This window comes from Streptosporangium sp. NPDC053982 (assembly GCF_055585205.1).
In genome coordinates this window covers 115,120-171,301 of the sequence record NZ_JBVJKQ010000017.1, presented here as the reverse complement: position 1 = coordinate 171,301, position 56,182 = coordinate 115,120, and the positions used below count along the sequence as shown (strand labels likewise).

The window sequence follows — 56,182 nt, the reverse complement described above, 5'->3', positions numbered from 1 at the left end:
GAACGGGTAGAGCCGCTCCAGGCGGACGATCGCCACGTCGTTGCGGCCCTGCGCGTCACGCGCCGCGGCCAGGTCGTAGTAGATCTTGCCGGAGCAGAGCACGACCTTGCGGACGTCGCCCGGGTTCACCGTGACGTCGCCCAGCACCGGCCGGAACGCCCCCGAGGTGAAGTCGGAGACCGATGAGACCGCCGCCTTGTGCCGCAGCAGTGACTTGGGCGTGAACACCACCAGCGGGCGGTGCCGGTTCGACTTCGCCTGCCAGCGCAGCAGGTGGAAGTAGTTGGCCGGCAGGGTCGGCTGGGCCACGGTCATGTTGTCGTAGGCGCACATCTGCAGGAAGCGCTCGATGCGGGCCGACGAGTGGTCGGGGCCCTGGCCCTCGTAGCCGTGCGGCAGCAGCAGGGTCACGCCGGAGCGCTGGCCCCACTTCTGCTCGCCCGCGGTGATGTACTCGTCGATGACGGACTGCGCGCCGTCGACGAAGTCACCGAACTGGGCCTCCCAGCAGACCAGCGCGTCGGGGCGCTCCACGCTGTAGCCGTACTCGAAGCCGAGGGCGGCGTACTCGCTGAGCAGCGAGTCGTAGACGTAGAACTTCGTCGTGCCCTGGTTGAACGTCTTGAGCGGGGTGTGCTCCTCGCCGGTGAGGCGGTCGACCAGCACGGCGTGCCGCTGGGTGAAGGTGCCGCGCCGGGAGTCCTGGCCGACCAGGCGGACCGGGTGGCCGTCGATCAGCAGCGAGCCGAAGGCCAGGGTCTCGCCCGTGCCCCAGTCGATGCGGTCCTCGGCGACCATCTGGCCGCGGCGCTGCAGCACCGGCTGCAGACGCGGGTGGACGGTGAAGCCCTCGGGGAGGTTGAGCTGGGTGTCGACGATCCGCTTGACGGTCTCCTCGGAGACGGCCGTCTGGACGTCGTCGTGGGACCACTCGATGCTGCCGTCGACGTCGACCGGGCGGGTGAACTCGCCGGTCGCCTCCTTGTCGACCTCGCGGGTCTCGGCGAAGGCGTTCTCCAGCTTGGCCTGGTAGTCGCGGAGCGCGCCCTCGGCCTCCTCCACCGTGATGTCGCCCCGGCCGATCAGCGCCTCGGTGTAGAGCTTGCGGATGGAGCGCTTGGCGTCGATCAGGTCGTACATCAGCGGCTGGGTGAAGCTCGGGTTGTCGGTCTCGTTGTGACCGCGCCGCCGGTAGCAGATCAGGTCGATGACGACGTCCTTGCGGAACGCCTGGCGGTACTCGAACGCCAGCCGCCCGACCCGGACCACGGCCTCGGGGTCGTCGCCGTTGACGTGGAAGATCGGCGCCTGGACCATCCGGGCGACGTCGGTGGCGTAGACCGACGACCGGGACGAGGCCGGGGAGGTGGTGAAACCGACCTGGTTGTTGACCACGATGTGCACGGTGCCGCCGGTGCGGTAACCGCGCAGCTGCGACAGGTTCAGCGTCTCGGCCACCACGCCCTGGCCGGCGAAGGCCGCGTCGCCGTGGACCAGCACCGGAAGGACGGTGAAGCCCTCCTCGCCGCGCTCCAGGAGGTCCTGCTTGGCGCGGACCACGCCCTCCAGGACCGGGTCGACCGTCTCCAGATGGGAGGGGTTGGCCACGACCGAGGTCTTGAGCTTGGAGCCGTCGGCGGAGACGAAGTCGCCGCTGGCGCCCAGGTGGTACTTCACGTCACCGGAGCCGTGGGCGCTGCGCGGGTCGATGTTGCCCTCGAACTCGCCGAAGATCTGGCCGTAGGACTTGCCCACGATGTTGGCCAGGACGTTCAGGCGGCCGCGGTGGGCCATGCCGACCACGGCCTCGTCGAGCTTGTCGTCGGCGGCGGCGCTCAGCACCGAGTCGAGCAGCGGGATCAGCGACTCGCCGCCCTCCAGCGAGAACCGCTTCTGGCCGACGTACTTGGTCTGCAGGAACGTCTCGAACGCCTCGGCGGTGTTCAGGCGTTCCAGGATGCGCAGCTGCTCGTCCCGGTCTGGCTTGGCGTGCGGGCGCTCCACCCGCGCCTGGATCCAGGCCCGCTCCTCGGGATTCTGGATGTGCATGTACTCCACGCCGATGGTGCGGCAGTAGGAGTCGCGCAGCACGCCGAGGATCTCGCGCAGCCGCATCAGCGGGCGGCCGCCGAAGCCGCCGGTGGCGAACTCGCGCTCGAGGTCCCACAGGGTCAGCCCGTGCGACTTGATGTCGAGGTCGGGGTGCTTGCGCTGCTTGTACTCCAGCGGGTCGGTGTCGGCCATGAGGTGGCCGCGGACCCGGAAGGCGTGGATCAGCTCGATGACCCGGGCGGACTTGGCCACGTCGTCGTCGTGGGTGGCCGAGATGTCCTGGACCCAGCGGACCGGCTCGTAGGGGATGCGCAGGGCCTCGAAGATCTCGTCGTAGAAGCCCTCCTCGCCCAGGAGCAGGCGGTGGATCTGGCGCAGGAAGTCGCCCGACTGGGCGCCCTGGATGATCCGGTGGTCGTAGGTGCTGGTGAGCGTCATGACCTTGCTCACCGCGAGCCGGGAGAGCGTCTCGGGGGAGGCGCCCTGGTACTCGGCGGGGTACTCCATCGCGCCGACGCCGATGATCGTGCCCTGGCCGGGCATCAGGCGCGGCACCGAGTGGACGGTGCCGATCGTGCCGGGGTTGGTCAGGGAGATCGTGGTGCCCGCGAAGTCCTCGACGGCGAGCTTGCCGCCCCGGGCCTTGCGGACGATCTCCTCGTAGGCGACCCAGAACTGGCGGAAGTCCATGTTCTCGGCGCCCTTGATGGAGGGCACGAGGAGCTGGCGGGTGTCGCCCTTCTGGATGTCGATCGCCAGGCCGAGGTTGACGTGCTCGGGCTTGACCAGCACCGGCTTGCCGTCGACCTCGGTGTAGGAGAAGTTCATCTCCGGCAGGGCCGCGAGGGCCTTGACGACCGCGAAGCCGATCAGGTGCGTGAACGACACCTTGCCGCCGCGACCGCGCGACAGGTGGTTGTTGATCACGATGCGGTTGTCGATGAGCAGCTTCGCCGGGACCGCGCGGACGCTGGTCGCCGTGGGCACATGGAGGCTGGCCTCCATGTTGGACGCCGTACGGGCGGCGGCCCCCCTGAGTCGGACTTCCTCGGCGCCGGCGGCGGGCACGCTCGTCTCCTGCTTGGTCTTGGCCGCCGGGGTGGTCGTGGCGGCCGCTGGGGCCGCCGCCTTCGGCGCGGGGGCTGCCGGTGCGGGGGCCGGGGTCGCCGGGGCCGCAGCCGGGGTGGGGGTGGCGGGCGCGGCGGCGGCCGTGCCCGGGGGCGCGGCACGACCGGCCCCGGAGTCAGGGGTGTAGTCGGCGAAGAAGTTCCACCAGGCCCGGTCGACGGACTCGGGATCCTGGAGGTACTTCTGGTACAGCTCGTCGACCAGCCATTCGTTCTGACCAAAGGCTGCCAGCGGGTTTGTCCGCGACGACTCAGACGACACGGCGGAAATCGCCCTCTTCCGCAGATCGGCGTTGATGATGTTGATGATGGAGAACCGGTCCAAGGCTACTCGCCCGGACCCGGACCTGCGCCATTCCGGCGGCACCTCGCCGCCCGACCTTCCCAGGGTAGTCGAAAACGGTCACGCCCGAGGGCTCTGTCCGGGAGATGCGATCCTCGTCACTCGTCGTCGGCCGGTCCGGGCCGCCTGTCGCCCGCCGGACCGGATCATTCGCCATCGGCCGGGCCGACGGTCCTCGTCTCGACGCGCGCGCCGGGGCCGACGGCCCGCAGGAGCCCGGCCAGCTCGTCACCGGCGGCGGTCAGCTCCCCGATCGTCATGGGTTCGAGCCGCTCCAGCAGGAACAGCGCGTCGGTCGTCTCCTCGGTGATCCGGGTCCGCACGCACTGACGCCAGTTCCAGCGGCGGCAGGTGACGCCGCGGTCGTCGCGCCAGACCACCTCGCCGATCTCGGGGTGGTCGACGGCCGGCTCGCCCCGGTCGGTCGTCTCGAACGGCTCGTCGCCTCCCGCCCGGACCAGCCTGGCCGCCCCCTCGTAGCGGCCGAGGTCCTCGCCGCCGATCGGCAGGCCGTACCGGACGCTGACCGCGTTGTAGGCGTCGACCGCGAGGTTGACCTCCGGCAGCGGCATCCGCCGGACCAGCGCGTCCACCGACGGCCGGGTCCGCTGCGGTTTGGCCCCGAAGGCGCGGTAGGCCTCCCGCCACGCCTCGATCCTCGGGTCTCCGGCCGGTACGGCGTCGCGGGCGGCCTCGGCCAGCCAGGCGCGCGACCGGTCGTCGGTCGGGCCGTTGCGCAGGCCGTACACGCCCATGACCAGGACCGCGAAGTCGGGCCGCAGGGAGGTGACGGAGGGGTCCACCCGGATGTCGTCGATCACGGGCCCAGTTTAGGCGGGACGGCGGGGACGGTCCGTGGACGTGGAACCGGCCCCTCTGCGGCGGGTGCGCCGCCGGGGAGGGGCCGGGGATCGGGGAGGGCGGGGGACGCTCAGCGGCAGGGGGAGCCGTTGAGGAGGAACCGCTCGGGGGCCGGGTCGGCGCCCGGGGCGGACTTCCCGTTGAACCCGAAGGTGACCGACCCGCCGGGGGCGATCTTCTTGTTCCAGCTCAGGTTCCGCGCGGTGACCGCCGCGCCCTTCTGGTCGACCTCGGCGCTCCAGGCACCGGTGATCTTCCGGCCGCCGACGAAGGACCACTTCAGCGTCCAGCCGTCGATCGCCTTCGTGCCGGTGTTGCGGAGGGTGACCTGGGTGGTGAAGCCGTCGGGCCAGGCGCCGTGCCGGGTGTAGGAGACCTCGCAGGAGGCCGCGGGGGCGTCGTCGGCGACGAAGGCCGCCACCCAGGCCAGCGGGGCGTTCCAGTTGATGGTCAGCTCGTTGGTCGACCACGACTCGATGTCGTCGATGTAGCAGAACTGCGGGGCGCAGCCGCGCAGCTTGGCCTGGGCGGTCGGGTCCTGCAGGCCGGAGTTCGGGCCGCCGGCCAGGGTGCCGCGCGGCGGGTTGGGCAGGGACGGGTCGAGCTGGTGGGAGTACCAGCGGCTGTGCTGGTTGTGCGAGGCGACCTCGCCGTAGCCGGTGACGTACGACTGGTTGAGCGCGTTGCGGCCGAGGATGTAGTCCATCGTCTCGACCGCTCCGTCGCGGTACTTCGCCTCGCCGCTCAGGTCGTGGGCGACGGCCAGCACGACCGCGTTGTTCAGCACCTGGCTGTTGGAGCCCCACTCGAAGCTCGCCGGGCCGTACGGCATGCCGTACGGCTGGGCCTTCTGGATGGCGAGGTACTTGTCCGCGCCGGCCAGGACCGACGCCCGTACGGCGTCGCGGCCCGGCAGGGCGTTCGGCACGGAGGCCAGGTCGAGGCGGCCGAGCTGGGCGACGCTGCCCCAGTTGAAGCCCTCGGGGTTGAAGATGTCGGCCTTGTGCAGCGGGGAGGCGAGGACGTGGTCGGCGAACTCCTTCTCGCCGGTGGTGATGTACAGCTCGGCCGCCGCCCAGTAGAACTCGTCGGTCACGGTGGCGTCCTCGTAGGCGCCGCCGCCCACGCCGTCGGAGGGGCTGGCGTAGAGGGCGGGCTCGGCCTTGGCCGCGGCCCACGCCTTGCGGGCGGCCTTGAGGTTGCGCTCGGCGAACGCGGCGTCGTACGGCGCGAACAGCCGGGCGGCCTGCGCGGCGGTGGCGGCCAGGTTGAGGGTGGCGGCGGTGGACGGCGGGTGCAGCTCGCGCTTCTGCGGGTCGAGATGCGGCAGCAGCGGCAGGCCGGTCCAGTTGGCGTCGTGGATCTTGTGGTGGGCCATCCCGGCGTGCGGCTTGCCGTCCGGGACCTGCATGCTGAGCAGGAACTCCTGCTCCCAGCGGGCCTCGTCGAGGATGTCGGGCACCCCGTTGCCGCTCTCGGGGATGTTGAGCTGCCCGTCGGAGAAGACGCCCGTCGCCGCGGCCCGCTCGAAGGCCGACATGACCTGGTGGACCGAGATGCCGCCGTTGACGACGTACTTGCCGTGGTCTCCGGCGTCGTACCAGCCGCCCCTGACGTCGAGCGTGTAGTCGCAGACGCCCGGCTGGCAGGGCACCTTCACGTCGCCCTGGTTCGGCGCGACACCCAGGTGGCCGGCGGGCCTGCCGTACCCGGGGCGGAGGTCGTCGCGGATCTCGATGCCGCTGCGCTGGGGGTAGAAGAACTTCAGCGCGTCGTCCCGCATCCGGTCGTAGAGGTCGCGGCCGATGTCGAAGGGGCGGCTGGTCTCGCCGTCGGCCTCCAGCGTGTAGCCGGTCCCGGCGGCTTCGACGGAGCCGAAGTCGATCGAGTGGACGTTCTGGCCGGAGGTGGCGTCGTTTCCGCGCGGGGTGGTCTCGCCGGTCGCGACGACCTCGCCGCCCTTCTTCAGCCGCCAGGTCACCGGCTCGGTCCGCTCGGTGACCAGGGTGGCGTTCTTCGGCCCCGAGGGGAGGTAGCCGACCATGTTCACCCGGACCCGCGGGCCGGTGTCGGGCTTGTACACGTCGGGCTCGGCGCCGCCCTTGAGGGACACGTTGTCCAGGCAGAAGCGCCAGGGCGTGGCGCCGCCGCCGAGCTGGAAGACCACCTGGCCCTTGGGCTGGTCGACGGGGGAGGTGAAGGTGTAGGCGTAGTCGTTGCCCGACACGCTCAGCTCGGGGTTGACCGACAGGTAGGCGGTGTAGGGGTCGGAGGGCATCTGGACGATGGCCTTGGCGACGTGCCCGGGGTCGGCGGCGGCGAAGAAGGAGAACGCGTAGGTCTCGTCCTTGACCAGCGGGATGTCGTTGATCCCGACGATGACGTCCCAGGGGTTGACGGTGCCGCCGGGGACGTCGGCGCAGAGCCGGCCGCCGTCGACCTCCAGGGCGGTGTTGCCGGTGCTCCACCAGGGGGCCGAACCGGTGTCGAAGGTGCCGTTGGGGATCTGCTCCGGGCCCTCCTCGGCGGCGGCGGTGGCGGGCGTCGCGGAGAAGGTCATCGCGGCGGCGGCCACGGCGAGGGCGAGCCAGGCGGGGGGTCTGATCACGTGGTGTCCTTCGGGGGCGCGCGGTCAGCGGGTGCTCTGGGAACCGGGGACGACCCGGGGAGGGTCGTGGGAGCGTTCCCACGGATGGGACGCCCGATGGTTCCAGCGTGTTTCCCAGGGCGTCAACGGCCTGGCCCCCGGCGCGCCCGCTGACCGGCCCGGCGGGCGGCGCGCCCGGTGAAACTTTCATGGAGCGGCCGGGCGGGGGCCGACCGGCCGGGCCCGGCGACCGGACCATGACCGACAGACCCCGAGCGCCGGGCCCGGCGCTCGGAGTCCGGTGATCGGGGTCCGGCGTCCCGGCGCTCGGGGGCCGGGGTCCGCCGGTCGGCGTCCGGTGCTCAGGGGCCGCCGGCGTCGCGGCGGGTGCGTGCCGGTGCGACGGTCAGGGGGCCGTCCAGTCGATCTCGGGGCCCAGGGGGACGATCCCGGTGGGGTTGATGTTCCGCTGCGTCACGAAGTAGTGCCGCTTGATGTGGTCGAAGTCGGTCGTGTCGCGGAAGGCCGGGATCGCGTACAGGCGGCGGGCGTAGGCCCACAGCGCCGGGTGGTCGGTCAGCCGCCGCACCGAGCACTTGAAGTGCGAGTAGTAGACCGCGTCGAACCGGGCGAGCGTCGGGTAGAGCCGTACGTCGCTCTCGGTGAGGGCGTCGCCGTGCAGGTAGGGGCGGTCGGCGAGTCGCTCCTCCAGCGTGCCGAGCGTGGCGAACACGTCGGTGACCGCCTCCTCGTACGCCTCCTGCGAGGTGGCGAACCCGGCGCGGTAGACGCCGTTGTTGAGGCCGTGGAAGATCTGGTCGTTCAGCGCGTCGATCTCCGCGCGCAGCGCGGCCGGGTACAGGTCGGGGGCGCCCTCGGCGTGCCAGGGCGCGAAGGCCGTCTCCAGCGTCAGCGTGATCTGCGGGTAGTCGTTGGTGACCAGGACCCCGGTCTCGGCGTCCCAGACGCAGGGCACGGTGTAGCGGCCCTCGAAGCCGGGATCGGTCGCGAGGTAGAGCTCGGAGAGGAACTCCGCGCCGCTGACGGGGTCGCCTCCGGGGATCCGCCAGCCCCGCTCGTCGCGGATCGGGTCGACGATCGTCACGCCGACGACCTCCTGGAGGCCGAGCAGTTCGCGCACGATGAGCGAGCGGTGCGCCCACGGGCAGGCGTAGGAGGCGTAGAGCCGGTAGCGGCCGGCCTCGGGCGGGTGCTCGCCGCCCTCCTCGATCCGCGTGGTGAACCGGTTCGGCTGCCGGACGAAGCGCCCGGTGTCGGAGGTCTCGCGTGCCAGGTCCATGCTCCCGACCGTACGGCACCGCAGTAGAACATGGTTCGGTAACCCGGCAGAATCACGGGAGAGCAGGGGTGACGAAGGGAGAAGCGGGACATGCGGAGAGAGACGGTGACCCCGGCGAACGAGGCCCAGCGCCAGGCGTGGCGGAGCGGGGGCTTCCCCGAGGTGGAACGGGTGCGGCCGGGGGTGTGGTCGATCCCGGTGCCGATCCCGATCCACCCCCTGCGCTACGTGCTGGTCTACGCCCTCGAACTCCCCGGCGGGGTGGCGATCGTGGACGCCGGGTGGGACACGGAGGAGGCGTACGGCGCGCTGGTCGCCGGGCTGGGGGTCGCCGGGTACGAGATCACCGACGTCCGGGCGGTCCTGGTGACCCACATGCACCCCGACCACTACGGGCTGGCGGGGCGGGTCCGCGAGGCGTCGGGCGCGTGGATCGGCCTGCACCCGGCGGACGCCCGGCTGCTGGCCGGCCGCTACGACGAGAGCCTGGCCGACGACCTCGTACGGCGTGAGCGCGGCCTGCTGGCGCGGTCCGGGGTGCCGGAGCCGTCCCTGGACGAGCTCGCCGGGGCGTCCATGATGATCCGGCACTTCGTGAGCATGGCCAAGCCCGACCGGTTGATCGAGGACGGCGAACGCCTCGGCCTGCCCGGCTGGGACCTGCGGGCGGTGTGGACGCCGGGGCACTCGCCGGGCCACCTGTGCTTCGCCGAGCCGGAGCGGCGGCTGCTGTTCTCCGGCGACCACGTGCTGCCCCGGATCACGCCGATCGTCGCCGTGCACCCGCAGTCCGGGCCCAACCCGCTCGCCGACTACCTGGAGGCGCTGGCGGCGGTGGGCAGGCTCGACGTGGAGGAGGTGCTGCCCGCGCACGAGTACCGCTTCCTGGAACTGGCCGGCCGGGTGAGCGACGTGATCGCCCACCACCACGAGAGGCTGGCCGAGATCGAGGAGGTGGTCGGCGCGGCGGACGGCGTCTCCTGCTGGGACACGGCGACCCGGCTGACGTGGTCGCGGCCCTGGGAGAGCATCCCGTCGTACATGCGGCGGGGGGCCAACAACGAGACACTGGCGCACCTGGTGTGGCTGGAGGCCGCCGGGCGGCTGCGCCGGGTCGCGGGGGAGCCCGAGCTCTGGTTCCCCGCCTGACCGCGATCCGTTCCGGGCTGTTCCGGGCCGTTCTGGGGTGTCCGGTTCAGGGGAGATTTATGACACTTCGGGAAGACGCAGTGCTGTTATCGGGTTATGGGCGGGCGGACGTCACGTCGTGCGGGCGGGTGAACGGACGTCGCGTCGTGCGGGCGGGCGTGACGGCTTGCGGGCGGGTGTGACGCCGGAGAGGACGAGGAGGAACGGTGACCGAGGCCATCTCACGCCGGGCGATCGACGCCCAGCGGTTCCGGCGGGCACTGGCCCTGCACGCGGCCGGGGTCGTCGTGATCACCGCGCAGTGCGAGGAGGGGCCCGTCGGGCTGACGGCCACCTCGTTCTCCTCGGTCAGCCTTGAGCCGCCGCTGGTCTCCTTCTACGTCGGCCGGGGGTCGAGGACCTGGCCCAGGCTCCGCGAGGCGGGCTGCTTCGCGGTGAACGTCCTGGCCGATGACCAGGCGGAACTGGCCGCCCGGTTCGCGAGCCGGGGAGTCGACCGCTTCGCCGCCCCCACCGTCTGGGAGCTGGCCCCGCCGGGGGTGCCGCTGCTGGCCGGGGTGTCGGCCCACCTGGTGTGCGCGCCCCACTCGACCGTGGACATCGGCGACCACGTGCTGGTCGTGGGCCTGGTCACCGAGGCCCGTACCGATCCCGGGGGACTGCCCCTTCTCTACCATCGCGGCCGCTTCGGCCACTTCGTCCCGGACTCCTGAGTCACAGACGTCAAATCACCTACATGGGTGGATTTTTCGGACAGCTCCCTGTGAAGTCTGCTAGGAAATCCCAGGACCGAAATTCACCACGGGGAGGGACGCTGTGGAACCGGAGAACTTACCGAGGCCGTACATCATGCGGCACCATCCCGACCGGGAGCCGTACGAGGAGGACGCCCGCGAGCAGACCGGCCCCATGGAACCGGTCGCACGGTCGGGGGAGGCGGTCCCCCCGGCGGGGGACGTGCTGTCCGACGGATGGGACACGGCGGAGGAGCGGGGACCGGACGGCGACGGCGAGTCCCCGGACCTCGTGGAACTCCGGGAGCCCGGGGCGGTCGCCTATCACCTCCGGTCCCCGGACCTGGTGCTCGACGGCGACGCCTCACATGACGCGGCCGCGGGGCTCGCGAAGCTCGTGGAGCTCGGAGAGCCCGTGGAGCCCGCGGAACCCGGCGCGCTCGGGGTGGACGAAACGAGGGGAACCGGCGGAACCGCCGGAGCGGACGGGCCGTTCACGGCCGAGTGGACGTCCGATCGCGACGAGATGGCCGCGGCGGACCGGGAGGCCGACCGCGACGTGGCCCGTGCGATATGGGGACCCGAGGGCGACGACCGGCCCCGCCGCCGCCGGGGCAGGCTCCTGCTAGCGGCCGTCACGGGCGTGGTGGCGGTGGGCCTCGCCGGGGGCTGGTTCCTGTCGTCCGTGGGGTCGGCCCCCGAGTCCGGATGCTCCGCCGGCGGCCGGTGCGTGAAGGCCGAGATGCCCCCGGCGCCCACCGCCGCGCCGACGGAGGGACCGGCGGACGCGCCGACGGATCAGGCGCAGCCCGCGGAGACCACGCCGCCCCCCGCCGAGGAGCGGGCCACCGCCGCGCCGGAGACCTCCCGTCCCGCCGCGCCCCGGACCAGGGCGCCCCGCCCGGAACGGGCGCGCGCCACGCCGACCGCGAGGCGCACCTCGGCGCCCACCGGGGAACGCGAGGAGCGGCGCGGCACCGAGCGCGAGCCGCACGTCACCTCCGCTCCGTCCGCCGAGGCGCCCGACTCCCGGCAGAGCACCGCGCCCGAGCAGCCCACACAGCCCGCGCAGCCCTCCGCCCCGGCCGAGGCCACCGCGCCGGCCCAGAACCCGCCGCCCGAGAAGGAGCGCGGGGGCGGCCTGCTCGACTGGCTCTTCTGAGCCCTGTCCCCGGGGCGTGTCCCCGGGGACGGAAACGGGCGCCGGAAAGGACATCGGCGACGGGTTCCGAACGCGACGGGGAGCGGCTCCCCGGGATAATCGCGCGGGGTCCGGGAATCGGGCGATTACCGTACCGGCACGGCCGCGCCGCGGGCGCGGTCGTGCCGTCGCCGAGTCCGGCGGTAAAAGGCGATTGTCCCTAAATATCGCCTATTTCATTTTATTTATGGTCGCCGCGGGGCGTCTTCCGCCGCGCGTTCCGGAGCCGGCCCGCCCGCCCCCATCCGTGGGTCGTGCCGTCCGCGCCCGCCGGTCAGGCCGTACGTGTCCGGTACGCGGGCCGTACGGCCTCCGTCAGGCGAGCCGTACGGTGCCCCGGCCGGTGGTGAGGGGCAGGTCCAGGACGGTGCGGATGCCGGGCGGGGCCGCGCAGACGGCGGCCACCGCGTTGACGGCGTGCGCGGCGGCCCCGGCCAGGCCGTGGGACATCTCCTCCACGGCGAGCGTCATCTGCGGGACGCCCTCGATGTGCACGGTGAACCCCGGGGCGGACCAGCGGCTCACCCGGGTGGAGTCGGCCTTGTAGACGCACTCCACGGTCATGAAGGGCCGGCCGCGGACCAGCCCGCTGAAGGTCCAGCGGGACGCGCACACCGTGCCGGCCCGCACCGGGCCCGCGGCGATCTCGAACTCCTCGGTGGCGAGCTCGAACTCGTCGCTCTCCTCCACCTCGTCGAGGGTCACGCCGAGGTGGCCCGCGACGAGCTGGACGCTCTCGGCGAACAGCGAGCGCTGCAGGGCGCGGAACGGGCGCACCGCCACGGCGTAGTCCTTGGCGGAGCGGGTGAAGCCGTACAGGTCCACCACGATCTGGCGGGACGGGTGGCCCCGGAAGTCGGACGACTCGCGGACGTAGATGTGGTCGATCCGGCTGGACAGCCCGCTCAGCGCCAGGGGGAGCAGGTCGCTCACGAAGCCCGGGTTGATGCCGGTGCCGTGCAGCGAGGAGCCGCCCCGGCGGCAGGCGTCCTCCAGGCGGTCGACCAGCCCGCGGCCGTGGCAGGCGGGGTGGACGAAGCCGGTGGTGGTGATGACGTTCTTGCCCGAGGCGAGGAGGGCGCAGATCGTCTCGACGTCGTCGGTGGCGCTCCTCTCGCCGAAGAACGCGGCGGGCAGCGGCATGTGCAGCACGCAGTCGGCGTCCAGGGCCAGGATGCGGTCGACGTCGTCGGTGCAGGCGACGCCGGTCCCGGGCAGGCCGACGAGCGTGCCGGCGTCCTGCCCGGCCTTGTCGGGGTCGTAGACGAGCACCCCGGCGAGCTCGAACTCGGGTCGGGTGATCAGACTGCGCAGCGAGTAGCGGCCGACGGCGCCGGTGGCCCACTGGACCACGCGGAGGGGCGGCTGTGTGGCCATGCCATGCCTCCAGCCCGGTTATCGGGGCGGGGGTGCGGTCGGAGGAGTGCCATCAATGACCCTCGCCCTGTGCGGGGGCAGAAACTTTAGCAGAAATTCACATGTCCGCCCGCTATCCGCGACGATTTCACTTCGGCCGCGTTTTCCGGCCGGCGGACCGGTCTTCTCCGGGACCTTCTCCGAGTCTTCTGTGAGCCTTCTGCGATCCTTCCCCGGGTCTTCCGGCGGCCTTCTCCGGGCATCCGGGAGAAAGCGGCGACGGGGGACCGTCCCGGGGAGACGCGGGGCGTACTTCCGGAGAGGCGGCGGACAGGTTTTCGGAGACGCACTCCGTTGGACGAAAGATGGCATTCGACGGCTTTGCCGGATATTCTGTGAAAAACAGAACTATATTCTCCAGGGAGTCCGCATGACGGAGCTGCGGTTCGACGGCAGGGTCGCGATCGTCACCGGCGCCGGGCACGGTCTCGGCCGCTCGCACGCGCTGACGCTGGCCGAGCGCGGCGCGAAGGTGGTCGTCAACGACCTCGGCGGCGCGCTGGACGGCACCGGATCCTCCACCGGCCCGGCGGCCGAGGTGGCCGAGCTGATCGCCAAGAACGGCGGGGAGGCCGTCGTCAGCACCCATGACGTCGCGACCCCGGACGGCGCCGCCGCGATCGTGCAGACCGCGATCGACGCCTTCGGGAAGATCGACGTCGTCGTCAACAACGCGGGCATCCTGCGCGACAAGTCCTTCGGCAAGATGAGCGTCGAGGAGTTCGACCAGGTCCTCGCCGTCCACGTGCGCGGCTCGTTCCTGGTCACCCGGGCCGCCTTCCCCCACCTCAAGGAGCAGGGCTACGGCCGGATCGTCAACACCTCCTCGCCGGCCGGGCTGTTCGGCAACTTCGGCCAGGCCAACTACTCCACCGCCAAGATGGGGCTGGTCGGCTTCACCAAGACGCTCGGCATCGAGGGCGCCAGGGCGGGGATCAGGGCCAACGCGATCGCGCCCATCGCCTGGACCCGGATGACCGAGTCGCTGCTGCCGGCCGAGTTCGAGGAGAGGTTCACACCGGGCAGGATCAGCGCCCTGGTCGCCTACCTCGCGCACGAGTCCTGCGAGACCAGCGGCGAGGTCTTCAGCGTCGGCGCGGGCCGGATCGCCCGGGTGTTCGTGGCCGAGGGGCCGGGCTGGCGGCAGGAGGACCACACCGTCGAGGACATCCGGGACAACTGGCAGGCGATCATGGCCGAGCAGCCGTACCTCACCCCGACCACCCTCGGCGAGCAGGCGGGAGCGTCGCTGCGGGCCATGCTCTGACCGCGCTCCGGCCGCCGCCCGGGCACGTCCCGGCGACCCGCGCCGCCGTCTGCACTCCGCCGTCCGTGCTCTGACCTCCGTACGGTCCGCGTCGCCGCCGGCCCCCCGCCGTCCGTGCTCCGACCTCCGCCCGTCGAAGAGGGCGCCCCGACCGGGGCGCCCTCTTCGCTGTTCAGGGACGGTTCCCGGCGGCTCGCGCACCCTCGCCCGGACCGCCGCCGAAACCGCCGGCCGTACGGCCAGGCGGACTTTTGCGGATTTCTGCAAAAGTTTGGTGACTTTCGGCGAAAGGTCTTCACAACGCTAGAAGAAGGGGGTTACCTTCTGCTGCACCGGCTCCGGATGCGGCCAGACCCCCGACCCCCAGCGAGGTTCCATGTCCGCCGTCACCCCCCTGCTGCAGATGAAGGGGATCGTCAAGCGGTTCCCCGGCGTGCGCGCGCTCGACGGCGTCGACCTGGAGGTCCTGCCCGGCGAGGTGCACTGCCTGCTCGGCCAGAACGGCGCCGGGAAGTCCACCCTGATCAAGGTCCTGGCCGGTGCGCACCGGCCCGACGAGGGCGTCATCACCCTCGGCGGCGAGGAGGTGCGCCCGGCGAGCCCGATCGACGCGATCCGGCTGGGCATCTCCACGATCTACCAGGAGCTCGACCTGGTCGACGGGCTGACCGTGGCGCAGAACGTCTTCCTCGGCCACGAGCCGTCCCGCCTCGGGTTCGTCGGGCAGTCCGAGGTCGGCCGCGCCACGCGCGGCCTGCTGACCCGGCTGGGACACGGCGAGATCCGCCCCGGCACCGAGGTCGGCCGGCTGTCCCCGGCGGCCAAGCAGGTGGTGAGCATGGCGCGGGCGCTGTCACGCGACACCCGCCTGATCGTCATGGACGAGCCGTCGGCCGCGCTGGCCCACGACGAGGTGGCGAACCTGTTCCGGATCATCCGCGAGCTGACCGCCCAGGGGGTCGCGGTGATCTACATCTCCCACCGGCTGGAGGAGATCCGCGAGATCGGCGACCGGGTGACGGTGCTCAAGGACGGCCGTACGGTCGCCGTCGGCCTGCCCGCCAAGACCACCCCGACCGGCGAGATCGTCTCACTGATGACCGGCCGGTCCGTGGAGCACGTCTTCCCGCCCCGGCCGGCGCCCGGGAGCCACGAGGGCCGCCCCGAGGTCCTGCGCGTCGAGGACCTCACCGTCCCCGGCGTCCTGTCCGGCATCTCCTTCTCGGTGCGGGCCGGCGAGATCGTCGGCCTGGCGGGGCTGGTCGGCTCCGGCCGCTCGGAGATCATCGAGGCCGTCTACGGCGCGCGCCGCCACACCGGGAACGTGCTGCTGGAGGGGCGGCCGGTGGGCCGGGGCGGCACCGGCCGCACCGTCCGGCTCGGCATGGGCCTCGCCCCCGAGGAGCGCAAGTCCCAGGCGCTGCTGCTGGACCAGAGCGTGACCCGGAACATCTCGCTGGCCGGTCTGGGCCGCTACTCCCGGCTCGGCTGGCTCGACCGGCGCCGCGAGGCCGCCGACGCCCGCGCCCTCGTCGAGCGGCTGGACGTCCGGCCGGGCGACCCGGACCGGCCGGTCAAGACGCTGTCCGGCGGCAACCAGCAGAAGGTCGTGCTGGCCCGCTGGCTGCTCAATGAGCGCAGGCTGCTCCTGCTGGACGAGCCCACCCGCGGCGTGGACGTGGGCGCGCGGGCCGAGCTGTACGCCGTCATCCGCGAGCTGGCCGATTCCGGCCTCGGGGTGCTGCTGGTCTCCAGCGAGGTGCCCGAGGTGCTGGGCCTGGCCGACCGGGTGCTGGTCATCCGCGAGGGGGCGGCCATCCACCAGGGTGACGCCCGCGACCTGGACGAACATCGAGTGCTGGACATGATCATGGAAGGCGGTGCGCTGTGACCGAACCGCAGGGCCGGGCCCCCGCGAGTTCCGCGAGCCCCGAGAGCCCCGTGGACCCCGGGAGCCCCGCGAGCCCCGTGGACGTCGCCGGGTCACCGGCCGGGGAGGACGACCGGGCGGGGACGGCCGTCCACAGGCCCGCCGCCGGCCGGGTGACCCCGCTGTCCCGGCTGGGGGAGGTGCCGCACCTGGGACTGGTCGTCGCCCTGGCGCTGCTCGCCGTGGTGGGCCTGGTCAGGGTGCCCGACGCCTTCGCCACCACCTCCAACCTGGTCGGCATCCTGTCGCTGGCCGCGACGATCGGCGTGATCACGGTCGGCGCGACGTTCGTCATCATCGGCGGCGGGATCGACCTGTCGGTGGGGGCCGTCATGGCGCTGGCGTCGGTGTGGGCGACCACGCTGGCCACCCAGTCCTACGGCCCGCTGGTCATGATCGTGTGCGCGGTTCTGGTCGGCGCCGGCGCCGGGCTGGTCAACGGCCTGCTCGTCGCCTACGGGCGACTGGTGCCGTTCATCGCGACGCTCGCCATGCTGGTGGCCGCCCGCGGCCTGGCCCAGCGGATGTCGGACCGCAGGACCCAGCTCGTCCAGCAGGGCAACCAGGCCATCGTGGACCTGTCGACCACGCGGGTGCTCGGCATCCCGTTGCTGGTCTACATCTTCGCGGTCGTGGTGGCGGCGGGCTGGATCCTGCTGAACCGCACCACGTTCGGCCGCCGCACCTACGCGGTCGGCGGCAACCCCGAGGCCGCCCGGCTGGCCGGCATCGACGTGCGCCGTCACACGATGTGGCTGTACACGCTGTCCGGGCTGTGCTGCGGCATCGCCGCCGTACTGATCATGGCGCGGACCACCACCGGCTCCTCCACCCACGGCGACCTGTACGAGCTGGACGCGATCGCCGCGGTGATCATCGGTGGCACGCTGCTGACCGGCGGCCGGGGCTCGATCATCGGCTCGATCCTCGGTCTGCTGATCTTCACGGTGATCACCAACCTGTTCATCCTCAACGGCCTCAACACCAGCGACCAGCTCGTCGCCAAGGGACTGATCATCGTGGTGGCCGTGCTGCTGCAGCGGCGCAGCCTGCGCTCACCGACCTGACCCGCGGCCGGCCGTACGGCCCGCGGACGCCGTACAGACCCGCGGTGCCGTACGGCCCGCCGTACCGTCCCTTCGTCCGCGAGACCCCTCACCACCCTCCACGGGAGCAAGGAGAACAACCATGTCCACACCGGTCGGCCGTCGGGGGCTACTCTTCGGCGGCGCGGCGATCGGCGCCGGAGCGCTGGTCACGGCATGCACGAGCAACACCCCGGCCAGTACGGCGGCCACCTCGCCGCCCGCGGCGCCCGCGCCCGCCGGTGACAACGACAAGCCCGGCGAGAAGGTCGTGATCGGCTTCTCCGCGCCGGCCGCCGACCACGGCTGGATCGCCGCGATCGCCAAGAACGCCGAGAGCGCCGCCAAGCAGTACTCCGACGTGGAGTTCAAGCCGGTCGAGCCGACCAACGACATCAACGCGCAGATCTCGGCGGTGGAGTCGCTGATCGCGGCGAAGGTGAACGCGCTGGTCATCCTGCCCAACGACGGCGAGCAGCTCAACCAGGTCGCCCGGCAGGCCGCCGACGCGGGCATCCCGGTGATCAACCTGGACCGGGTGTTCCCCGACAAGCTGTCGTACCGGACCTGGATCGGCGGCGACAACTACGGCATGGGCGTCGCGGCCGGCCACTACATCGGCAAGACGCTCAAGGAGAAGGGCGCGTCGAACCCGGTGATCCTGGAGATCCAGGGCATCGCGACGCTGCCGCTGACCCAGGACCGCAGCAAGGGCTTCGAGGACGCGCTGAAGACGTACGGCTTCTCCGTGACGGCAAAGCAGGACGCGCAGTTCACGGTGGAGTCCGGCACCAAGGTGGCGAGCAACCTGCTCCAGGCCCACAAGAAGATCGACGCGATCTGGAACCACGACGACGACCAGGGGATCGGCGTGCTGGCCGCGATCAAGGAGGCCGGGCGGAACGAGTTCTTCATGGTGGGCGGCGCCGGCTCGGCCAACGCGATGCGCGACATCCAGGCCGACACCGGCGTGCTCAAGGCGACGGTGACCTACAGCCCCACGATGGCGGCCTCGGCGATCAAGCTGGCCCGCCTGATCGCGCAGGGCAAGGGCATGAGCGACCTGCTGGAGAACGAGGTGCCGCAGTCGATCACGCTGGCGTCGGAGACCGTCACCAAGGAGAACGTCGACAAGTACCTGCCGCTGGGGTTCGAGTCCTGATGGCCGCACACGACTCACCGACGCTGGGGATCGGCATGGTCGGGTACGCGTTCATGGGACGTGCCCACTCCCAGGCGTGGCGCAGCGCCGGCGCGTTCTTCGACCTGCCGGCCAGGCCCGTGATGGCGGCGCTGGCCGGCCGGTCGAAGGAGTCCGTGGCCGCCGCCGCCCGCGACCTGGGCTGGGCCGCGGCCGAGACCGACTGGCGCGACCTCATCGCCCGCGACGACGTGCAGGTGGTGGACATCTGCACCCCGGGCGACTCCCACGCCGAGATCGCGATCGCCGCCCTGGAGGCCGGCAAGCACGTCATCTGCGAGAAACCGCTGGCCAACACCGTGGCGGAGGCCGAGGCGATGGTCGAGGCGGCGACGCGCGCCGCGGCCCGCGGCGTGCACGCCATGGTCGCCTTCAACTACCGCCGGGTCCCGGCCGTCGCGCTGGCCCGGCAGTGGGTGGCCGAGGGCCGCCTGGGCGAGCTGCGCCACGTGCGGGCCCAGTACCTCCAGGACTGGATCGTCGACCCGGACTTCCCGCTGGTGTGGCGGCTCCAGCGGGACAAGGCCGGGTCCGGCGCGCTGGGCGACATCGGCGCCCACATCATCGACACCGCCCAGTTCGTCACCGGCCGCCGCCTGACCGGCGTGTCGGCGCTGACCGAGACGTTCGTCAAACGCCGTCCGCTGGCCGAGGGCTCCGCCGGGCTGTCCGCGGGCGGCGCCGCGCAGGAGACCGGCGAGGTCACCGTGGACGACGCCGCGCTGTTCATCGGCCGCTTCGAGGGCGGGGCGCTGGCCTCGTTCGAGGCGACCCGGTTCGCCACCGGCCGCAAGAACGCGCTGCGCCTGGAGATCAACGGCTCGGCCGGCAGCCTGGCCTTCGACTTCGAGGCCATGAACGAGCTGTGGTTCCACGACCACACCCTGCCCGCCTCCGAGGCGGGCTTCCGCCGCGTCATCGTGACCGAGGCCGACCACCCCTACGCGGGGGCGTGGTGGCCGCCCGGCCACGGCCTCGGTTACGAGCACACCTTCACCCACGAGGTGAAGGACTTCGTCGAGGCGGTCGCCGCCGGCCGGGCGCCGTCACCGTCGTTCGCCGACGGCCTGCGGGTGCAGCGGGTGCTGGCCGCGGTCGAGGCGAGCGCGGCGGACGGCAGCCGGTTCACCGCGGTGGAGGACGCCCCGGCCGCGGGCTCCGCCGTACCGGACGCCGCCGCGTCGGACGCCGTTCCGCAGACTCCGGAGGAGGAATCGTGACCCGACCCATCACGCTGTTCACCGGTCAGTGGGCCGACCTGCCCTTCGAGGAGGTGTGCCGGCTGGCCGCCCAGTGGGGCTACGACGGGCTGGAGATCGCCTGCTGGGGCGACCACTTCGAGGTGGACAAGGCCCTGGCCGACGACTCCTACGTCGAGCGGAAGAAGGAGACGCTGGCCAAGTACGACCTGAAGGTCTGGACGATCTCCAACCACCTGGTCGGCCAGGCCGTCTGCGACAGCCCGATCGACGAGCGGCACCGGGGCATCCTGCCCGCGCGGATCTGGGGCGACGGCGAGGCCGAAGGTGTGCGGCGGCGCGCCGCCGAGGAGATGAAGGACACCGCCCGCGCCGCCGCGAAGCTCGGCGTGAAGACGGTGGTCGGGTTCACCGGCTCGTCCATCTGGCACACCGTCGCGATGTTCCCGCCGGTGCCGCCTTCGATGATCGAGGACGGCTACGCCGACTTCGCCGCCCGGTGGAACCCGATCCTGGACGTCTTCGACGAGGTCGGCGTGCGCTTCGCCCACGAGGTGCACCCCAGCGAGATCGCCTACGACTACCACACCACCGTGCGGACGCTGGAGGCGATCGGCCACCGCCCGGCCTTCGGGCTGAACTGGGACCCCTCCCACATGGTCTGGCAGGAGATCGACCCGGTCGGGTTCATCCTGGACTTCGCCGACCGGATCTACCACGTCGACTGCAAGGACGCCAAGGTCCGCACCGGGGACGGCCGGCGCGGCCGGCTGGCCTCCCACCTGGCCTGGGCCGACCTGCGCCGCGGCTGGGACTTCGTCTCCACCGGCCGCGGCGACGTTCCCTGGGAGGACTGCTTCCGCGCGCTCAACGCGATCGGCTACGACGGGCCGATCTCCATCGAGTGGGAGGACGCGGGCATGGACCGGCTGGACGGCGCCCCCGACGCGCTGGCCCTCATCCGGGCACTCAACGCGATCACCCCGCCCACCGCGTCCTTCGACGCGGCCTTCTCCACCGACTGACGACCGCCACGCCGGCCGCCGCCGTACGGAGACGGAGTACGGCGGCGGCCGCCGTGCCATCCGCCCGCGACGAACGGGACGATCAGGCGGCGCTGTCCACAGACCTCTCGGATACGGGCAGCCGCAAGGTCCGGTCGCCGAAGTCGGCGACCAGGTCGAGCCGAGCGCCGAGCGCTTCGACATAGCGGGCGATGACCTCGATGGAGGTGACCTCGCCGTGTTCGATCTGGGAGACCCGGGCAACGCTCACGTTCATCGCCGCTGCGACGTCCTTCTGGCCGAGCCCCAGTTGCTTGCGTGCCCCGGCCAGCTGATGACCTCTGGCTTCGGCCAGAAGACGCTTCGCGCCCGCTTCGATCTCGGCGGGATCGACTCCGGCCGCGTGCAGCTCCCGCTCCAGGTCTTCCCAGTCTCCGGGCGTCCGCTCGGGCATGCTCACTCCTCGTCCTCGCCTGTATTCCATGTAGAGCCGGACGGCGATGGGGATGTTCTCCTTGTACCACCGGTCCCAGTTCCGCGCCTTGTCACCGCCCAGTAGCAGCAAGGCGGCCCTGGTCGGATCGAATGCAAAGATGATTCTGATTTCTGAGCGACCCCGTGACCCTGGGCGTAGTTCCTTCAGATGGTGGAGGCCTGTTCCTTTGAGCCGGTCGACCAGCGGCCTGCCCAACGTGGGTCCTTCTTCGCGCAAAGCCGTGACGGCTTGTGCGACCTGGGTCGCTGAATCGAGATCCTCCTTGATCAGAGTTCTGAACCAGGCGGCGTACTCATCTGTGACCTTCACCGTCCATGTCACGGAAGCCTCCGGAATTCAAGGATAGCCTTAACTCGATGAGGAGCCTGCTTCCATGGCGACTGTGACAGAGGGTGATTGGGCGAACCTCCTCCGCGTAGCTTGAACCGGTGGTGTCCCGGTTCTCGCCGGGCGAAGGGGTCGGGGCGCCGTCCTGCGCGTGCCGCCGTGCCGATCCGGTGGCTCCGGTCAGCGCTGTCCCCTGGACGATGAGACGGACGCCGTCCCGCCGGAACCGCCGGAGGCGCCGGGCGGATCGGGGGTGGTGAGGTCGAGGAGTGTCATCGCGTCGTGGTCCGGGCTGCCGGGCGGCGCCATGTAGACGACGAGGCGCTGGCCCTGCGCGCGGTTCAGGGACAGCCCCTCGTGCGAGAGCGTCATCGTGCCGACCTCCGGGTGCCGGAGCGTCTTGGTGCCGTCGCCGATCGTGTGCACCTCGTACCGCTCCCAGAGCCGGTTGAAGTCGGGGCTCTTCACGATCAGTTCGCCCACGAGCGAGGCGAGGTCCGGGGCGTCCGGGTCGGCGCCGGCGATCGCCCGCAGCTGGGCGACGCACCCCTTGGCCTTCCGCTCCCAGTCCACCCACAGGTCCCGGGCGGCCGGGTGCAGGAAGGTGTACCGGATGGTGTTGCGCTGCCGTTCCGGCCAGTCGGCGATGCCGTGGAGCAGCCGCAGGCCCCCGGGGGTGGCCGCCAGAAGGTCGTTGGTGCGGCTCAGGACGTACGCCGGGTTGGGCCGGAGCGTCTCCAGTAGCCGCATGACGGTCGGGCGGACCCGCCGCGACGGCAGGGGGCGGGGCTCGGGCGCGCGCCGCGCCGCCCGCGCAGCCAGCTCGCGCAGGAAGCCGCGTTCCTCCTCGTCGAGGCGGAGCGCGTCGGCCAGCGCCTCGACGACGGAGGGGCTCGGGCGGGTCTCCTTGCCGCGTTCCAGGCGTACGTAGTAGTCGATGCTCACACCGGCCAGCGCCGCCAGCTCCTCCCGGCGCAGACCCGGCGTACGGCGCGTGCCGGTTCCGGCGGGCAGTCCGACGTCCTCCGGGCGTATGCCGCCGCGGCGAGCCAGCAGGAACCTCCCGAACTCGGTCATGTCCTCAGTCTGCCAGTGGACGGTCACGGGCCCGGCCCGGAGCCAGGCCCTGTCACACCCCCTCTGGCGCACCCCGGAGGACCGCGGTCTGCCTCACCCTGGCGAGCCGCGCCAGCCTGGGCGGATGACCTCCATCGCACCGGCCCGCGCGCCACGGGGCGCCCGGCGACGCACGGCCGCACCGAAGCCGATCCTGGCGGCCGCGCTCATGGGCACCTTCATGCTCAACCTCGACGCCATGGCGATGAACGTGGCGCTGCCCGGGATCGGGCGGACCCTCGGCGGCGGTACGGCGGGGCTGCAGTGGATCGTGGACGCCTACACGCTGATGTCCGCCGCGCTCCTGCTCTCCGCGGGCACGCTCTCCGACCGCATCGGGGCGAGCCGCGCGTTCGGCGCCGGCGTCGCGCTCTTCACGGTGGCCTCGGCGGCCTGCGGACTGGCGCCGGGGCTGGGCGAGCTGATCGCCGCCCGGCTGCTCCAGGGGAGCGCCGCGGCGATCATGCTTCCCTCCTCGCTGGCCCTCGTCCGGCAGGCGTTCCCGGATGCGGCCGAACGGACGCGGGCCATCGCGCTGTGGGCCGTCGGCGGAGCCTCCGCGGTCGCCGCCGGCCCGGTGGCCGGCGGGGTGCTGTCCGCGACCCTGGGCTGGCGGGCGATCTTCGCCGTCAACCTGCCCGTCGGCGTCGCCACCCTCGCGGTGCTGGCGCGCGTGGAGCGCTCGCCGCGCGGCGCCACGTCGCTCGATCCGTACGGCCAGCTCACGGCGATCGTCGCGCTCGCGGCCCTCACCTTCGGGATGATCGACGGAGGGGAGAACGGCTTCGATGAGCCCGTGGTCCTGGGCTGCCTGGGGCTCGCCGCGGTGGCGGCTGCCGCGTTCGTCGTGATCGAGGCGCGCGCCGCCGCGCCGATGGTTCCGCTCGGTCTCTTCCGGTCGCGCGCGGTGACGGTCCCGGTCGTGATCGGCTTCGTCGCCAGCGCCGCTTTCTACGGGCTGGTGTTCGTGCTGAGCCTGTTCTTGCAGGACGTCCTGAACCTGTCCGCCATGGCCGCCGGGCTGGTGTTCCTGCCGATGATGGCCGTGATCGCCGGTGCCAACCTGGTCTCGGCCAGGGTCGCGGCGCGCTTCGGGCCGCGGGTGCCGATCGCCCTGGGGCAGGCGGTCTTCGCGCTGGCGCTGTCCGGTCTGCTCTGGATGGACGAGGGGACCGGCGTGACGGTGATCGCGGTGATGCTCGTCCCGGCCGGCTTCGGCATGGGCCTCGTCGTGCCCTCCCTGACCGCCGTCCTGCTGGACGGTGTCGCCGCGGACCGGGCCGGGACGGCCGCCGGGATCCTGAACTCCTTCCGGCAGGCGGGCGGCGCGCTCGCCGTGGCCGTCTTCGGGGCCCTGGTCGCTGACCGCAGCGGGTTCGTCGCGGATCTGCGGGTCGCCCTGTGCGTCGCGGCCGTGACGCTGGCGGCCACCACGGCCGCGGCCCTCACGCTGTCGCGCGGCCGTGGCTGACGGACCGCCTGGCCGGCGGCGAGCGGGTCCGGTGAGGGACCCGCTCGCCAGCGGTGTTCCCGCCGGGCCGTCGGTCCAGGTCGTCAGTCCAGGACGACCACTTGGCGCAGGACCTCGCCGCCGCGCAGGGCGGCCACGGCGTCGTTGAGGTCGGCGAGCCTGATCCGGGCGCTGATCATGCTCTCCAGGTCGAGCTTGCCGGCCTTGTACAGCCCGGCGAGGAAGGGGAAGTCGTGCCGGACGTCGGACCCGCCGTACATCGAGCTGAGGATGTTCTTGCCCTCGAACAGGAGGCTGAAGGCGTTCAGCGGGACGGTGTCGTCGACGGCTCCCGCGCCCACCACGATCATGTCGCCGCCGCGCCGGGTGGCCTGCCAGGCGGTCATGATGGCGGCGGACTTGCCGACCGCCTCGAAGCCGTGGTCGAATCCGTGGCCGCCGGTCAGCGTGGCGACGGCGTCCTGGAGCTGGTCGGGAGTGACGGCGTGCGTGGCGCCGACCTTCTTCGCCAGCTCGTGCTTGGACTCGAGGGGGTCGATCGCCAGGATGGTGGTCGCGCCGGAGATCCGCGCCCCCTGGATGATCGACAGGCCGATGCCGCCGGCGCCGACCACCGCGACCGTCGAGCCGGGCCGCACCTTGGCGGTGTTGAGCGCCGCGCCGACGCCGGTCGTGACGCCGCAGCCGATCAGCGCCGCGATCTCGTAGGGGATCTCCGGATCGACCTTGATCGCCCCCTGCCAGGGCACGACGATCTCCTCGCACCAGGTGCCGCACCCGGCCATCCCGAACGCCGGGGTGTCGCCGCCGTAGCGGAACCGGGCGTTGACGAAGCTCTCCATCACGTAGGTCATGCACAGGTACGGCTGGCCGGCCAGGCAGTTGAAGCAGTGGCCGCAGGCCGGGGTCCAGTTGACGATGACGCGGTCGCCCGGCTGGACCGAGGTCACGTGGTCGCCGATCTCCAGCACCTCTCCGGCGCCCTCGTGGCCCGGGATGATCGGGAGCGGCATGGGCAGCACGCCGCTGATCACCGAGAGGTCGGAGTGGCACACGCCGGTCGCCCTGACCTTGATCCGGACGTCCGTCGGGCCCATCGGGGCGAGGGTGAAGTCGTCGCGGATGTCCAGCTTGTCGTCGCCGACGGCGTGCAGAAGCGCACCACGCATGGGGATCCTCCTAGTTCTCCGCTAGGGAGATGGCGGCTTTGGGACAGGACCGCGCGGCGTGCCGGACCCGGTCCGACAGCTCCGCGGGCGGCTCGGGCAGCAGCAGGTGCAGCTGGTCGTCGTCGTCGAGCTCGAAGACCTCGGGGGCGAGCCCGGTGCAGACGGCGTTGGCCTCGCAGACCATGTAGTCGACGGTGATTCTCATGGGGACCTCCTTATGCCGGTGAGGCGAGCTTACGGTGATCCCAGGAGACCACCCGGCCGGGCTCGACGACGAAGGCGACCCTCTTGCGGCCGGTCTCCTCGACGTAGCCCCGCAGGGCCTCGTCGTCGGAGGGCATTCCGGCCATCCGGCGCGCCACGTCCATGCCCACGCCGAGGACGCCCTCGGGGTCGCCGATCCGCCGGGCGGTGCCGTACAGCAGGACGCCGCGCAGGTCGAAGTAGTCCTCACCGGCCTCGATGAGGCAGGTCACCCGCGCGTCCCGCTCGATGTTGCGTGCCTTCTGGGCCTTGCCGTACGTCCAGAAGGAGATCCTGCCGCCGGTCAGCCCGTAGAACATGGTCACCAGGTGCGGCGTCCCGTCCGGGTTGATCGTGCCGAGCTGGAGTTTCCGTGACGCGGCGACGAAGGCCGTGACCTCGTCCTCCGCCATCGCGATGCGGGCGCGCTGGTTCACGGAGGAAAGTAGAACATGGGGCACAGGGGCGGGCAAGGGTTGTTTGGAATGTTGTTCGGTTTCTGGGGCTGACACGGTGTCACGGGTTGTTCGTCGGGAAGATGCCGGTTCTGGGTAGGCTGCCCCGATGAGCATCCCGACCATGCCCGCCGAGCTGCGGAGCGCGGCCCGGCGCGCCAAGGGTTTCATGCCCGACGCCGAGGGCCTCGCCCTCTTCGAGACCGCCGCCGAGTACGGCACGCGCGGCCCGATCTGCGAGATCGGCACCTACTGCGGCAAGTCCGCGATCTACCTCGGCGCGGGGGCGCGGCAGGCGGGATCCGTCGTCGTCACCGTCGACCACCACCGCGGCTCGGAGGAGATCCAGCCCGGCTGGGCCTACCACGACCCCTCGCTGATGGACCACCGCTTCGGCAAGATGGACTCGCTGCCCACCTTCCGCCAGACGATCGCCTCGGCCGGCCTGGAGGAGGAGGTCATCGCCGTCGTCGGCGCCTCCGACCGGGTCGCGGCGCTGTGGAACACCCCGCTGGGGATGCTCTTCATCGACGGCGGGCACTCCGAGGAGCCGGTGACCAGGGACTACGAGGGATGGGCGCCGCACGTCATGCCGGGCGGCGCGCTCGCCTTCCACGACGTCTACCCCGACCCGGCCGACGGCGGGCAGGCGCCGTACCGGGTCTACCAGCGGGTCCTCGCCTCCGGGGAGTTCAAGGAGGTCAGGCACACCGGCTCGCTGCGCGTGCTGGAGAGGGTCGCTCCCGGCGCCGGCTGACCCTCCACCTCCTCCGACTCCTCCTCCGACTCCGACTCCGGCTCCTGCGGCTCCGCGGGTCCTCCGGCCGGCTCCCCCGCCGCCTCCGGCGGGGGCTCCCACCCCGCGGGGTCCGCCTCCCGCAGCCGCAGTCCGGTCCACGCCACCACCAGCCGGCCCCGCACGTCGGTCGCGGTGACGTCCCAGACGTGCTCGTCCCCCCGGCGGCCGCGCCCGACGGCGTGCAGCCGGACGTCCCCCTGCGAGGGCCGCACCAGGAGGCGCTCGCCCCCCGAGGGCAGCAGCCGGTGACGCGGCACGCATGCCTGCAACGCGTGGATCACCGCGTCGTTCAGCCCGGGGCTGCCCAGCACCGGCCTGCCGTACCCGGCGCCGAACCAGCCCAGGGCGTCGTCGCCTCGCAGTTCGCCCCGGCAGCCCCGCGGCCCGGCCAGGGTGAGCCGGATCACCCGGCGGAACCGGCCGGTGGGGAAGCACGCCGGGCCGCCGGGGAGGCCGGCCGCGCCGTACAGGTCGGCGGCCTCCAGAGGAGGGCCGTCCGGGCCGAGCCGGGGGACCTCCAGCGTCCCGTCGGTCGGCTCCAGCGGGAAGGCGGCGCGGAAGTGGTCGACGTGGAAGTCCGTCTCCTCGCAGCGGAGCACCGTCTCGATCAGCGGCCCGCACCGCAGGGCGCGCACCCGGATCACGGCGCCGCCGTCGTCGGGCACGGCCACCGGCCGGTCGAACGCCATCCGCGTGATCTCGTCCAGCGGCCGTCCGGCGAGCGCGCCCGCGGCCTGCGCCATGGCCTCCAGGGCCACCACGGCGGGGAGCGTCGCGCGGCCGTCGACGCGGTAGTCGGCAAGGTAGGGGTCGCTGGCGAGGGACAGGCGGCTGTCGGCGACGAGATCCACCCCGGGCACGTGGACACGCGCCCCGGTCAGGAAGCGTCCCCGGCCGTCCCCGCTCGCCCCGCCCGCTCCGGCGGCCCCTGCGGTCCCGGTGCTCATCCGCCGCGACCCGCCGGAACCCCGGACTCCGCCGGGCCGCCCGCCGATCCGGGGACGGCGAGGGAGACGGCGCCTCCGGCCGGTACGGCGACACCCGGGGAAGCCGTGGCGACGGACACTGGGGAGGGCGCGGGGGCGACGGCGGAGGGCCGGGCCGCGCGCCGCCTCCTCCGCGCCCGCACGGCCAGGAGCGCGCCGCGGCAGGCGCAGACGGCCACGAGGGCGAGGAACGGCCCGTGGGCGACGCCCAGGACGTCCAGCGCGACCAGCAGGCCGTGGACCGTGGCGGTGGCCGCGCCGAACACGACCTGGGCGCGGCGGCCGGCGGGGGTCGTCTCCGGGTCGGCGACCACGTAGACGGTGTAGAGGGCGAAGGCCGGGCCGGTCATCGGCAGCAGGGCGTCCATCACCGAGACGCCGGACAGGCAGCCCCGCGCGACGGCCTGCGCGGCGAACCCGCCGGCCCAGCCCGCGAGCACCGGCAGCCTGCCGGTCAGTCCCGCGTGCAGCGCCACCCCCAGGCCCAGCACGACCGGCGGCGCCACCACGTCGAACGGCCCCGGAACCCCCGCGGCGAACCGGTACGGCGGCGGCGTGCCGGCCCACAGCAGCAGCACCGTGGCCGTGCCGAGGGCCGCGGGGTTCAGGACGGGCCCGCCCGTCCCGCGGAACCGGAGGACGTACCTGCCACTGACACCGACCAGCGTGGCCATCACCACGGGGGACAGGCGGCCCCCGCCGTACAGGAACATCGCGCAGAGCAGGCCGGTGACGTACGACGGCAGGAAGAAGTCGAGCGTCCCGCCCCTCCGTCCGCTCCGGAGGCGGAGGTAGCGGGGCCTGCGCAGGTACGCCCACGCGTCCAGGCTCTCCAGGGCGAACTCGGCGGCGACGCCGGTGGCCGTGCCCGCGACCGGTGCGAGGCAGGGCTGCTCGAAACCGGGGACGAGGTGCCCGAGGACGGTCACCAGGGTGAGCGAGCCGGCGAGGCAGCGCAGCGCCGTCCGCCGCGCCCTCGCGGGCGGGAGTCCGGCGACCCCCGTCCGGGCACCCTCCGCATCGCTCACAGGCCCGAACGTAGTAAGGCGCATCCGGGCCTTCAAGCACCGCGTTTCGGGTGCCCGGCAAAGAAAACGCCAGCCTGGAGGGCTCGGGACGGATCAGGAACGGGACCTGCGGGGGCGGGGACAGCCGGGGCCGGGGCCCCGTGGTCCAGGGAGTCCGCGGAGGCAGGGGACGGCCGGAACCGGAGCCTGCGATCCAGGGGGTTCGCGGAGGCGGGGACGACCGGAACCGGAGCCCGCGGGGCCGGAAGGCGGGTCAGGCCCGCGAGCCCGCGTGGCTGCATCCGCAGCCCGCCGTGGGGCGGTCCGTGTACCCGCCCGCGTCCCGGAAGACGCCCCCGGCGGGTGTGCGGCCGTCCAGCGCGTCGGCGGCGAGCACGACGGCCGCGGCGGTGTAGGCCGAGCGCTCGTCCGGGAAGTGCCTGCCGTTCACGAACTGCCAGCCGGTCCAGTAGGAGCCGTCCTCGTGCCGCAGGTGCTGCATGTCGGCGAACAGCCGCAGCGCCCGCTCCCGGTCGCCCAGGGCGTCCAGGGTGAGCACCAGCTCGCACGACTCGGCGCCGGTCACCCACGGCTGGTCGGAGACGCAGCGGATGCCGAGGCCGGGCACGACGAACGTGTCCCACTCCTCGGCCAGCCGTGTCCGGGCCGCCTCACCGCGTACGGCGCCGCCGAGGATCGGGTAGTACCAGTCCATCGAGAAGCGGCTCTTGTCGGCGAACGCCTCGGGGTGGGCGGCGAGGGCGTGGCCGAGCCGGTCGGCCGCGAGCTCCCAGTCGGGCTGCGGGTCGCCCAGGCGCTCGCCTAGCAGCACACCGCAGCGCAGTCCCTGGTGGATGGAGGCGCACCCGGTCAGCAGGGCGTACCCGGCGGGTTCGCCGCTCGCCGTACGCTCCCAGACGATCTCGCCCCGGGTGGTCTGCAGGCCGACGACGAAGTCCAGCGCGGCGCGGACGACCGGCCACATCTCACGGGCGAAGGCCTCGTCACCGGTGACCAGCAGTTCGTGCCAGACGCCGACCGCGACGTAGGCGGCGTGGTTGGACTCGCCGCCGTGCTCGGCCGCGCGGCCCCCGACCAGCTTCATCGGCCAGGAGCCGTCGGCCCGCTGGGTGCGGGCCAGCCAGTCGTAGCCGCGGCGCACCGGTCCGGTGAGTCCCGCCACGCTCATCGCCATCAGGCACTCGACGTGGTTCCAGGCGTCCACGTGCCCCTCGGGCCACGGCACGCCGCCGTCGGGTTCCTGCAGCGCCGCGATGCTCCGGGCGGTCTGGACGACCCGCCCCCACTCCATGACGGAGTCGCTCATGCGGGCTTGCGGACGTAGAGCACCACGCTCTTGCCGATGAGGGGGTTGAGGACGGCCTCCGCGATCCGGGTGGCGGCCGGGCGCTTCATGATGTCCCAGACGAGAAGCTCGTGGTACGCCTTGGCCAGCGGGTGGTCGTCGTTGTCCACACCGACCGCGCACTTGATCCACCAGTACGGCGCGTGCAGGCCGTGGGCGTGGTGGTGGGGGCCGATCTCGAAGCCGACGGACTTGAGCTTGGCGCTCAGCTCGGCGAGCGTGTAGATGCGGACGTGCCCGCCGGGGGCCGTGTGGTACGCCTCGTCGAGGGCCCAGCAGATCCGCTCCGGCAGGAAGCTCGGCACCGTGACGGCGGCCAGGCCGCCGGGCTTGAGCACACGGAGGATCTCCCGCATCGCGGACATGTCATCGGGGATGTGCTCCAGCACCTCGGCGGCGATCACCCGGTCGAAGCCCGCGTCCTCGAACGGCATGTCGAGCGCGTCGCCGGTCACGGTCCGCGCCGTCGCGCCGGGGGGCACCTCTCCGGCCTTGTCCATGGCGGTGAACATGGTGGCGACGCCTTCGAGCTCCTTGGCGTCCATGTCGAAGGCCACCACGTCGGCGCCCCGGCGCAGCACCTCGAAGGCGTGCCGCCCGGCGCCGCAGCCCAGATCCAGGACCCGGGTTCCGGGTCCGACGGGCAGCCGGCCGAAGTCGACAGTCAGCACTCGCCGCTCCTCTTCAGATGGTCGGGGGTGGAGGGATGGTCAGGGCCCGAAGGCTCTGGTCCGAGGGGTTCCGGGGGGTTCGGGGCTTTCAGGGTTCCGAGGGTTCTGGGGGGTGAGGCGGCGGGGACGTCACCGGCCGCGGCGTGCCCGGATGGCCTCGCGGTAGGCGTCCACGGTCCGCTGGGCGACGACGTTCCAGGTGTAGCGCTCCATGGCCCGGTCGTAGCCCTTCCTGCCGATCGCCGCCCGCTCCTCGGGGGAGTCGTGCAGGCGGCGCAGCGCGGCGGCCAGCTCCTCGGGGTCGCCGGGCGTCACCTGGACGGCCGCGTCGCCGACCACCTCGGGCAGCGCGCCGGTACGGCTGGCGATCAGCGGGGTGCCGCAGGCCATGTGCTCGACGGCGGGCAGCGAGAAGCCCTCGTAAAGGGAGGGGACGACCGAGATCTCCGAGGTGGCGATCAGCTCGCCCAGCTCGGTGTCGGAGATGCCGTGCACGAACCGCACCCGGTCCTGGAGGGACAGCTCGGCGACCAGCTTCTCGGTCGGCCCGCCCGGGGTCGGCCTGCTGACCACGGTGAGGTTCACGTCGCGCTCGGTCGCCAGCTTCGCCACGGCGCGCAGCAGCGTCGCGACGCCCTTCATGGGGGAGTCGGCGCTGGCCACCGCGACGATCGAGCCGGGCCGCTTCGGCATGTCCGGGCGGGGGTGGAAGTAGCGGGTGTCCACGCCGAGCGGGATGAGCCGCATGTTGGCCTGGGGCACGTTGAAGTCGCGGTGGATGTCGGCCAGGGACGACTCGCTGACGGTCAGGATGGGCTTCAGCCGGGGGGCGACCTTGGCCTGCATGCGGACGAAGCCGTACCACCGTCGCAGCGACAGCCGCTTGCGTCCCGACGCGGCCTTCAGCTCGATCCGCCGGTCCACGCTGATCGGGTGGTGGATGGTGCCGACCACCGGGAAGAGTTTCTGGATGCCGAGCAGGCCGTAGCCGAGCGTCTGGTTGTCCTGCACCACGTCGAAGTCGCCGACGCGCTTCTTCAGCTCGCGGTACGCCCGGAGGGTGAAGGTCAGCGGCTCGGGGAAGCCGGCGGTCCACATGGCGCCGACCTCCAGGAGGTCGATCCAGTCGCGGTACTCGCGGAGGCCGGGGGTGCGGAAGGGGTCCTCGTCGCGGTAGAGGTCCAGGCTGGGGACCTTGTTGAGGATGACGCCCTCGTCGAGTTCGGGGTAGGGCTGGCCGGAGAAGACCTCGACGTGGTGGCCGAGAGCGACCAGCTCCCTGCTGAGATGGCGCAGGTAGACGCCCTGGCCACCGCATGTCGGCTTGCTGCGGTACGACAGCAGCGCGACGCGCAGCGAATCCGCCCCTGGCACGGCGACCCCTTCCTTATCCTGTCCGGAAGGGGACAGGTACCGTGAAAGACGACCTTTCCCTCCGGACCCTACCATTCAGTAGGTCTCGCCGACCCGAGGTGTAATCGTTCCCGCAGTCCGTCGCACCCGGTCCCATCTGCGATGTCAGGGCGACAGAGCATTATTCTATGTAACGCGTTCTAGCTATGGCGCGGTCGGCATGATGCCCATGCCGACGGCAGGACGGTACATTCGCCGTCACACGCCATATGAGGGGCAAAAGTCTCATCCACCAGCAAGGAGGACGCGTTGGCCAGGCGCGCACTGATCACCGGCATCACCGGGCAGGACGGTTCCTACCTGGCCGAGCACCTGCTGGGCGAGGGTTACGAGGTCTGGGGCCTGGTGCGGGGCCAGGCCAACCCGCGCGTCTCGCGGGTCCGCAGCCTGCTGCAGGACGTCCGGCTCGTCCGGGGTGACCTCCTCGACCAGGGATCGCTGATCTCCGCCGTGGAGAAGGTCCAGCCCGACGAGGTCTACAACCTGGGCGCCATCTCGTTCGTCCCCATGTCCTGGGAGCAGGCCGAGCTGACCGCCGAGGTCACCGGCATGGGCGTGCTGCGCATGCTGGAGGCCATCCGGGTCTGCTCCGGCGTCTCCTCCTCCCGGACGGCGGCCGGCTCCGGCCAGATCCGCTTCTACCAGGCGTCGTCCTCGGAGATGTTCGGCCAGGTCCGCGAGACCCCGCAGACGGAGACCACGCCCTTCCACCCCCGCTCGCCGTACGGCGTCGCCAAGGCGTACGGGCACTTCCTCACCCAGAACTACCGCGAGTCCTACGGCATGTACGCCGTGTCCGGGATCCTGTTCAACCACGAGTCCCCGCGCCGGGGCGCGGAGTTCGTCACCCGCAAGGTCAGCCTCGGCGTGGCGAGGATCAAGCTCGGCCTGGCCGACGAGCTGCGCCTGGGCAACATGGAGGCCCGCCGCGACTGGGGCTACGCCGGCGACTACGTCCGCGCCATGCACCTGATGCTCCGGGCGGACGCGCCCGAGGACTACGTGATCGGCACAGGCCGCACCCACACCGTCCGCGACCTGGTGGTCGCCGCCTTCGCCGCCGCCGGCCTCGACTGGGAGCGGTACGTGGTGTGCGACGCGTCCCTGCACCGCCCCGCCGAGGTGGACCTGCTCTGCGCCGACCCGAAGAAGGCCCGGGTGCAGCTCGGCTGGGAGCCCACGGTCCCCTTCGAGGAGCTCGTCGCGATGATGGTCGAGTCCGACGTCAGGCTCCTGTCCGAGGGCGGCGACCCCGGCCAGGACTCCTCCTGGCCCTGACCCGGCCGAAGCGGGGACGCCCCGGGTTCCGGAGGGCCGGGAAGGGTCCGGACGCCCCCGGAAGGGCCGGGGTCTGCGGAAGGCCCGGGTCAGCCCGTCCGGCGACCCTTCCTGCGGATCGGGACGGCGCTCATGTCCGTCACCGTCGACTGCGTGTCCCGGAAGCCGTAGCCGTGCGCGGCGAGGGCGTCGAGCGCGGCCCGCTCGGCGTCCGCGACGTCCGCGGCCTCACCGTCGCCGGCGTCGCCGTACACCTGGCAGCGGAAGGCGAACCAGGACAGGCTCCGGTCGTAGACCAGTGTGCCCTCGTCGGTGAAGGCGATCCTGGTGGGGTCGAGGTCGCCGACCCCGGCGAGGAGCGAGGCCCGGTCGTCGTCGCCCAGCCCGTCGAACCTGCCGCGAATGGTCACGCGGAACGTGTGCTCTGCCACGTCGTCATCCTTCGTCGTCGGAAGGCCCGCCGGACGGTTCGCCGGGGGCTCACGGAACGTCTCCGGGCGGCCTCCCGGGACGTGTGAGAACTCTCCGGGCGGCCCTACCGGGCGCCTCAGGCGTCTTCGGTCTCCCCGGACGGTCTTTCCGGGGCGTGCCGGGCGGTTCCGGTGTCTCCCCCCGGTCCCCCGGGGGCGTACGTCAAGACCGCCTCGCCGAGCAGCCCCTCGATCGCGTCGAGGAGGGTCAGCGCGGCCTCGGCGGTGACGCCGGGATCCTCCCCGGCCGCCGCACGCCGGCCGATCTCCCGGAGGACCTGTTCGTGGACCCAGCCGAGCTGGGAGGCGACGAGACCCGGCAGCGGGTCGTCCGGCGCGGCGCCCGTCTCCTCGGCCAGCACGGTGGCGAGCGCCGCGACCATCCGCCCGGCCAGTTCCTCCAGCCGGGCGACGAGGGTCGGGGCGGCGCGCGTCATCTCCAGGAAGCGCCCGAAGCCGTGGGCCAGGCCGACCCTGCGGTCCCCGCGGCGCAACTCGGCGCGGAGGACGGACAGCATCGCCCGCGCGGCCGGCTCACCCGGCGGGCGGTCCCGCACCATCTCGACCAGCCGCTCCGCGGACGCCTCCTCGGGTGGGAAGACGAGGTCCTCCTTGGTCTGGAAGTGGTTGTAGACGGTGTTGACCGACACCTCGGCCGCCTCGGCCACCTCGACGATCGTGACGCGGTCGAAGCCCCGCTCCACGAACAGCGTGATGGCCACCTCGGAGATGTGCCGCCGCGTCCGGCGTTTCTTGCGTTCCCTCAGTCCATCGGCCACATGGTGGAACGTATTGCAAATTTGGAGTCCACTGCAAATTATTTCCCGGTTCGCCTCCGGCTTCGCAGTCGATGCGCCGTTCCGCCCGGAGGCCGCCTCGCGAGCCGCTCGGTACCCGACAGCCAGGCGCCGGCCGTCCGGTGGTCCGGCGCGTTCGCCGTCCGGTCAGGAGCGCGCGGCGCCGGGCCGGTGGAGGTCGATCAGCCGGGCCAGGTGCCGTCCGGCGGCGTGCAGCGGCCGGTCGTCCCGGGAGACCTGGGCGGCCAGCTCGGCGCCCTCCAGCGTGCTGATCACGGTGTGCGCCAGGTCGTGGGCGTCATCCTCGGCCAGGCCCGCGAGGCGGAGCCGGTCGAAGACCAGCCGCCGCCAGTGGGCGAACGCCTCGGCGGCGGCCCGCTGCACGTCGGGCACCCGGCCCGCCGTACCCAGGGCGGTGGCCGTGACCGGGCAGCCGTCCGCCCAGTCGGAGGCGCGTAGGCCCTCGGCGAGCCTGCGGGTGCAGGCGACGACGGCCTCGGCCGGGTCGTCCTCGCCGTCGAGGGTCTCCCGCAGCTCGTCGGCGAACTCCTTCTCGCCGTGCCGGATCGCGGCGACGGCCAGCTCCTGCTTCCCGCCCGGGAAGAAGTGGTAGACGGAGCCGAGCGTGGCCTCGGCCTCCTGGGAGATCTGCTTGATCCCGGTGCCGTCGTAGCCCTGCCGCTGCATCAGCCGTGAGGCGGTACGGACGATCCGGTCGCGGGTGCCGAGGGCGCCGTGCGGGCCGGCCGCCCCGCGCTGTCGTGCGCTGGTCTTCATCCGGCGATTCTACCGAATAGAGCGTTCGTTTTAGAGGTGTGCTACGGTCCTCCCTGAATAGAACGTTCGTTTTAGAAGGGATGCGCGATGAGCGTGCGGAAGGTGACGGTCATCGGGCTCGGGCCGATGGGCCGGGCGATGGCGCGGGTGTTCCTCGACCGGGGCTACGAGGTCACCGTGTGGAACCGGACCCCGGAGAAGGCCGGCGAACTGGTGGCCGGGGGCGCGATCCTGGCCGCCACGGTCGGCGACGCGCTGGCCGCGGGCGAGGTGGCGGTCCTCAGCCTGACGGACTACGACGCGATGTACGCGATCCTCGAACCAGCTGCGGCGCACCTGGCCGGCAAGGTGATCGTCAACCTGAGCTCCGACACCCCGGACCGCTCACGGAAGGGGGCGGAGTGGCTGGCCGCCCACGGCGCCCGGCAGCTGACCGGTGGCGTGCAGGTGCCGCCGTCCGGCATCGGGGACCCGGCCTCCTCCACCTTCTACAGCGGCCCGCGGGAGGTGTTCGAACGGCACCGCCCGACCCTGGAGGTGCTGACCGGCGCCGACTACCGGGGAGAGGACCCGGGTCTGGCGGCGCTGTACTACCAGCTCCAGATGGACATCTTCTGGACCTCGATGCTCAGCTGGCTGCACGCGCTCGCGACGGCCGACGCCAACGGCATCACGGCGGCGGAGTTCCTGCCGTACGCCGCGCGGACCGCGGCGTCGGTCCCGGGGTTCATGGAGTTCTACACGCCGCGGATCGACGCCGGAGAGCACCCCGGCGACGTGGACCGGCTGGCCATGGGGGTGGCCAGCGTCGAGCACGTCACGCACACCGTCCACGCGGCCGGCGTCGACGTCGCGCTGCCGGGCGCCGTCCTGGAGATCTTCCGGCGGGGCGTGGCGGCCGGGCACGGCGACTCCAGCTTCACCAGCCTGTTCGAGGTGATGCGGAAGGCCCCGGAGCACGCGGGCTGAGAGGGGTCTCAGCGGCGCTCAGCGTCGCCTCAGCGACCATCCGGCACCGTGGAGGCGGTCGATGAGATGAGCCATGAGGAGGCGCCATGCCCGTCCACGCCGTGCGGCCGGAGGAGATCCTCGCCGTCCCCGCCGTCTCCGCGGGGCTGGCGCGGGTGGAGAAGCGCATCCGGCGGCTGAGCGCCTCCTCGCGGCTGCCGCTCGTCAACCGGGCGGCCGGTCACATCACCGGCGCGGGCGGCAAACGGCTGCGCGCCGCGCTGACGCTGGCGACCGCGCTCGCCCTGGGCGGGCGGATCGACGGCCGGACGGTCACCGCGGCGGCCTGCGTCGAGCTGGTCCACGCCGGGTCGCTGGTCCACGACGACCTCATGGACGGCGCCGCGCAGCGCCGCGGGGTGCGGACCCTCAACGCCGAACTCGGCGACGCCCGGGCGCTGGTCGTCGGCGACTTCATGCTCGCCCGTGCCTGGCTCGCCGCACTGACCTCGGCTTCCAAACACGTGGCCGGGACGCTCGCCGCGGTGGTCGTCGAGCTCGCCGAGGGGCAGTTCCAGGAGACGGCCGACCTCTTCGACCCCGGGCGCACCCCCGAGGCGGCCCTGCGGTCCATCACCGGCAAGACCGCCTCCCTGTTCCGGGCGAGCTGCGCGGTGGCCCACCCGGAGGGGTGGACCATGGCGGCGTACGGCGAGCGGTTCGGCGTCCTCTTCCAGGTCCTGGACGACCTGCTGGACCTGGCCTCCACCGCCGACCGGCTGGGCAAGCCGGTCGGCAACGACCTGCGGCAGGGCGTCTACACCCTGCCGCTGCTGCTGGCACTCCGGCACGACCGCGGGGAGCTGCGGTCCTTCCTCGGCAGGCGGCTGACGGAGGAGGAGATCACGTTCCTGCTCGCCCGCCTGCGCGAGGGCCGCATGGTCGGCGACACGCTGGAGTACTGCCGGGGCCTCGCCGCGGACGCCCTGGCCGCGCTGCCCGCCATCGCCGACCCGGAGGTCGCCGCCGCCCTGTACGCACTGCCCGGCGCCTACGTCGACCGGGCGGAGTCCCTGCTGGCGCGGTGAAGGGGACCGGGGCCGGGATCGGGGCCGGCGGAGCGGGACGGTCCGCCCGGCCGGGCGCCACGGATCCGGCCGCACGCCGCCCGCCGGCCGGGCCCGGAGCGTCCAGGCGGCATCGGGTTGACACGAATAATACGGTCGTACATATTGATTGCCATGGCCAGGACATCCAACAAAGAGCAGATCCTGCGCGAAGGGCTGGAGACCGTGCGCAGGCGCGGGTTCACCACATCCGGCGTGCGCGACATCACGGCGGCGGCCGGAGTGCCGCAGGGATCCTTCACCAACCACTTCGCGTCCAAGGAGGCGTTCGGGCTGGAGATCCTCGACCGGTACTTCGCGGATGTCGGCGTGCTCGTCGAGACCACCCTGCGCGACGGCGACCTGCCGCCGGTGGAGAGGCTGCGCGCGTACTTCGACGCCATCACCGCCCGGTTCGAGGAGCGCGGCTGGCGTGACGGATGCCTGATCGGCAACCTGAGCCTGGAGTCGGCCGAGCACAGCGAGGCGCTGCGCACACGACTGTCGGAGATCTTCTCCGAATGGCGGCGGCCGTTCGCCGACTGCCTGGAGGAGGCCGCCGCGGCCGGGCAGATCCGTCTCGACCTGCCCGCGCTCGATCTGGCCGACTTCCTGCTCGCCTCGTGGCAGGGCGCGATCCTGCGGATGAAGGTCGAACGCGGCGCCGAGCCGCTCGAACGTTTCAAGCGGATCGTGTTCTCGTCGGTGCTGCGCTGACGTCCGTTCTCCCCCGGTCTCCCCTGAAGTCTTCTCCCGTCTCCCCCGAAGGGCCGTTCGTCATGACCTCCGCACCCGCCGGGATCCGCCCGGAGATCCCCGCCGCCGACCCCCACCCGCGCCGCCGTGTCAGCGTGGCCGGGACCGAGATGAGCTACGTCGACGTCGGGGAGGGCGCGCCGATCGTCTTCCTGCACGGCAACCCGACGTCGTCCTATCTGTGGCGCAACGTCATCCCGTACGTCGAGGACCAGGGCCGCTGCCTGGCGCCCGACCTGGTGGGCATGGGGGACTCGGGCCCCGCGCCGGACGGGCTGTACCGGTTCGCCGACCACGTCCGCCACCTCGACGCCTGGTTCGACGCGCTCGATCTGGACGCGGACGTCACCCTGGTGCTGCACGACTGGGGTTCCGCGCTGGGCTTCCACTGGGCCGAGCGGCACCGGGAGAGGGTGCGGGCGATCGCCTACATGGAGGCCATCGTCCAGCCCAGGCTCTGGAGCGACTTCCCGGAGGGCCGCGACGCGCTGTTCCGGGCGATGCGGTCGGCGCACGGTGAGCGCCTCGTCCTGGAGGAGAACTTCTTCGTGGAGACGGTCCTGCCCAAAAGCGTGCTGCGCCCGCTGGGAGAAGAGGAGATGGCGGCCTACCGGGCGCCGTTCCCGACCCCGGACTCGCGCGTCCCGACGCTGATGTTCCCCCGCGAGCTGCCGATCGAGGGAACGCCCGAGGACGTCACGGAGATCGTCGAGTCGTACGGCGCCTGGCTGTCCACGAGCCGGGTGCCCAAGCTGCTGGTGTCGGCGCGGCCCGGAGCGCTGCTGGTGGGAAGGGCGCTGGAGTTCGCCCGCACCTGGCCCGCGCAGCGCGAGGTCACCGTGGCGGGCAGCCACTATGTGCAGGAGGACTCACCGCACGAGATCGGCGCCGCCCTGGCCGACTTCCTGCGGAACCTCTGAGCGGGACGCGGGACGCGGGACGCGGGGGACGGGGGAGCGGCCCCGCGCCGCCCGGCCCGCCCGGAGCCCGTGCCGCGGCCGGCCTCCCCGGCCGGCCGCGGGGGTTCAGGAGACGGTGACCGGGAGGTCCTTGATGCCGTTGATGAAGTTGGAGCGGAGCCGCCGGGCCGGGCCCGCCTGGGCGAGGTTCGGCAGCCGCTCGGCCAGCACCTCGAAGAGCACCCGCAGCTCCAGCTTGGCCAGGTGGTTGCCGAGGCAGAAGTGGGCGCCGCCGCCGCCGAAGCCGATGTGGGGATTGGGGGTGCGGCCGATGTCGAACGTCCCCGGGTCGGCGAAGACGTCCTCGTCGCGGTTGGCGGAGGTGTAGAACACCACGACCTTGTCGCCCTCCCTGACCTCCTGCTCGCCGATCACCGTGTCGGCGGTCGCCGTACGGCGGAAGAGGTTGACCGGGGAGACCCAGCGGACGATCTCGTCGGCGGCGGTGCCGGCCAGCGAGGGGTCGGCGACCAGGCGCCGCCACTGCTCGGGATGCTCGAAGAGCGCCAGCATGCCGCCGGAGGCGGCGTTGCGGGTCGTCTCGTTGCCCGCCACCACCAGCAGCAGCACGAACAGGTCGAACTCGTTCTCGTCGAGGACCTCGCCGTCGTCGTCGGGGCGCAGGAGCCTGGTGATGATGTCGTCGCGGGGATCCTCGCGGCGCTCGGCCGCGAGCCGGTTGGCGTAGGCGTAGACCTCCGCGGCGGCGTCGCGTCCCTCGGCGGGGTCGGCCGCGTAGTCGGGGTCCTCGGCACCGATCATCTGGTTGGACCAGCTGAAGAGCTTGTCGCGGTCCTCGACGGGGGCGCCGAGCAGTTCGCAGATCACGTACAGCGGCAGCGGGGCGGCGATGTCCCGGACGAAGTCGACCGAGGGGCGGCCCTTGGCCTCGTCCACGAGGGCGTGGCAGATGTCGCGGATGTGCTGTTCCAGGGCGCCGATGACGCGCGGGGTGAAGCCCCGGTTGACCAGTGAACGGCGCCGGGTGTGCTCCGGCGGGTCCTGGTTGAGCATCATCATCCGCTGGAACTCGCGCTGCTCCTCCGGCATCTCGTCGAAGAGCGCGAGCTTCCTGCTGGAGGAGAACAGGTCGGGACGGCGGGAGACCTGCACGACGTCGGCGTGCCTGGTGACCGCCCAGAAGTCGGGCCAGCCGGGGTCGCCGCCTCCGTGCCGGTGGACCGGGTCGTTGGCCCGCAGCCAGGCGAACTGGTCGTGGGGTGCGCCCTCGCGCGCGTAGAGATCCTGGTCGACGAGGTTGATGTCCATGGCCCTCCCCGGGGAATCGCCCGCGCGTCCTCGCGGGGCGTCATGCTGACGACGTGCTGACGACGTGCGCCACGCCGCGGGTGACGGGCGTGCCCGCCCGCCCCGCCGACCTAACCGATCAAGCGCTTGGTGGGGCGCCTGCTGTAACGCGTTCTATTATGTACCGCCGGGCGAGTCAAGGAGCGGCATCCGCGTCTCCCTCCGGCGTTCCTCCGCGTCCTCCACCGGTTTCCGGGCCTCCTCCCGGCGTTCCTCCGCGCTCCCTCCCGGCGTTCCGCCGTACGTCCCGATCGGGCCGACCCAGCGCTCCACCCGGCCGTCGCGTTTGATCATGAAGCCGCGCTTGAGCGGCCGGAGCACCACCGTGGTCTCGATCGCCCGCATGCCGGGCAGGCCGCCGATGCCCCGCAGGAACTCGTACAGCTCGGGCCGGCCCGGCACGACCACGTGCGCCACGAGCTGGTGGTCGCCGGCCACCGCCACCAGGTATCGCACCTGCGGGAGAGCCGCCAGCGCGTGCCCGGCCGCCTCCACCTCGCACTCGGCCACCCGCAGCCAGAGCACGGCCTCGACCGGCAGTCCCAGGTAGGGGGGCTCGATCTCGGCGCGGATGCGCAGGATCCCCCGGCGCAGCAGGGAGTCCAGGCGGCGGCGGGCCGTGGACTCGCTGATCCCGGCGGCGGACGCGACCTCCGCGTGGGTGGCGCGGCCGTCGGTGACGACCGCCGCGATGATCCGCGCGTCCTCGGCCGGCGGCGCCTCGCGCGGGCGCTGCAGGCGGCCCGGCAGCGGGGCCCACTGCTCGCGCAGCCCCTCCACCTCCTGCGGGGTCAGCACGTCGAGGTGCCACTCCTGGGGGGTCTTGAAGTAACGCAGCGCCGGATAGGCGACGCTCTCCACCACCCCGTCGATCGACGGGATGCCCCGGAACAGCAGGTCGATCATGGCGTCGTCGGCCACGGACAGCTCGGCCGTGCAGTCCACCGAACCCGACACCAGCGCGACGAACCGGGTCTCGGGCAGCTCGGCGAGCGCCTCGCCCGCGTCGATCACCGTCCCGGGACGGCAGCGCAACCGCAGCACCGACGACCCGAGCCGCCGGTCGTCGACCAGCCCGATCACCGAGAGCACACCCGAGTCGATCAGCCGGGTCGCCCTCCTGGCGACGTTGCGCGTGGGCTCGCCCAGCACGCGCCCGATGCGGTCCCAGGTGGCCCGCCCGTTCACCTGCAGGGCGGCGACCACCCGCAGATCGGCTTCACCGAGTGGCTGCATGGCGTCATCCTCATGGGGGGAACGGGTCGCCGCAAGCGTACGGCTTCGTGATCACCCCCGGCGGGGGAACGCGGACAGAACCCACGGGCCCGCGAACGGTCGCCGGACCGTACGGCCCGGCCGCGCGCCGCCCCGTGTCCCCGCCCGTCCACGGGCGCGGCGCGTTTCCGGGGACGGGCACGGCGCGGCTCCGGGACGGCCGCGGGCGTGTCACAACCGTTCCAGGACGGTCGCGGTGGACAGCGCGCCGCCCGCGCACATCGTCACCAGCGCGGTCGAGGAGTCCGACCGCTCCAGCTCGTGCAGGGCGGTGACGACCAGGCGGGCGCCGGTCGCGCCGACCGGGTGGCCGAGCGCGATGGCTCCGCCGCAGACGTTGACCCGGTCCATGTCCGGCCGGTGCACCGACGCCCAGGACAGGACGACCGACGCGAACGCCTCGTTCACCTCGAACAGGTCGACGTCCTCCATCCGCATGCCCGCCGCGGACAGCACCCTGGCGGTCGCCTCCACCGGCCCGTCCAGGTGGTAGTACGGCTCCGCGCCGACGAGCGCCTGGGCGCGGATCCGGGCGCGGGGGCGCAGGCCGTACCGGGCGGCGGCCTCCTCGCTCGCCAGCAGCACCGCCGCCGCGCCGTCGGAGATCTGCGAGGAGGTCCCGGCGGTGTGCAGCCCGTCCTCTCCCATCACCGGCCGCAGCCGCGCCAGCCCCTCGGCGGTGGTCTCGCGGAGCCCCTGGTCGGCGGTGACGACGCGGCTCTCGCCGGTGGGCCGTCCGTCCTCACCCAGGACCGGGGCGGTCACCGGGACGATCTCCCGGTCGAAGCGGCCCTCGGCCCACGCGCGGGCGGCCAGGCGCTGGGACCGGACGCCGAAGGCGTCGAGCCGCTCGCGGGTCAGCCCGCGCCGCCGCGCGATCCGCTCGGCGGCGGTGAACTGGTCGGGTATGTCGATGGCCCAGTCGCCGGGCCGGGGGTCGGCCGGGAGCACGTTGCTGCCCAGCGGGGCCCGGCTCATCACCTCGACGCCGCAGGCCACTCCTACCTCGACGACGCCCGCCTCGATGAGGGCGGCGACCAGGTGCACGGCCTGCTGTGAGGAGCCGCACTGCGCGTCGATCGTGGTCACGCCCGTCCCGTACGGCAGGCCGGCGTAGAGCCAGGCGTACCGGCCCACGTGCCCGCCCTGCTCGCCCGCCTGGGTGACGCACCCGGCGAAGACCTGGTCCACCGCCGCCGGGTCGATCCCGGACCTGCCGATCACGCCGTTCAGCGCGGCGGCGAGCAGCGCCTGCGGTTTCAGGCCCGCGAGCAGGCCGCCTCGCCTGCCGATCGGGGTTCTGACGGCTTCGACGATCACCGCACCCATCCGGCCTCCCATCCCGACCGCGCCCGCCCTGTGACTGTAACCCGTTCTAGTTTCGGGTGGAAGGCGGAGGAGGGAGGAGCGGGGTCGAGGTCTCGGGCGGGAGAGGGCGTCCCGAGGGGGCTCCCGAGGGGCATGGTGGGAGCGCCGGCGAAGGGTCGCCCGGGGGGCCTCCGGGAGGCGGACGAGAGGTCAGAAGCCGGCGAGCAGCCGGTCGGCCGCGATCTCGACGCGGCGCTGCGCCTGCTCGTGCGTACGGCGGCCGCGGAGCATCTCCAGCAGCTCCTGCACCCAGACGCTGGACAGGGAGCCGGCCAGGATGGCCTGCTCCTCCGTGGCGGTCTCCGTCGTCAGCCGGTCGCCCGGGCGGTCCACGGCGGCGCGCAGCAGCAGGCCGGTCATCCGGTCGCCGAACGGGGTGTCGACCTCGGCCATGATCAGTGAGCGGATGAGCGCGTCGGCCAGCTCGGGCTCGCGCATGAGGCCGCGGGTGGCGCGCATCAGCACGTCGACGGCCCGGCCCGCGGGGGTGGCCGCACTCGGAGGACGGCGCTCGATGCTGCCTTCGAGCAGGTCGAACTCCTCGCTGACCACCGCGACGACCAGGTCCATCTTCGATGGGAAGTAGCGGTAGAGGGTGCCGAGGGCGACCCCGGCACGCTCGGCGACCGTGCGCATCTGCATGGCCTCGACGCCGCCGCGGGAGGCGAGCGCGGCGGCCGCCTGGATGATGCGCTTGCGGCGCTGGTGCTGGCTCCTGGAGCGGACGCCGCCGGACGCCGCGGGCTCACCCTGCGCTCCCCGCGCCCCCGAGGCGCCCTTGGTCGCGCCCGAGGCGCCTTTGGCGGCGGCCGGGCGGGGGGATCCGGGGGGCGGAGCGTGCGGGGCGCGGGCGGCCGCGGATGCTCCGATGGTCGTACGCGGGACACGCATGAGAACACGTTATCTGATCTCCGCTCGTCCCAGTGGGTTACCCGCCGGTTACGAGAGCCATCGGTCCTTCCATTGAAGACGCCTGTCCGACGCACGTCGCCGCGCGTTCCCGCCGGCCGCCCCTGGACGGGGACTGAAATCTGTTCTAGTTTCCGGATCGGTTGGCTTGAGCGTTTCATCCCCTGGAGCGAGTCCCTTGGAGCGCCCGTGGACTTCACCCTTGACGAGACACAGAGTGAGTTGCGCGCCCTCGCCGGGGACCTCCTCGGCCGGGAGGCCGCCACCGAACGGATCGAGGCCCACGAGGCGGGCGGCGCGCCGTACGACGCGGGGCTCTGGCGCTCCCTCGCCCAGGCCGGGCTGCTGGGCGCATGCCTTCCCGAGGAGGCGGGCGGCGCGGGGCTCGGACCGGTGGAGGCGGCCGTCCTGCTGCGGGAGGCCGGGGCGCACGTGGCCCCCGCGCCGCTCCTGGCGAGCCTGGTCGCCGGGCTGGCCGTCGCCCGGCACGGCTCCCCGGAGCAGCGCGCGGCGCTGGCCCCCCTGGCCGAGGGGAGGGCGGTGCTGACAGCCGCGCTGCGCGGCCCCGGCCGCGACCTCGGCGCCGCCCCCACCGTGACCGCCCGCCTCGCTGACGGCCCCGATCCCGCCGGGGAGCCCGGCGCCGGTTCCGTTCCCGGGCCCGCCGGGGAGCCCGGTGCCGCCCCCGTCGTGACCGCCCGACCCGGCCACGGCGGGTGGCTGCTGACCGGGCGGGCCGGAACCGTCCCCTACGCCGCCCAGGCGTCGGCGATCCTCGTCCCCGCGGCCACCGCGGACGGCGTCGGCCTGTTCCTGGTCGCCCCCGGGGCGGCGACCCTGCGGCCGGTGCGCGTCTCCACCGGCGAGCCCGCCGCCACCCTCGCCCTCCACGACTCCCCGGCCGAGCCCGTGGGCGGGCCGGACGGCCGGGCCGCCGCGGACCTGCGCCTGCTGGCGCTCGCCGGGATCGTCGCCGTCGCCTCCGGCGTGCTGGCCGGAGCGCTCGCGCTGACCACCGAGCACATCAGGAGCCGCAGGCAGTTCGGCCGCGCACTGGCCGAGTTCCAGGCGGTCACCGTACAGATCGCCGACGTCTACATCGCCGCCCGCACCCTCGACGTCGCCATGTGGTCCGGGGTGTGGCGGCTGGCCGAGGGCATGGACTCCGAGGCCGAGGCCGACCTGTCCGTCGCGGCCCTCACCGTCACGGACGCGGCGCTCGCCGCGCTGCACACCTGCCAGCACCTGCACGGCGGGATCGGCCTGGACGTGGCCTACCCGCTGCACCGCCACTTCGCCTGGGGCAAGCACCACGCCCACCTGCTGGGCGGCGTGGAGGCCCGGCTCGACGCGATCGGAGCGCTCCTCTGATGATGATCGACCTGACCCCCGAACAGCGGCGGCTCCGCCACGAGCTGCACGAGTACTTCACCGTCTGCCTGTCCGACGAGGAACGCCGGGAGATCGCCGCCGACCCGTTCGGCCCGGCCTACATGCGGCACTGCCGCAGACTCGGCCGCGACGGCAAGCTCGGCCTGGGCTGGCCGGAGAAGTACGGCGGCGGCGGATACGGCCCGGTGGAGCAGCAGATCTTCGCCAACGAGATCGCCCGCGCCGAGGTGCCCTACCCGATCATCACCGTGCAGACCGTCGGCCCGACCATCATGCGGTACGGCACGGCCGCGCAGAAGGAGTCCTTCCTGCCGCGCATCCTGGCCGGGGAGTGCCACTTCGCCATCGGCTACAGCGAGCCCGAGGCGGGCACCGACCTCGCGGCCCTGCGCACCACCGCGGTCCGCGACGGCGACCACTACGTCGTCAACGGGCAGAAGATCTTCACCTCGGGCGCCCACCACGCCGACCACATCTGGCTGGCCGCCCGCACCGACCCGGCCGCGGCGAAGCACCGGGGCATCACGATGCTGATCGTCGACTGCGCCGACCCGGGCTTCTCGTGGACCCCGATCACCACCATGGACGGCCGCCACCACACCAACTCCACCTACTACACCGACGTGCGGGTGCCGGTGGACATGGTGGTGGGGGAGGAGAACCGGGGCTGGGACCTGATCGTCGAGCAGCTCAACCACGAGCGGGTCACGCTCGGCCCGGCGGGCAACATCGCGCACGTCCACGACCGGTTCCTGCGGTGGGCCCGCGCCACCGGGCTGATCGCCGAGCCCGCCGTACGGCGGGCTCTGGCCAGGGTGTACGCCTGCCTGCGGACCAACGAGCTGCTGAACTGGCAGGTCGCGGCGGGCATGGATTCGGGCTGGCTGGGCGCCCCCGACGCCTCGGCCACCAAGATCTACGGTTCGGAGCGCATGCAGGAGGTCGGCCGGATCGTCGGGGACGTCCTGGCCCGGTACGGCGATCCGGACGACGAGGAGACGGCCGGCTTCACCGAGCGCCTCGACCGCGGCGTCAAGGGCGCGATCGTGCTGACCTTCGGCGGCGGCGTCAACGAGGTCCAGCGCGAGCTCATCGCCATGCTGGGCCTGAACCTGCCGAGGCCGCCCCGATGACCGCCGCGAACCCTCCCGTCCCGCCTTCCCCCGGGGACCGTCGAGGCCCCGCCGCCCGGGACGCCCGGACGTCCGGTCAGGACGCGCCGGACCCGGCCGGGCGGCCCGCCTGGGCCCCGGACCCGGGGTTCCACGAACGGCTCACCGCGCTGGCCGAGAAGCGGGTGGCGGCGGGAGAGGTGTACGGCGACGCCGCGGCCGACCCGGTCAACCTCCCGATGATCCGGCACTGGGCCGCCGCCATGGGCGACGCCAACCCCCTCCACACCGACGCGGAGGCCGCGGCCGCGGGCGTCCACGGGGAGATCGTGGCGCCCCCGGCGATGATCCAGGTCTGGACCATGCCGGGCCTCGCCGGACCCGCCGAGCGGGCGGGCGGCCCGATCGGCGACGTGCTCGCGGCGCTGGACGCCGCCGGCTACACCGGGGTGGTCGCGACGAACTGCGAGCAGACCTACGACCGCTACCTGAGGCTCGGCGAGCGGCCGGTCCCGGCCACCCGGCTCACCGGGCTGTCCGGGCCGAAACGGACGGCCCTCGGCGAGGGCTACTTCGTCACCTGGAACGTCACCTGGTACTCGGAGGGCGAACGGGTGGCCGAGATGCTGTTCCGGGTACTGAAATTTCATCCCGAGGAGCGCATAACCACTACCGATACCCGGCAGCCGTACCCGCTGGGACCGGCCGTCGGCGACGACACCGCCTTCTTCTGGGAGGGTGTGGCCCGAGGCGAGTTGCGGATCCAGAGATGCGCCGACTGCGGCGAACTCCGGCATCCCCCAGGTCCGGTCTGCCCCTCGTGCCGCTCGGCCGGCCGGACGTACGTCGTGGCGAGCGGCGAGGGCGAGGTCTACAGCTACGTGGTGCACCACAGTCCGCCGGTCCCGGGATGGGAGACGCCGTTCGCGGTGGCGGTGGTCCAGCTGCCGGAGGGTGTGCGGATCGTGGGCGCCGTCGTGGACTGCCCTCCCTCGGAAGTGGGTATCGGTATGCCGTTGCGTGTGACGTATCGCCAGAAGGACGACAACCTCATACTGCCCCTCTGGGTCCCCCGGGAGACGTGATGCGGACGCTTACCGAAGACGAGGTCCAGGTCGGAGTGGCGCTCCCCGAGCTCGCGATCGACCTGACCCCCACCACGGTCGTCTCGACGGCACTGGCCACGATGGACTTCACCCCCGTCCACCACGACCCGGCGAGCGCCAGGGCCCAGGGATCGAAGGACGTCTTCCTCAACATCCTGACCACGATGGGCCTCGTCGAGCGCTACGTCACCGACTGGGCGGGTCCCGAGGCGCTGATCCGCGGCATCAACGTCAAACTGGGCGTCCCGGCCTACGCCGGGGACCGGCTGACCTTCACCGGCGCCGTCGTCGGACGGGAGGACGGCGAGTTCACCGTCGAGGTGCGGGGCAGGGTCAGCCTGGGCGACCACGCCTCCGGCACCGTCCGCTTCGCCCTCCCCGACCGCTGACCCGTCCCGAAGGCCACACGCGCCCCTCCCGGCCGCATCCTCTCCCGGAGGGCCGGTTTCCCGGACTCCCGGAGAACCGCGTCCCCGGCATCCGGACGACCCCTGACATCCCGAACAACCGCGCCTCTTCGAAGACTTCGCAGAAAGGCCCCACCGTGGTCTCCTTTTCGGGGAGTACGGCCGTCGCCGGCATCGGCGCGACCGAGTTCTCCAAGCAGTCGGGCAGGTCGGAGCTCCGGCTCGCCGCCGAGGCGGTGTTCGCGGCGCTGGACGACGCCGGTCTCGGCCCGTCGGACGTGGACGGCCTGGTCACCTACACCCAGGACGCCAACGACGAGATCGCCGTGGCCCGCGAGGTGGGCATCGGCGACCTGACCTTCTTCTCCCGGGTCCACTACGGCGGCGGCGCGGCGTGCGGCACGGTGATGCACGCGGCGATGGCCGTCGCGACCGGCGCCGCCGAGACCGTCGTCTGCTACCGGGCGTTCAACGAGCGCTCCGGCCGCAGGTACGGCCGGCCCGACCCGGGGCTCGGCGGCGCGCCGTCGTCCCTGGGCCTGGAGATGAGCTGGCACGTGCCGCAGGGTCTGATGACCCCGGCGGCGTGGGTCGCCATGTTCGCCCGCCGGTACATGCACGTCCACGGCGCGACGTCCGAGGACTTCGGCCGGGTGGCCGTCGCCATGCGGCGGCACGCGGCCACCAACCCCGCCGCGTGGTTCCACGGCCGACCGATCACCCTCGCCGAGCACCAGGCGTCGCGGTGGATCGTCGAGCCGCTGCACCTGCTCGACTGCTGCCAGGAGAGCGACGGCGCGGTGGCGCTCGTGGTCACCTCGGCCGAACGCGCCCGCGACCTGCGGCGGACCCCGGCACTGATCACCGCCGCGGCCCAGGGGTCCGGGGCCGGGCAGATGATGATGACCAGCTACTACCGCGACGACATGACCGGCCTGCCGGAGATGGGGGTGGTCGGCCGCCGCCTGTGGGAGCAGGCGGGGTTCGGGCCCGAGGGGGTGCAGACGGCCGTCCTGTACGACCACTTCACGCCGTTCGTGCTCCTCCAGCTGGAGGAGCTGGGGTTCTGCGGGCGGGGCGAGGCGCGCCACCTCGTGGCGGACGGCGGCATCGAGATCGACGGCCGCCTGCCGGTGAACCCGCACGGCGGGCAGCTCGGCGAGGCGTACATCCACGGAATGAACGGCATCGCCGAGGCCGTACGGCAGGTCCGGGGCACCGCGGCCAACCAGGTCGCGGACGTCCGCAACGTCCTGGTCACCGCGGGCACCGGCGTGCCGACCAGCGGGCTGATCCTGTCGGCGGGCTGAGACGCGCACCGCCCGGGGCCGGGCCGCCGCGCCACGGCGTCACGGTGTCAGGGCGGGCATGGCGAGGAAGACGATCATCGCGATCGCCACGCAGACGAGGAAGCCTGCGAGCTCCCAGACCCAGTCGTGGTGACGCTCGGCGTGCCTGCCCGGCCGGCGCCTGGTCCTGCGGTGCGATCGTCCGCCGGTCCGCGTCGTACGGGACGCCCGGGACACCCGGGCGCCCGTCTCCGGGACCTCGGTCCGGACCCCGATCACGGCCGTGGCGCCGGCCTCTGCGTTCCCGGGGTCCCCGAGCTTCCCGGGGTCCCCGGCGCTCGCCAGCATCCCGGCCCGCCAGGCGGCGACCTCCTGGAAGTCGGTCGTGGCCGCGGCGGTCGTCCGGAGGCCTGGCGTCCCCGTCGTCCGGAGGTCGTGCGTCTCCGTGGCGGCCGTCCGAAGGCCGCTCGTCCCGGCGGCGGCCGTCCCCGCGGGCTCCCGGCCGCTCAGGGGCCGCCCGGTGCCCGCGGCCCGGTCCGTCCCGTGCACGCGGACGGGTCGTTCCGGCGCGGTCCAGTCGACGATCGGCCACTCGTCGTACGGCGCCCGGTCGGGGGCCGGGGACGCCGCGGCGCCGGAGGCGGGCAGGTCGTCCAGCTCGTCGGTCCGCAGCGGCCAGCCGGGCAGCCGCCGCTCGTGCTCCCCCTGCGGTCCGGAGTCCTCGCGGCGCTCCTGGTCCACCCGCTGATCGGGGCCCTGCCGCCGTCCGCGGTCCGTGCTCCGCCCGTCGCGGTCGCGTTCCTCACGCGGCGCGGCGGCGACCAGCCTGTCGGTCCGGATCAGGGCCGCCCGCGCCTCGGGGGTGAGGGGCTGGAACAGGTTTCCCACGGAGGGGAACCCGTCCGGTGACGGCGGTGACGGCGACGGCGAGGACGGCGTCTCGGGTTCGAGCACGTCCCCGGGGACCGGGGCGGGCAGGGGAGCCGGGCCGGGAGCCGCGCCGCGCGGCGAGGGCCGGCGCAGCCTCGCCCGCCGGGCGCGGGGCGACATGTCGTCGAGCGAGGTCAGGACCGAGTCCCTGAGCCGGGGCATCGGCTCGGTGGTGGCCTCGTGTGCGGAGACCACGTCCGGGTCCGGCGGCGAGAGCGGGTCGGACGCGCGGTCCCGCACGGAGGAGCCAGGGGAGCCGGAGGAGCCGGAGGAGCCGGAGGGGTCCGAGGCGCCGGGAGAACCCACGGAGCCCGTGGAGCTCAGGGAACCCGGAGAGCCCGGAGAGCCCGCGGAGCCCGGGGTGACGGGCGAGCCGTCGCGCGGGCCGCCCGCCGGGCCGGCGGGCAGCGGGAACACGGTGGTGCCGGTCAGCGCGTCGGCCGCGGAGGGCGGGAGCGGCCACACCGGGGGCGCGGGCCACAGCGCCCTGAGCGGGGGACCGGAGGGACGCGAGGCGGAGGCCGTACCCGGCCGGGCCCCCGGCGGAGCGGGAACCGTACCCGGCCGCGTCACCGGCCGGACCCCTGACGGGGCCGAGGCCGTACCCGGTGTGCCCAGCACGGCGGCGCCCAGCACGGTGGCGCGCAGTCCCGGCGGCGGGACGGCCCAGGGGGCGCGGGCGAGCACGTCGCGGATGGGCGCGGCGTCCAGGGCGCCGAACACCTCGGCCATGTGGTCCGGCACCCTCATCGAGGCCAGGGCCGGGCGCAGTGCCTGGGCGAAGCGCCGGCAGGCGCTGACGGTCAGCTCGTCGGCGGTGTCGGCGGCCACGTCGAGCACCCAGGAGAGCTCGAAGGCGTCCATCTCGCACACGCCGGACAGGTACAGCACCTCGCGCTGGTGGGGCCGCAGGTCGCGCAGGATCCGCCCGACGAAGGACGCCACCAGGTCGGCTCCGACGACCGGTGGCGCGTAGACGACGTCGCGGTGCTGGATCTCGCGGCGGGCCAGCGCGTAGAGGGCGGCACGCGGCGGTCCGGCGGCCTCCGCGGCGGCGTGCGGCCCGGCGGCCTCCGCGGCGGGGCCCTCCGCGGGGTACGGCGCGGGGACCTCCGCGGCCACGGTGGCGTGTCGTGGTCCCGCGGCCTCCACGGCGGCGAAGACGGCCGTCAGCGCGCCGGCCGCGGCGCCGGGATCACCGAGCTGGTCGTGGCAGTACGCGAACAGTCCGGCGGCGTGACGGTCGTAGAGCTCGGTGACCTCGGTGACGGGGCCACCGCGCGGGCGCAGACCGAGGAGGGGTTGGGTCACGGGACCGGTTCCTCTGGTGGTTCGGATGGTTCAGGCGGGGCATCTGACGATGAACCCGGACGAGCGGAATACCTGCGGTGCCGGTGTAGCTGTTGATCCATGTGTGTCAGATGAGTCACTCCCCACGATATGGGTAATCATGCCGGGTCGGCGGGCCCAATCGCACTATTGACTGCCCTTTCTCCGGAGGGCTTGCTAGCCTGAGCGGCCCCCTGGTGGGGGCCATGGGAGGGTTGAGTTGGATACCTCACCTTTGTCGGTCCCGCGTTAGACCATGGGGCGGTTGTGGGCAGGGGGTCCCACGCCCCGCCGGCGAGCAAAAGGTTACGCATGATCACATTCGACCGTGTCACCAAGCGATATCCAGACGGAACCGTCGCCGTGGACGACCTCAGCCTCGAAGTCCCCACGGGCGGGATAACCGTGTTCGTCGGTCCCTCGGGATGCGGCAAGACGACGTCCCTCCGAATGATCAACAGGATGATCGACCCGAGCGAGGGTCGCATCCTCCTCGACGGTGTGGACGTCACCACCGTCGATCCGCCCACGCTGCGCCGGGGCATCGGCTACGTGATCCAGCAGGCCGGCCTCTTCCCGCACCGGAAGATCGTGGACAACGTCGCGACCGTTCCCTATCTCCTCGGCTGGGACCGCAAGAAGGCCCGGGACCGGGCGATGGAGCTGCTGGAGCGGGTGGGCCTGGAGACCGGGCTCGCGAACCGCTACCCCTTCCAGCTGTCCGGAGGCCAGCAGCAGCGCGTCGGCGTGGCCCGCGCGCTCGCGGCCGACCCGCCGGTGCTGCTGATGGACGAGCCGTTCAGCGCGGTGGACCCGATCGTGCGCGCGAGCCTTCAGGACGAGCTGCTGCGGCTCCAGTCCGAACTGCAGAAGACGATCGTGTTCGTCACCCACGACATCGACGAGGCCGTCAAACTCGGCGACCGGGTGGCGGTGCTGCAGGTCGGCGGGCGCCTGGCGCAGCTCGACGACCCCGCGACGCTGCTCGCCAGGCCCGCCGGCGGTTTCGTCCGGGAGTTCCTCGGCCGTGACCGGGGCATCCGGCGGCTGTCGTTCGTCCCCGGCGAGGGCCTGCGGCTGCGCGACGGCCTGACCGTGCCGGTCTCCGCCGACGTCGCCTCGGCGCGCGGTACGGCGGAGCCCTGGCTGGCCGTGGTCGGCCCGGACGGCGAGCCCCTGGGCTGGGCCGCCACCGCCGATCTGCCGGAGAGCGGGACGTTCGAGGAGGTGCGGCTCGCGCCGTACGGGACGTTCGTCAGGGGCCGCGACTCGCTCCGCGCGGCGCTGGACGCGGCGCTGCTGTCGCCCTCGGGGAACGCGATCGCGGTGGACGACTCCGGGCGGGCCGAGGGCGTGGTCACCCGCGAGGTGCTGGACGAGGCGCTGGTCATGGCGGCCGAGGAGGCGTCCCGCGTGGCGGAGAGGTCCACCGGACCCGGCCCCACCGGACCCGGCACGGGCAACGGAACGACCGGACCCGGTGCGGACACCGGAACGACCGGCGGAGCCGGGGACGCCGGGGAGACCGGGGAGACCGGCGCAGCCCGGGAGGCCGCGGATGGACGGTGAGCCACTGGTCCGCTGGGACTGGATCTGGCGCAACTGGAGCACCGGCCGGGCCGGCAGCATCGACTCCCTGCTCCAGCAGCACGTCGTGATGGCGCTGCTGCCGGTCGTGTTCGGACTCCTCGTCGCGCTGCCGATCGGGCTGGCCTGCGTGCGCTGGCGCTGGCTCTACCAGCCGACGGCCGGTTTCATGAACGTCGTCTACGCGCTGCCGTCCCTGCCGGTCTTCATGCTCCTGCTCCCGGTGACCGGCCTCGGTCCGGCGACCGTGATCATCCCCTTGAGCTTCTACGGCGTGGCCGTGCTGATCCCCGCCGTGGTGGACGGCATCGCCTCGGTCCCCGACCACGTCCGGCAGTCGGCGGTCGCGATGGGCTTCACCCCGCTGCGCCGGCTGCTCCGGGTCGAGCTGCCGATCGCCGTCCCGGTGGTGCTGGCGGGCCTGCGCGTGGTCGCGGTCTCCAGCATCAGCCTGGTCAGCGTGGGCGCGCTCATCGGCCAGGGCGGGCTGGGCAACCTGTTCACCGACGCGTTCAAGCGCGACTTCCCCACCCCGGCGGTCGTGGGCATCGTGCTCATCGTGGCGCTGGCCCTGCTGGTGGACGGCCTCCTGCTCGCCGCGCAGCGGCTGCTCACCCCCTGGCAGCGGGCGAGGGGGAACGCGTGAACTGGCTGACCGACTTCTTCGGCGACCCCGCCCACTGGTCGGGGCCCGACGGCATCCCGGCCCGGCTCCTGGAGCACCTGGCGTTCTCCGCGGCGGCGCTGGCCCTGGCCGCGCTGATCGCGCTGCCGCTGGGGCTGTGGATCGGCCACACCGGCCGGGGCGCCTATCTCATCGTGGCGACGGTCAACGTCGCCCGCGCGATGCCCACCCTCGGCCTGCTCGTGCTGTTCGTGCTGCTGCTCGGCACCACCACGGTCCTGCCGGTGCTCATCCCGCTGGTGGCGCTGGCGGCGCCGCCCATCCTGGTCAACGCCTACGAGGGCGTCCGGGGCGTGGATCCCGACCTGAGGGACGCCGCGTACGGCATGGGCCTGCGCGGCGGCCAGGTCCTGGGCAGGGTGCTGGTGCCGGTGGCGCTTCCGCTGATCCTGCTCGGGCTGCGGCTCTCGGCCGTCCAGGTGGTGGCGACCACGACCGTGGCGGCCTACGCCGGACTCGGCGGGCTGGGCCGTTTCATCATCGACGGCCTGGCGACGAAGGACTACGCGAGCGTCGCGGGCGGAGCCGTGCTGGTGGTGCTGTTCGCGCTCGCCGTACAGCTGTTGTTCACGTTGGCACAGCGGATGGCGGTGTCGCCTGGCGTGAGCCGGAGGCAGCGCGTCCGCTAATCTACTAATAACCTCCCGCTTGAAAGGGAAATGCACGATGAAGCGTCTGTTCGGCACCGCGGCGGTCGTCCTGTCCGCGATGCTCTCACTTACCGCGTGCGGCGGGGGAGACCCCCTGACCAGCGCCTCCGCGAGCCCGGCCGCCACCGGATCCGGCTCGGGATCGGGTTCCGGGGCGGGCGGCAAGGCCGTCGTCGGCTCGTTCGACTTCCCCGAGAGCGTCCTGCTCGCCTCCATCTACGCCCAGGCGCTGGAGGCCAAGGGCGTGACGGTGGAGGAGAAGCCCAACATCGGCAGCCGTGAGATCGTCTACGACCAGGTCAAGAGCGGCGGCCTGACCGTGCTGCCCGAGTACAACGGGGCGCTGCTGGCGTTCCTCGACCCGAAGAGCACGGCCGCCTCCAAGGACGAGGTCAACGGCGAGCTGAAGTCCAAGCTCCCGGCCGAGGTGGAGATCCTCGACTCGGCCGCCGCCGAGGACAAGGACTCCCTCACGGTCACCAAGGAGAGCGCGACCAAGTACAAGCTCACCACGATCGAGGACCTCGCCAAGGTCTCCAAGGACAACGCCGTCGGCGGCCCGCCCGAGTTCAAGAAGCGGCGCGAGGCCCAGTTCAAGGACGTCTACGGCCTGGAGTTCAAGGAGTGGAAGCCGACCGGCGCGACCACCGCCGACGCCATCAAGAGCGGCACGGTCCTGACCGGCAACGTCTTCACGACCGACCCGAAGATCGTGCTGAACGACCTGGTCGCGCTGGAGGACCCCAAGAACGTCTTCAGCGCCCAGAACGTCACCCCGCTGGTCAACAAGGCGGGCACGAACGACACGGTCCGGACCACGCTGAACGCGATCTCCGCCAAGCTCGACACCCAGACCCTCGTCGACATGATGAAGCGCGTCGCGGTGGACAAGGACGACGCCGCCGTGGTCGCCAAGGACTGGCTGACCAAGAACGGCCTCGCCTCCTGACCTGGTCTCCCACCGGACCCGCTCAGGGGTCCGACAGCTCGCGTACGGCCCGCGCCACCCGGTGGCGCGGGCCGCGCCGTGCCCGGGGCGCTTCGCCGTACCGCGTCCCGGGGCCGTTCACGTGGCGGCACCGGGCCCGGAGGTCCGGGATGATGGCGGTATGAGCGAGTTCACCGAGGCCATGGCGGGGGTGGCGACCGCGGTGACGGTGGTCACCGTCAACGACGAACGCGACGACGTGGGCGGAACGGTCGGCACCTTCACGTCCGTCTCGCTCGACCCCGAGCTGGTGATGGTGAGCCTCGCGAACACCGGCTACCTCAACGAGCTGCTGCTGCGCCGCGACCGCTGGGCGGCCAGCGTGCTGTCGGCCGGGCAGAAGGCGATCGCCAGCCGTTTCGCCACCCCGGGCCGCCCCGGCGCGCGGCTGCTGCTCGCCGGGACGCCGCACCACCGGGGCGCGCTGAGCGGGGCGCTCGTCGTGGAGGGCGGCGTGGCGGCGCTGGAGGCCGAGACGACGCACGTCGTCCCGGCCGGCGACCACACGATCTACATCGCCCGGGTGCTCGGGGTGAGCTACGTCGAGCCGTCGCTCACCCCGCTCGTACGGCTCCGCGGCCGCTACCGCCCCGTCGGAGACCCGGACGCCCGCTGAAGCGCCGGGCGCGCGCCCCACCTGGTCACCCGCTCAGGAGCCGGGCGCGTACGCCCCCCGGTCTCCAGGGCCGTACCGGAGCGGCGGAACCCGGCGGCTAGCGGATCGTCCAGGAGCCGGGGAGCATGAGCGGGCCGTACGACGGCAGGCCCAGCTCGGCGGCGA

The 56,182-nt window shown here is 72.8% G+C and carries 50 protein-coding genes (2 of these 50 running past the window's edge); 26 read left to right on the top strand and 24 right to left on the bottom strand.

The genetic code is table 11. The features are described from left to right. The 4 genes from ACZ6W9_RS29600 to ACZ6W9_RS29585 form a co-directional block, all read right to left on the bottom strand. Positions 1 to 3,441: the 5' portion of a multifunctional oxoglutarate decarboxylase/oxoglutarate dehydrogenase thiamine pyrophosphate-binding subunit/dihydrolipoyllysine-residue succinyltransferase subunit gene (locus ACZ6W9_RS29600; protein WP_389959402.1), read on the bottom strand. The gene continues 249 nt to the left of window position 1, outside the view; 3,441 of the gene's 3,690 nt are visible here — the first part of the coding sequence; the start codon lies at positions 3,439 to 3,441; its stop codon lies beyond the left edge, outside the window. A gap of 227 nt (positions 3,442 to 3,668) precedes the next feature. Next, positions 3,669 to 4,343, bottom strand: a complete 675-nt coding sequence (locus ACZ6W9_RS29595) for a B3/B4 domain-containing protein (protein WP_389959405.1) — start codon at positions 4,341 to 4,343, stop codon at positions 3,669 to 3,671. Positions 4,344 to 4,453: 110 nt separating this feature from the next. Further along, entirely contained in the window at positions 4,454 to 6,991 is a 2,538-nt protein-coding gene (locus ACZ6W9_RS29590; RefSeq protein WP_389959409.1) for a glycoside hydrolase family 9 protein, read from the bottom strand. A gap of 385 nt (positions 6,992 to 7,376) precedes the next feature. After that, entirely contained in the window at positions 7,377 to 8,270 is an 894-nt protein-coding gene (locus ACZ6W9_RS29585; protein WP_389959412.1) for a glutathione S-transferase family protein, read from the bottom strand. Positions 8,271 to 8,360: 90 nt separating this feature from the next. On the opposite strand from ACZ6W9_RS29585, the gene ACZ6W9_RS29580 reads away from it, so the two are divergent. From ACZ6W9_RS29580 to ACZ6W9_RS29570, 3 genes are all read left to right on the top strand, one after another. After that, positions 8,361 to 9,419 (top strand): MBL fold metallo-hydrolase, encoded by a 1,059-nt coding sequence (locus ACZ6W9_RS29580; protein WP_470120663.1) that lies wholly within the window; start codon positions 8,361 to 8,363, stop codon positions 9,417 to 9,419. 206 nt (positions 9,420 to 9,625) lie between these two features. Further along, positions 9,626 to 10,132, top strand: a complete 507-nt coding sequence (locus tag ACZ6W9_RS29575) for a flavin reductase family protein (RefSeq protein WP_389959418.1) — start codon at positions 9,626 to 9,628, stop codon at positions 10,130 to 10,132. A gap of 136 nt (positions 10,133 to 10,268) precedes the next feature. Next, entirely contained in the window at positions 10,269 to 11,315 is a 1,047-nt protein-coding gene (locus ACZ6W9_RS29570) for a hypothetical protein (RefSeq protein WP_470120661.1), read from the top strand. Between the two features lie 354 nt (positions 11,316 to 11,669). Here the strand turns inward: ACZ6W9_RS29570 and ACZ6W9_RS29565 are convergent, their stop codons facing one another. Beyond that, positions 11,670 to 12,731 carry an NAD(P)H-dependent amine dehydrogenase family protein gene (locus tag ACZ6W9_RS29565; RefSeq protein WP_389959424.1) on the bottom strand — a complete coding sequence of 354 codons (1,062 nt, stop codon included), beginning with the start codon at positions 12,729 to 12,731 and terminating at the stop codon, positions 11,670 to 11,672. Positions 12,732 to 13,140: 409 nt separating this feature from the next. Between ACZ6W9_RS29565 and ACZ6W9_RS29560 the strand changes: the two genes are divergently transcribed. The 6 genes from ACZ6W9_RS29560 to ACZ6W9_RS29535 all read left to right on the top strand — a co-directional run bounded on the left by ACZ6W9_RS29560 (position 13,141) and on the right by ACZ6W9_RS29535 (position 20,477). Beyond that, positions 13,141 to 14,037: an SDR family oxidoreductase gene (locus tag ACZ6W9_RS29560; protein WP_389959427.1), complete on the top strand. Its 897-nt coding sequence runs from the start codon at positions 13,141 to 13,143 to the stop codon at positions 14,035 to 14,037. A gap of 376 nt (positions 14,038 to 14,413) precedes the next feature. Then, complete coding sequence (locus tag ACZ6W9_RS29555) at positions 14,414 to 15,928, top strand: sugar ABC transporter ATP-binding protein (RefSeq protein WP_389959430.1); 1,515 nt, start codon at positions 14,414 to 14,416, stop codon at positions 15,926 to 15,928. Continuing rightward, positions 15,925 to 17,034 (top strand): ABC transporter permease, encoded by a 1,110-nt coding sequence (locus tag ACZ6W9_RS29550; protein ID WP_389959433.1) that lies wholly within the window; start codon positions 15,925 to 15,927, stop codon positions 17,032 to 17,034. Before ACZ6W9_RS29555 ends, ACZ6W9_RS29550 begins: the two co-directional genes overlap by 4 nt. Positions 17,035 to 17,155: 121 nt before the next feature. After that, a complete protein-coding gene (locus ACZ6W9_RS29545; RefSeq protein ID WP_389959436.1) occupies positions 17,156 to 18,214 on the top strand; it encodes an ABC transporter substrate-binding protein in 1,059 nt (352 codons plus the stop codon). Further along, positions 18,214 to 19,473: a Gfo/Idh/MocA family protein gene (locus ACZ6W9_RS29540; protein WP_389959438.1), complete on the top strand. Its 1,260-nt coding sequence runs from the start codon at positions 18,214 to 18,216 to the stop codon at positions 19,471 to 19,473. The genes ACZ6W9_RS29545 and ACZ6W9_RS29540 overlap by 1 nt, the downstream gene beginning before the upstream one ends. Beyond that, a complete protein-coding gene (locus ACZ6W9_RS29535) occupies positions 19,470 to 20,477 on the top strand; it encodes a sugar phosphate isomerase/epimerase family protein (RefSeq protein WP_389959440.1) in 1,008 nt (335 codons plus the stop codon). The genes ACZ6W9_RS29540 and ACZ6W9_RS29535 overlap by 4 nt, the downstream gene beginning before the upstream one ends. Before the next feature lie 82 nt (positions 20,478 to 20,559). Here the strand turns inward: ACZ6W9_RS29535 and ACZ6W9_RS29530 are convergent, their stop codons facing one another. Continuing rightward, a complete protein-coding gene (locus ACZ6W9_RS29530) occupies positions 20,560 to 21,273 on the bottom strand; it encodes a type II toxin-antitoxin system RelE/ParE family toxin (RefSeq protein WP_389959443.1) in 714 nt (237 codons plus the stop codon). Positions 21,274 to 21,459: 186 nt separating this feature from the next. After that, positions 21,460 to 22,356 carry a helix-turn-helix transcriptional regulator gene (locus ACZ6W9_RS29525; protein WP_389959445.1) on the bottom strand — a complete coding sequence of 299 codons (897 nt, stop codon included), beginning with the start codon at positions 22,354 to 22,356 and terminating at the stop codon, positions 21,460 to 21,462. Between the two features lie 124 nt (positions 22,357 to 22,480). Between ACZ6W9_RS29525 and ACZ6W9_RS29520 the strand changes: the two genes are divergently transcribed. Beyond that, positions 22,481 to 23,866, top strand: a complete 1,386-nt coding sequence (locus tag ACZ6W9_RS29520) for an MFS transporter (protein ID WP_389959448.1) — start codon at positions 22,481 to 22,483, stop codon at positions 23,864 to 23,866. An 83-nt stretch (positions 23,867 to 23,949) separates the two neighbouring features. Here the strand turns inward: ACZ6W9_RS29520 and ACZ6W9_RS29515 are convergent, their stop codons facing one another. The 3 genes from ACZ6W9_RS29515 to ACZ6W9_RS29505 are packed head-to-tail and all read right to left on the bottom strand — an operon-like array spanning position 23,950 to position 25,715. Further along, complete coding sequence (locus ACZ6W9_RS29515) at positions 23,950 to 25,035, bottom strand: alcohol dehydrogenase catalytic domain-containing protein (RefSeq protein WP_389959451.1); 1,086 nt, start codon at positions 25,033 to 25,035, stop codon at positions 23,950 to 23,952. A gap of 10 nt (positions 25,036 to 25,045) precedes the next feature. After that, positions 25,046 to 25,240 carry a ferredoxin gene (locus ACZ6W9_RS29510; protein ID WP_362935044.1) on the bottom strand — a complete coding sequence of 65 codons (195 nt, stop codon included), beginning with the start codon at positions 25,238 to 25,240 and terminating at the stop codon, positions 25,046 to 25,048. A gap of 10 nt (positions 25,241 to 25,250) precedes the next feature. Continuing rightward, positions 25,251 to 25,715, bottom strand: coding sequence for a pyridoxamine 5'-phosphate oxidase family protein (locus ACZ6W9_RS29505; RefSeq protein WP_389959456.1), 465 nt, complete (start codon positions 25,713 to 25,715; stop codon positions 25,251 to 25,253). Positions 25,716 to 25,842: 127 nt separating this feature from the next. Here ACZ6W9_RS29505 and ACZ6W9_RS29500 point away from each other — a divergent pair, with 127 nt between their 5' ends. Then, positions 25,843 to 26,490: a class I SAM-dependent methyltransferase gene (locus ACZ6W9_RS29500; protein ID WP_389959459.1), complete on the top strand. Its 648-nt coding sequence runs from the start codon at positions 25,843 to 25,845 to the stop codon at positions 26,488 to 26,490. On the opposite strand, the gene ACZ6W9_RS29495 is transcribed toward ACZ6W9_RS29500, so the two are convergent. The 5 genes from ACZ6W9_RS29495 to ACZ6W9_RS29475 form a co-directional block, all read right to left on the bottom strand. Beyond that, positions 26,397 to 27,479, bottom strand: a complete 1,083-nt coding sequence (locus ACZ6W9_RS29495) for a polyketide synthase dehydratase domain-containing protein (RefSeq protein ID WP_470120654.1) — start codon at positions 27,477 to 27,479, stop codon at positions 26,397 to 26,399. The genes ACZ6W9_RS29500 and ACZ6W9_RS29495 overlap by 94 nt on opposite strands. Further along, complete coding sequence (locus ACZ6W9_RS29490; RefSeq protein ID WP_389959465.1) at positions 27,476 to 28,546, bottom strand: enediyne biosynthesis protein UnbU; 1,071 nt, start codon at positions 28,544 to 28,546, stop codon at positions 27,476 to 27,478. The genes ACZ6W9_RS29495 and ACZ6W9_RS29490 overlap by 4 nt, the downstream gene beginning before the upstream one ends. A 253-nt stretch (positions 28,547 to 28,799) precedes the next feature. Next, positions 28,800 to 29,852, bottom strand: a complete 1,053-nt coding sequence (locus tag ACZ6W9_RS29485; protein ID WP_389959467.1) for a prenyltransferase — start codon at positions 29,850 to 29,852, stop codon at positions 28,800 to 28,802. Next, complete coding sequence (locus tag ACZ6W9_RS29480) at positions 29,849 to 30,562, bottom strand: class I SAM-dependent methyltransferase (RefSeq protein WP_362935062.1); 714 nt, start codon at positions 30,560 to 30,562, stop codon at positions 29,849 to 29,851. Before ACZ6W9_RS29480 ends, ACZ6W9_RS29485 begins: the two co-directional genes overlap by 4 nt. A gap of 129 nt (positions 30,563 to 30,691) precedes the next feature. Next, complete coding sequence (locus ACZ6W9_RS29475; protein ID WP_389960305.1) at positions 30,692 to 31,972, bottom strand: glycosyltransferase family 4 protein; 1,281 nt, start codon at positions 31,970 to 31,972, stop codon at positions 30,692 to 30,694. 252 nt (positions 31,973 to 32,224) lie between these two features. Here ACZ6W9_RS29475 and ACZ6W9_RS29470 point away from each other — a divergent pair, with 252 nt between their 5' ends. Continuing rightward, positions 32,225 to 33,253, top strand: coding sequence for a GDP-mannose 4,6-dehydratase (locus ACZ6W9_RS29470; RefSeq protein WP_389959471.1), 1,029 nt, complete (start codon positions 32,225 to 32,227; stop codon positions 33,251 to 33,253). An 89-nt stretch (positions 33,254 to 33,342) separates the two neighbouring features. Here ACZ6W9_RS29470 and ACZ6W9_RS29465 read toward each other — a convergent pair whose 3' ends face one another. From ACZ6W9_RS29465 to ACZ6W9_RS29455, 3 genes are all read right to left on the bottom strand, one after another. After that, positions 33,343 to 33,684, bottom strand: a complete 342-nt coding sequence (locus ACZ6W9_RS29465) for a DUF6204 family protein (RefSeq protein ID WP_389959474.1) — start codon at positions 33,682 to 33,684, stop codon at positions 33,343 to 33,345. Positions 33,685 to 33,800: 116 nt separating this feature from the next. Next, the gene (locus ACZ6W9_RS29460; RefSeq protein ID WP_389959477.1) at positions 33,801 to 34,502 is read right to left on the bottom strand and encodes a TetR/AcrR family transcriptional regulator; all 702 of its coding nucleotides are present in this window, start codon (positions 34,500 to 34,502) and stop codon (positions 33,801 to 33,803) included. Positions 34,503 to 34,667: 165 nt separating this feature from the next. Next, positions 34,668 to 35,297 carry a TetR/AcrR family transcriptional regulator gene (locus ACZ6W9_RS29455; RefSeq protein ID WP_389959480.1) on the bottom strand — a complete coding sequence of 210 codons (630 nt, stop codon included), beginning with the start codon at positions 35,295 to 35,297 and terminating at the stop codon, positions 34,668 to 34,670. Between the two features lie 87 nt (positions 35,298 to 35,384). Between ACZ6W9_RS29455 and ACZ6W9_RS29450 the strand changes: the two genes are divergently transcribed. From ACZ6W9_RS29450 to ACZ6W9_RS29435, 4 genes are all read left to right on the top strand, one after another. Then, on the top strand, positions 35,385 to 36,266 hold the full coding sequence (locus ACZ6W9_RS29450; RefSeq protein WP_389959483.1) for an NAD(P)-dependent oxidoreductase: 882 nt from the start codon (positions 35,385 to 35,387) through the stop codon (positions 36,264 to 36,266). Positions 36,267 to 36,352: 86 nt separating this feature from the next. Next, on the top strand, positions 36,353 to 37,333 hold the full coding sequence (locus ACZ6W9_RS29445) for a polyprenyl synthetase family protein (RefSeq protein ID WP_389959485.1): 981 nt from the start codon (positions 36,353 to 36,355) through the stop codon (positions 37,331 to 37,333). Between the two features lie 153 nt (positions 37,334 to 37,486). Beyond that, entirely contained in the window at positions 37,487 to 38,068 is a 582-nt protein-coding gene (locus tag ACZ6W9_RS29440) for a TetR/AcrR family transcriptional regulator (RefSeq protein WP_389959488.1), read from the top strand. Positions 38,069 to 38,130: 62 nt separating this feature from the next. Then, positions 38,131 to 39,027: a haloalkane dehalogenase gene (locus ACZ6W9_RS29435; protein ID WP_389959491.1), complete on the top strand. Its 897-nt coding sequence runs from the start codon at positions 38,131 to 38,133 to the stop codon at positions 39,025 to 39,027. Between the two features lie 105 nt (positions 39,028 to 39,132). On the opposite strand, the gene ACZ6W9_RS29430 is transcribed toward ACZ6W9_RS29435, so the two are convergent. The 4 genes from ACZ6W9_RS29430 to ACZ6W9_RS29415 form a co-directional block, all read right to left on the bottom strand. Continuing rightward, positions 39,133 to 40,335, bottom strand: coding sequence for a cytochrome P450 (locus ACZ6W9_RS29430; protein WP_470120648.1), 1,203 nt, complete (start codon positions 40,333 to 40,335; stop codon positions 39,133 to 39,135). 156 nt (positions 40,336 to 40,491) lie between these two features. Further along, entirely contained in the window at positions 40,492 to 41,610 is a 1,119-nt protein-coding gene (locus ACZ6W9_RS29425) for an Lrp/AsnC family transcriptional regulator (protein ID WP_470120646.1), read from the bottom strand. Positions 41,611 to 41,820: 210 nt separating this feature from the next. Next, positions 41,821 to 42,978: a steroid 3-ketoacyl-CoA thiolase gene (locus ACZ6W9_RS29420; protein WP_389959499.1), complete on the bottom strand. Its 1,158-nt coding sequence runs from the start codon at positions 42,976 to 42,978 to the stop codon at positions 41,821 to 41,823. 189 nt (positions 42,979 to 43,167) lie between these two features. Continuing rightward, positions 43,168 to 43,908, bottom strand: coding sequence for a TetR family transcriptional regulator (locus tag ACZ6W9_RS29415; RefSeq protein ID WP_470120643.1), 741 nt, complete (start codon positions 43,906 to 43,908; stop codon positions 43,168 to 43,170). Between the two features lie 207 nt (positions 43,909 to 44,115). Here ACZ6W9_RS29415 and ACZ6W9_RS29410 point away from each other — a divergent pair, with 207 nt between their 5' ends. The 5 genes from ACZ6W9_RS29410 to ACZ6W9_RS29390 all read left to right on the top strand — a co-directional run bounded on the left by ACZ6W9_RS29410 (position 44,116) and on the right by ACZ6W9_RS29390 (position 49,253). Next, a complete protein-coding gene (locus tag ACZ6W9_RS29410) occupies positions 44,116 to 45,297 on the top strand; it encodes an acyl-CoA dehydrogenase family protein (protein ID WP_389959505.1) in 1,182 nt (393 codons plus the stop codon). Then, positions 45,297 to 46,451: an acyl-CoA dehydrogenase family protein gene (locus tag ACZ6W9_RS29405; protein ID WP_362935101.1), complete on the top strand. Its 1,155-nt coding sequence runs from the start codon at positions 45,297 to 45,299 to the stop codon at positions 46,449 to 46,451. Before ACZ6W9_RS29410 ends, ACZ6W9_RS29405 begins: the two co-directional genes overlap by 1 nt. After that, positions 46,448 to 47,515 carry a bifunctional MaoC family dehydratase N-terminal/OB-fold nucleic acid binding domain-containing protein gene (locus ACZ6W9_RS29400; RefSeq protein ID WP_389959508.1) on the top strand — a complete coding sequence of 356 codons (1,068 nt, stop codon included), beginning with the start codon at positions 46,448 to 46,450 and terminating at the stop codon, positions 47,513 to 47,515. The genes ACZ6W9_RS29405 and ACZ6W9_RS29400 overlap by 4 nt, the downstream gene beginning before the upstream one ends. Next, positions 47,515 to 47,925, top strand: coding sequence for a MaoC/PaaZ C-terminal domain-containing protein (locus ACZ6W9_RS29395; protein ID WP_362935107.1), 411 nt, complete (start codon positions 47,515 to 47,517; stop codon positions 47,923 to 47,925). Before ACZ6W9_RS29400 ends, ACZ6W9_RS29395 begins: the two co-directional genes overlap by 1 nt. Before the next feature lie 155 nt (positions 47,926 to 48,080). Beyond that, positions 48,081 to 49,253: a lipid-transfer protein gene (locus ACZ6W9_RS29390; protein WP_389959514.1), complete on the top strand. Its 1,173-nt coding sequence runs from the start codon at positions 48,081 to 48,083 to the stop codon at positions 49,251 to 49,253. 39 nt (positions 49,254 to 49,292) lie between these two features. Here ACZ6W9_RS29390 and ACZ6W9_RS29385 read toward each other — a convergent pair whose 3' ends face one another. Beyond that, on the bottom strand, positions 49,293 to 51,473 hold the full coding sequence (locus ACZ6W9_RS29385) for a hypothetical protein (RefSeq protein WP_470120639.1): 2,181 nt from the start codon (positions 51,471 to 51,473) through the stop codon (positions 49,293 to 49,295). A 330-nt stretch (positions 51,474 to 51,803) separates the two neighbouring features. Between ACZ6W9_RS29385 and ACZ6W9_RS29380 the strand changes: the two genes are divergently transcribed. From ACZ6W9_RS29380 to ACZ6W9_RS29360, 5 genes are all read left to right on the top strand, one after another. Then, on the top strand, positions 51,804 to 53,060 hold the full coding sequence (locus ACZ6W9_RS29380) for an ABC transporter ATP-binding protein (RefSeq protein WP_470120637.1): 1,257 nt from the start codon (positions 51,804 to 51,806) through the stop codon (positions 53,058 to 53,060). Next, a complete protein-coding gene (locus ACZ6W9_RS29375) occupies positions 53,050 to 53,724 on the top strand; it encodes an ABC transporter permease (protein ID WP_389959522.1) in 675 nt (224 codons plus the stop codon). Before ACZ6W9_RS29380 ends, ACZ6W9_RS29375 begins: the two co-directional genes overlap by 11 nt. Continuing rightward, positions 53,721 to 54,392, top strand: a complete 672-nt coding sequence (locus ACZ6W9_RS29370) for an ABC transporter permease (protein ID WP_389959525.1) — start codon at positions 53,721 to 53,723, stop codon at positions 54,390 to 54,392. The genes ACZ6W9_RS29375 and ACZ6W9_RS29370 overlap by 4 nt, the downstream gene beginning before the upstream one ends. Positions 54,393 to 54,429: 37 nt before the next feature. Then, entirely contained in the window at positions 54,430 to 55,362 is a 933-nt protein-coding gene (locus ACZ6W9_RS29365) for an ABC transporter substrate-binding protein (RefSeq protein WP_389959528.1), read from the top strand. Between the two features lie 160 nt (positions 55,363 to 55,522). Beyond that, entirely contained in the window at positions 55,523 to 56,017 is a 495-nt protein-coding gene (locus ACZ6W9_RS29360; RefSeq protein ID WP_389959531.1) for a flavin reductase family protein, read from the top strand. Between the two features lie 97 nt (positions 56,018 to 56,114). Here the strand turns inward: ACZ6W9_RS29360 and sppA are convergent, their stop codons facing one another. Continuing rightward, on the bottom strand, positions 56,115 to 56,182 hold the final stretch of the coding sequence (sppA, locus tag ACZ6W9_RS29355) for a signal peptide peptidase SppA (protein WP_389959534.1). It continues 1,633 nt past the right edge of the window; 68 of the gene's 1,701 nt are visible here — the last part of the coding sequence; the start codon falls outside the window, past its right edge; it ends in the stop codon at positions 56,115 to 56,117.

Coding starts and splice junctions, on each gene's coding strand:
- ACZ6W9_RS29585 (WP_389959412.1), bottom strand. CDS start 8,270: ATGGACCTGGCACGCGAGACCTCCGACACCGGGCGCTTCGTCCGGCAG.
- ACZ6W9_RS29580 (WP_470120663.1), top strand. CDS start 8,361: ATGCGGAGAGAGACGGTGACCCCGGCGAACGAGGCCCAGCGCCAGGCG.
- ACZ6W9_RS29570 (WP_470120661.1), top strand. CDS start 10,269: ATGCGGCACCATCCCGACCGGGAGCCGTACGAGGAGGACGCCCGCGAG.
- ACZ6W9_RS29565 (WP_389959424.1), bottom strand. CDS start 12,731: ATGGCCACACAGCCGCCCCTCCGCGTGGTCCAGTGGGCCACCGGCGCC.
- ACZ6W9_RS29560 (WP_389959427.1), top strand. CDS start 13,141: ATGACGGAGCTGCGGTTCGACGGCAGGGTCGCGATCGTCACCGGCGCC.
- ACZ6W9_RS29555 (WP_389959430.1), top strand. CDS start 14,414: ATGTCCGCCGTCACCCCCCTGCTGCAGATGAAGGGGATCGTCAAGCGG.
- ACZ6W9_RS29545 (WP_389959436.1), top strand. CDS start 17,156: ATGTCCACACCGGTCGGCCGTCGGGGGCTACTCTTCGGCGGCGCGGCG.
- ACZ6W9_RS29540 (WP_389959438.1), top strand. CDS start 18,214: ATGGCCGCACACGACTCACCGACGCTGGGGATCGGCATGGTCGGGTAC.
- ACZ6W9_RS29525 (WP_389959445.1), bottom strand. CDS start 22,356: ATGACCGAGTTCGGGAGGTTCCTGCTGGCTCGCCGCGGCGGCATACGC.
- ACZ6W9_RS29520 (WP_389959448.1), top strand. CDS start 22,481: ATGACCTCCATCGCACCGGCCCGCGCGCCACGGGGCGCCCGGCGACGC.
- ACZ6W9_RS29515 (WP_389959451.1), bottom strand. CDS start 25,035: ATGCGTGGTGCGCTTCTGCACGCCGTCGGCGACGACAAGCTGGACATC.
- ACZ6W9_RS29510 (WP_362935044.1), bottom strand. CDS start 25,240: ATGAGAATCACCGTCGACTACATGGTCTGCGAGGCCAACGCCGTCTGC.
- ACZ6W9_RS29500 (WP_389959459.1), top strand. CDS start 25,843: ATGAGCATCCCGACCATGCCCGCCGAGCTGCGGAGCGCGGCCCGGCGC.
- ACZ6W9_RS29495 (WP_470120654.1), bottom strand. CDS start 27,479: ATGAGCACCGGGACCGCAGGGGCCGCCGGAGCGGGCGGGGCGAGCGGG.
- ACZ6W9_RS29485 (WP_389959467.1), bottom strand. CDS start 29,852: ATGAGCGACTCCGTCATGGAGTGGGGGCGGGTCGTCCAGACCGCCCGG.
- ACZ6W9_RS29455 (WP_389959480.1), bottom strand. CDS start 35,297: ATGAAGACCAGCGCACGACAGCGCGGGGCGGCCGGCCCGCACGGCGCC.
- ACZ6W9_RS29450 (WP_389959483.1), top strand. CDS start 35,385: ATGAGCGTGCGGAAGGTGACGGTCATCGGGCTCGGGCCGATGGGCCGG.
- ACZ6W9_RS29445 (WP_389959485.1), top strand. CDS start 36,353: ATGCCCGTCCACGCCGTGCGGCCGGAGGAGATCCTCGCCGTCCCCGCC.
- ACZ6W9_RS29440 (WP_389959488.1), top strand. CDS start 37,487: ATGGCCAGGACATCCAACAAAGAGCAGATCCTGCGCGAAGGGCTGGAG.
- ACZ6W9_RS29435 (WP_389959491.1), top strand. CDS start 38,131: ATGACCTCCGCACCCGCCGGGATCCGCCCGGAGATCCCCGCCGCCGAC.
- ACZ6W9_RS29430 (WP_470120648.1), bottom strand. CDS start 40,335: ATGGACATCAACCTCGTCGACCAGGATCTCTACGCGCGCGAGGGCGCA.
- ACZ6W9_RS29425 (WP_470120646.1), bottom strand. CDS start 41,610: ATGCAGCCACTCGGTGAAGCCGATCTGCGGGTGGTCGCCGCCCTGCAG.
- ACZ6W9_RS29420 (WP_389959499.1), bottom strand. CDS start 42,978: ATGGGTGCGGTGATCGTCGAAGCCGTCAGAACCCCGATCGGCAGGCGA.
- ACZ6W9_RS29415 (WP_470120643.1), bottom strand. CDS start 43,908: ATGCGTGTCCCGCGTACGACCATCGGAGCATCCGCGGCCGCCCGCGCC.
- ACZ6W9_RS29405 (WP_362935101.1), top strand. CDS start 45,297: ATGATGATCGACCTGACCCCCGAACAGCGGCGGCTCCGCCACGAGCTG.
- ACZ6W9_RS29400 (WP_389959508.1), top strand. CDS start 46,448: ATGACCGCCGCGAACCCTCCCGTCCCGCCTTCCCCCGGGGACCGTCGA.
- ACZ6W9_RS29395 (WP_362935107.1), top strand. CDS start 47,515: ATGCGGACGCTTACCGAAGACGAGGTCCAGGTCGGAGTGGCGCTCCCC.
- ACZ6W9_RS29380 (WP_470120637.1), top strand. CDS start 51,804: ATGATCACATTCGACCGTGTCACCAAGCGATATCCAGACGGAACCGTC.
- ACZ6W9_RS29375 (WP_389959522.1), top strand. CDS start 53,050: ATGGACGGTGAGCCACTGGTCCGCTGGGACTGGATCTGGCGCAACTGG.
- ACZ6W9_RS29365 (WP_389959528.1), top strand. CDS start 54,430: ATGAAGCGTCTGTTCGGCACCGCGGCGGTCGTCCTGTCCGCGATGCTC.
- ACZ6W9_RS29360 (WP_389959531.1), top strand. CDS start 55,523: ATGAGCGAGTTCACCGAGGCCATGGCGGGGGTGGCGACCGCGGTGACG.